The organism is Myxococcus hansupus (assembly GCF_000280925.3).
GTDB classification, from domain to species: domain Bacteria; phylum Myxococcota; class Myxococcia; order Myxococcales; family Myxococcaceae; genus Myxococcus; species Myxococcus hansupus.
The window spans coordinates 2,288,530-2,345,858 of sequence record NZ_CP012109.1; the positions used below are offsets into that span (position 1 = coordinate 2,288,530).

Annotated in this window: 46 protein-coding genes, 1 tRNA gene and 2 pseudogenes (2 of these 49 only partly in view); 19 read left to right on the forward strand and 30 right to left on the reverse strand. The window is 68.8% G+C overall.

Features of this window, described 5'->3' with window-relative positions; translation table 11 throughout:
* On the reverse strand, positions 1-141 hold the 5' portion of the coding sequence (locus A176_RS09425) for a PA0069 family radical SAM protein (RefSeq protein ID WP_002637566.1). Its footprint begins 897 nt before the window's first position; 141 of the gene's 1,038 nt are visible here — the first part of the coding sequence; it begins with the start codon at positions 139-141; its stop codon lies beyond the left edge, outside the window.
* Between the two features lie 122 nt (positions 142-263).
* Entirely contained in the window at positions 264-659 is a 396-nt protein-coding gene (locus A176_RS09430) for a hypothetical protein (protein ID WP_002637567.1), read from the reverse strand.
* A gap of 555 nt (positions 660-1,214) precedes the next feature.
* Here A176_RS09430 and A176_RS09435 point away from each other — a divergent pair.
* Positions 1,215-1,577, forward strand: coding sequence for a hypothetical protein (locus tag A176_RS09435; RefSeq protein WP_021781466.1), 363 nt, complete (start codon positions 1,215-1,217; stop codon positions 1,575-1,577).
* A gap of 96 nt (positions 1,578-1,673) precedes the next feature.
* Here the strand turns inward: A176_RS09435 and A176_RS09440 are convergent, their stop codons facing one another.
* Positions 1,674-1,967 carry a hypothetical protein gene (locus A176_RS09440; RefSeq protein ID WP_002637568.1) on the reverse strand — a complete coding sequence of 98 codons (294 nt, stop codon included), beginning with the start codon at positions 1,965-1,967 and terminating at the stop codon, positions 1,674-1,676.
* Positions 1,968-2,137: 170 nt separating this feature from the next.
* Between A176_RS09440 and A176_RS09445 the strand changes: the two genes are divergently transcribed.
* Both A176_RS09445 and A176_RS09450 read left to right on the forward strand, forming a co-directional pair.
* A complete protein-coding gene (locus tag A176_RS09445; protein WP_082282710.1) occupies positions 2,138-3,121 on the forward strand; it encodes a DUF2314 domain-containing protein in 984 nt (327 codons plus the stop codon).
* Positions 3,122-3,160: 39 nt separating this feature from the next.
* Entirely contained in the window at positions 3,161-8,170 is a 5,010-nt protein-coding gene (locus A176_RS09450) for a hypothetical protein (protein WP_002637570.1), read from the forward strand.
* Between the two features lie 24 nt (positions 8,171-8,194).
* On the opposite strand, the gene A176_RS09455 is transcribed toward A176_RS09450, so the two are convergent.
* Complete coding sequence (locus A176_RS09455; RefSeq protein WP_002637571.1) at positions 8,195-8,662, reverse strand: hypothetical protein; 468 nt, start codon at positions 8,660-8,662, stop codon at positions 8,195-8,197.
* Positions 8,663-9,114: 452 nt separating this feature from the next.
* On the opposite strand from A176_RS09455, the gene A176_RS09460 reads away from it, so the two are divergent.
* Positions 9,115-10,083: an EGF domain-containing protein gene (locus tag A176_RS09460; RefSeq protein ID WP_021781465.1), complete on the forward strand. Its 969-nt coding sequence runs from the start codon at positions 9,115-9,117 to the stop codon at positions 10,081-10,083.
* Positions 10,084-10,189: 106 nt separating this feature from the next.
* On the opposite strand, the gene A176_RS09465 is transcribed toward A176_RS09460, so the two are convergent.
* Both A176_RS09465 and A176_RS09470 read right to left on the reverse strand, forming a co-directional pair.
* The gene (locus A176_RS09465) at positions 10,190-11,071 is read right to left on the reverse strand and encodes an aldo/keto reductase (RefSeq protein WP_002637573.1); all 882 of its coding nucleotides are present in this window, start codon (positions 11,069-11,071) and stop codon (positions 10,190-10,192) included.
* A gap of 193 nt (positions 11,072-11,264) precedes the next feature.
* Positions 11,265-12,959, reverse strand: coding sequence for a trypsin-like serine peptidase (locus tag A176_RS09470; RefSeq protein WP_049872261.1), 1,695 nt, complete (start codon positions 12,957-12,959; stop codon positions 11,265-11,267).
* A 1,261-nt stretch (positions 12,960-14,220) separates the two neighbouring features.
* Here A176_RS09470 and A176_RS09480 point away from each other — a divergent pair.
* The 4 genes from A176_RS09480 (at position 14,221) to A176_RS09495 (ending at position 19,937) form a co-directional block, all read left to right on the forward strand.
* The gene (locus A176_RS09480) at positions 14,221-14,946 is read left to right on the forward strand and encodes a hypothetical protein (protein WP_002637576.1); all 726 of its coding nucleotides are present in this window, start codon (positions 14,221-14,223) and stop codon (positions 14,944-14,946) included.
* 273 nt (positions 14,947-15,219) lie between these two features.
* Positions 15,220-17,205 (forward strand): YcaO-like family protein, encoded by a 1,986-nt coding sequence (locus A176_RS09485; protein WP_002637577.1) that lies wholly within the window; start codon positions 15,220-15,222, stop codon positions 17,203-17,205.
* 13 nt (positions 17,206-17,218) lie between these two features.
* Complete coding sequence (locus A176_RS09490) at positions 17,219-18,598, forward strand: flavin monoamine oxidase family protein (protein ID WP_002637578.1); 1,380 nt, start codon at positions 17,219-17,221, stop codon at positions 18,596-18,598.
* Between the two features lie 181 nt (positions 18,599-18,779).
* Positions 18,780-19,937 (forward strand): 50S ribosomal protein L11 methyltransferase, encoded by a 1,158-nt coding sequence (locus A176_RS09495; RefSeq protein ID WP_002637579.1) that lies wholly within the window; start codon positions 18,780-18,782, stop codon positions 19,935-19,937.
* 30 nt (positions 19,938-19,967) lie between these two features.
* Here the strand turns inward: A176_RS09495 and A176_RS09500 are convergent, their stop codons facing one another.
* The 3 genes from A176_RS09500 to A176_RS09510 all read right to left on the reverse strand — a co-directional run bounded on the left by A176_RS09500 (position 19,968) and on the right by A176_RS09510 (position 23,324).
* Positions 19,968-20,744: a DsbA family protein gene (locus A176_RS09500; protein ID WP_044890601.1), complete on the reverse strand. Its 777-nt coding sequence runs from the start codon at positions 20,742-20,744 to the stop codon at positions 19,968-19,970.
* Positions 20,745-20,948: 204 nt separating this feature from the next.
* Positions 20,949-21,021: transfer RNA gene (locus tag A176_RS09505), tRNA-Gly, on the reverse strand.
* 59 nt (positions 21,022-21,080) lie between these two features.
* Entirely contained in the window at positions 21,081-23,324 is a 2,244-nt protein-coding gene (locus A176_RS09510) for a hypothetical protein (protein WP_044890600.1), read from the reverse strand.
* A 156-nt stretch (positions 23,325-23,480) separates the two neighbouring features.
* On the opposite strand from A176_RS09510, the gene A176_RS09515 reads away from it, so the two are divergent.
* The gene (locus A176_RS09515) at positions 23,481-24,317 is read left to right on the forward strand and encodes an NADase-type glycan-binding domain-containing protein (RefSeq protein WP_002637582.1); all 837 of its coding nucleotides are present in this window, start codon (positions 23,481-23,483) and stop codon (positions 24,315-24,317) included.
* 60 nt (positions 24,318-24,377) lie between these two features.
* Here the strand turns inward: A176_RS09515 and A176_RS09520 are convergent, their stop codons facing one another.
* The 4 genes from A176_RS09520 to prfA all read right to left on the reverse strand — a co-directional run bounded on the left by A176_RS09520 (position 24,378) and on the right by prfA (position 28,156).
* Positions 24,378-24,767 (reverse strand): zf-TFIIB domain-containing protein, encoded by a 390-nt coding sequence (locus A176_RS09520; RefSeq protein WP_002637583.1) that lies wholly within the window; start codon positions 24,765-24,767, stop codon positions 24,378-24,380.
* Between the two features lie 145 nt (positions 24,768-24,912).
* Positions 24,913-26,175 carry a UDP-N-acetylglucosamine 1-carboxyvinyltransferase gene (gene murA / locus A176_RS09525; RefSeq protein WP_002637584.1) on the reverse strand — a complete coding sequence of 421 codons (1,263 nt, stop codon included), beginning with the start codon at positions 26,173-26,175 and terminating at the stop codon, positions 24,913-24,915.
* Positions 26,176-26,189: 14 nt separating this feature from the next.
* Positions 26,190-27,071, reverse strand: coding sequence for a peptide chain release factor N(5)-glutamine methyltransferase (gene prmC / locus A176_RS09530; RefSeq protein ID WP_002637585.1), 882 nt, complete (start codon positions 27,069-27,071; stop codon positions 26,190-26,192).
* Positions 27,068-28,156, reverse strand: coding sequence for a peptide chain release factor 1 (prfA, locus tag A176_RS09535; protein ID WP_002637586.1), 1,089 nt, complete (start codon positions 28,154-28,156; stop codon positions 27,068-27,070). Before prfA ends, prmC begins: the two co-directional genes overlap by 4 nt.
* 155 nt (positions 28,157-28,311) lie before the next feature.
* Here prfA and A176_RS40780 point away from each other — a divergent pair, with 155 nt between their 5' ends.
* Positions 28,312-28,434: a hypothetical protein gene (locus A176_RS40780; RefSeq protein WP_002637587.1), complete on the forward strand. Its 123-nt coding sequence runs from the start codon at positions 28,312-28,314 to the stop codon at positions 28,432-28,434.
* Between the two features lie 8 nt (positions 28,435-28,442).
* Here A176_RS40780 and A176_RS09540 read toward each other — a convergent pair.
* Positions 28,443-29,662, reverse strand: a pseudogene (locus A176_RS09540) (CapA family protein).
* A gap of 62 nt (positions 29,663-29,724) precedes the next feature.
* Between A176_RS09540 and A176_RS09545 the strand changes: the two are divergent.
* From A176_RS09545 to smc, 3 genes and pseudogenes are all read left to right on the forward strand, one after another.
* Entirely contained in the window at positions 29,725-30,540 is an 816-nt protein-coding gene (locus A176_RS09545) for a tetratricopeptide repeat protein (protein WP_002640443.1), read from the forward strand.
* Between the two features lie 3 nt (positions 30,541-30,543).
* Positions 30,544-31,935, forward strand: coding sequence for a hemolysin family protein (locus A176_RS09550; RefSeq protein ID WP_002640442.1), 1,392 nt, complete (start codon positions 30,544-30,546; stop codon positions 31,933-31,935).
* Positions 31,936-32,643: 708 nt separating this feature from the next.
* A pseudogene (gene smc, locus A176_RS41020) lies at positions 32,644-36,245 on the forward strand (chromosome segregation protein SMC).
* Positions 36,246-36,384: 139 nt separating this feature from the next.
* Here smc and A176_RS09560 read toward each other — a convergent pair.
* The 7 genes from A176_RS09560 to groES form a co-directional block, all read right to left on the reverse strand.
* Complete coding sequence (locus tag A176_RS09560) at positions 36,385-37,581, reverse strand: hypothetical protein (protein WP_002640440.1); 1,197 nt, start codon at positions 37,579-37,581, stop codon at positions 36,385-36,387.
* Between the two features lie 41 nt (positions 37,582-37,622).
* A complete protein-coding gene (locus tag A176_RS09565; protein WP_002640439.1) occupies positions 37,623-39,002 on the reverse strand; it encodes a sigma 54-interacting transcriptional regulator in 1,380 nt (459 codons plus the stop codon).
* 71 nt (positions 39,003-39,073) lie between these two features.
* Positions 39,074-39,826, reverse strand: coding sequence for a hypothetical protein (locus A176_RS09570; RefSeq protein WP_002640438.1), 753 nt, complete (start codon positions 39,824-39,826; stop codon positions 39,074-39,076).
* A 98-nt stretch (positions 39,827-39,924) separates the two neighbouring features.
* Entirely contained in the window at positions 39,925-40,335 is a 411-nt protein-coding gene (locus tag A176_RS09575; protein ID WP_002640437.1) for a hypothetical protein, read from the reverse strand.
* 94 nt (positions 40,336-40,429) lie between these two features.
* The gene (grxC, locus tag A176_RS09580) at positions 40,430-40,687 is read right to left on the reverse strand and encodes a glutaredoxin 3 (RefSeq protein WP_002640436.1); all 258 of its coding nucleotides are present in this window, start codon (positions 40,685-40,687) and stop codon (positions 40,430-40,432) included.
* Positions 40,688-40,838: 151 nt separating this feature from the next.
* On the reverse strand, positions 40,839-42,488 hold the full coding sequence (gene groL, locus A176_RS09585; RefSeq protein WP_002640435.1) for a chaperonin GroEL: 1,650 nt from the start codon (positions 42,486-42,488) through the stop codon (positions 40,839-40,841).
* A gap of 37 nt (positions 42,489-42,525) precedes the next feature.
* Positions 42,526-42,816: a co-chaperone GroES gene (groES, locus tag A176_RS09590; protein ID WP_002640434.1), complete on the reverse strand. Its 291-nt coding sequence runs from the start codon at positions 42,814-42,816 to the stop codon at positions 42,526-42,528.
* Between the two features lie 412 nt (positions 42,817-43,228).
* Between groES and A176_RS09595 the strand changes: the two genes are divergently transcribed.
* The 3 genes from A176_RS09595 to A176_RS09605 are packed head-to-tail and all read left to right on the forward strand — an operon-like array spanning position 43,229 to position 45,001.
* Entirely contained in the window at positions 43,229-43,828 is a 600-nt protein-coding gene (locus A176_RS09595; protein ID WP_002640433.1) for a hypothetical protein, read from the forward strand.
* A 15-nt stretch (positions 43,829-43,843) separates the two neighbouring features.
* A complete protein-coding gene (locus A176_RS09600; RefSeq protein WP_002640432.1) occupies positions 43,844-44,485 on the forward strand; it encodes a hypothetical protein in 642 nt (213 codons plus the stop codon).
* Between the two features lie 36 nt (positions 44,486-44,521).
* Positions 44,522-45,001, forward strand: coding sequence for an NUDIX hydrolase (locus tag A176_RS09605; RefSeq protein WP_002640431.1), 480 nt, complete (start codon positions 44,522-44,524; stop codon positions 44,999-45,001).
* 24 nt (positions 45,002-45,025) lie between these two features.
* Here A176_RS09605 and rpoZ read toward each other — a convergent pair whose 3' ends face one another.
* The 9 genes from rpoZ to A176_RS09650 all read right to left on the reverse strand — a co-directional run bounded on the left by rpoZ (position 45,026) and on the right by A176_RS09650 (position 53,739).
* Positions 45,026-45,262: a DNA-directed RNA polymerase subunit omega gene (gene rpoZ / locus A176_RS09610; protein WP_002640430.1), complete on the reverse strand. Its 237-nt coding sequence runs from the start codon at positions 45,260-45,262 to the stop codon at positions 45,026-45,028.
* 116 nt (positions 45,263-45,378) lie between these two features.
* Positions 45,379-45,741 carry a DoxX family protein gene (locus tag A176_RS09615; RefSeq protein ID WP_002640429.1) on the reverse strand — a complete coding sequence of 121 codons (363 nt, stop codon included), beginning with the start codon at positions 45,739-45,741 and terminating at the stop codon, positions 45,379-45,381.
* Positions 45,738-47,375 carry a phosphoglucomutase (alpha-D-glucose-1,6-bisphosphate-dependent) gene (gene pgm / locus A176_RS09620; RefSeq protein WP_002640428.1) on the reverse strand — a complete coding sequence of 546 codons (1,638 nt, stop codon included), beginning with the start codon at positions 47,373-47,375 and terminating at the stop codon, positions 45,738-45,740. The genes A176_RS09615 and pgm overlap by 4 nt, the downstream gene beginning before the upstream one ends.
* A gap of 96 nt (positions 47,376-47,471) precedes the next feature.
* On the reverse strand, positions 47,472-48,755 hold the full coding sequence (locus A176_RS09625; RefSeq protein ID WP_002640427.1) for an AmpG family muropeptide MFS transporter: 1,284 nt from the start codon (positions 48,753-48,755) through the stop codon (positions 47,472-47,474).
* A gap of 87 nt (positions 48,756-48,842) precedes the next feature.
* Complete coding sequence (locus tag A176_RS09630) at positions 48,843-49,802, reverse strand: hypothetical protein (RefSeq protein WP_226994262.1); 960 nt, start codon at positions 49,800-49,802, stop codon at positions 48,843-48,845.
* Between the two features lie 11 nt (positions 49,803-49,813).
* Positions 49,814-51,415 (reverse strand): caspase family protein, encoded by a 1,602-nt coding sequence (locus A176_RS09635; RefSeq protein ID WP_002640425.1) that lies wholly within the window; start codon positions 51,413-51,415, stop codon positions 49,814-49,816.
* A complete protein-coding gene (locus A176_RS09640; RefSeq protein WP_002640424.1) occupies positions 51,412-52,197 on the reverse strand; it encodes a zf-HC2 domain-containing protein in 786 nt (261 codons plus the stop codon). Before A176_RS09640 ends, A176_RS09635 begins: the two co-directional genes overlap by 4 nt.
* Entirely contained in the window at positions 52,194-52,736 is a 543-nt protein-coding gene (locus A176_RS09645; RefSeq protein ID WP_021781618.1) for an RNA polymerase sigma factor, read from the reverse strand. The genes A176_RS09640 and A176_RS09645 overlap by 4 nt, the downstream gene beginning before the upstream one ends.
* A 22-nt stretch (positions 52,737-52,758) precedes the next feature.
* A complete protein-coding gene (locus tag A176_RS09650; RefSeq protein ID WP_002640422.1) occupies positions 52,759-53,739 on the reverse strand; it encodes a hypothetical protein in 981 nt (326 codons plus the stop codon).
* Between the two features lie 207 nt (positions 53,740-53,946).
* Here A176_RS09650 and A176_RS09655 point away from each other — a divergent pair, with 207 nt between their 5' ends.
* The 3 genes from A176_RS09655 to A176_RS09665 form a co-directional block, all read left to right on the forward strand.
* On the forward strand, positions 53,947-54,804 hold the full coding sequence (locus A176_RS09655; protein WP_044891068.1) for a nucleotidyltransferase: 858 nt from the start codon (positions 53,947-53,949) through the stop codon (positions 54,802-54,804).
* Complete coding sequence (locus tag A176_RS09660; RefSeq protein ID WP_002640420.1) at positions 54,788-55,492, forward strand: metallophosphoesterase family protein; 705 nt, start codon at positions 54,788-54,790, stop codon at positions 55,490-55,492. The genes A176_RS09655 and A176_RS09660 overlap by 17 nt, the downstream gene beginning before the upstream one ends.
* 232 nt (positions 55,493-55,724) lie before the next feature.
* Positions 55,725-57,329, forward strand: partial view of a response regulator gene (locus tag A176_RS09665; RefSeq protein ID WP_002640419.1) — the start only. Its footprint extends 1,851 nt past the window's final position; 1,605 of the gene's 3,456 nt are visible here — the first part of the coding sequence; the start codon lies at positions 55,725-55,727; the stop codon falls past the right edge of the window.

A 57,329-nucleotide genomic window follows, 5' to 3' on the forward strand; every position in this document is an offset into this window, starting at 1 on the left:
GTCCGGGCTGTCGTTGTGTGACAGCACCTGTCGGCTGTGGTCCTCGAGGACCTCCAGCTTCGACGGTGGGATTTCGTCCAGGTACTCCACCGCGGTGCTCGCCCACGGGTTGGGCGGATTGTCGATGGGGCGTGCCTTCACACGCCTACCGTGGGCCTGAAAGCACGTTCAGTCAAGGGCCCGCGCACAATGAAAAGGGGAACCCCCTGCAGAGGGTTCCCCGATGACGCCATCCGGATGGCGGTGCGGCTGGGTTCGACGGCTTACCAGGTGCGGACGAGGAGCTTCTGGACGCCGACCGACGTGCCATTGTTACGCACGTACAGCCGCGCACCGAGCCACGCGCAGTTGAGGTTCATGTTGTTGTGCGAACCGTTGGCGGGGACGGTGCCACTGAGGCTGTTGCCGCCGCAGTAGGCGGTGTACGGCGTTGCAACGGACGACGGGTTCTCGATGGTGAACGGGGTGGTGCCAAACAGCCACGCCGAAAAGTCCCGCGTCTGCCCCGCGTCGACGTAGGCGGACTCAGCGGCCTGCGCCACATCCCCCAGCTCCGGCTGCTGCATCGCCTGCTCTTCCTCCGGCGTGTACTCCCCACCGCAACCCACGACCGCCAGAGACAGCAGACCCACAACTCCCAACGTATTGAACTTCTTCATGACTTCCCCCTCATTGCGAGTTGTCCCCGATTTGGGGACGCGCGCTGTGTATGGGGGTTTTCACGTATTGTAAATGGTGTGTTTCTGACACCGGGTGGGGTGAGATTGATTGCGGGGGGCGGTGCATTGAGACGTCAAACATCCCGGCGTGTTGTCGACGGAGGCATCCCCACCGGCTGGTGAAACCCGTCGCCATCGATCTTGGCGACGCGAATTCGCTCACGTTGTCACGGTGCCCGCTCAGCGCCGCCTTGGGGTATGTTCGCCCCGCGCTCGGGCCGGTGTGCGTGTCCCAGGGGGATTGAATCGATGCCTGTGCGCTGGATGCCGTTAGCCCTATTGCTCAGCCAACTGTTACCTGTGCTTGCGAGCGCGGAGCCATTGCCGTCGCCAGGGTGGGGGCTGCTGCTCTCTGGCGGAGGAGGTCTTTTCGCTGGCAGGAACGAAAACACGCGTGGCGCACTTCTGAGCGCCCACCTGCTCGTGGAGACGCCCCTGGGCCTGGAGGTCGGGCTCGCGTTGCAGTGGGGACGCAGATTCAGGACAACCCTGGCCGTGGATTCGGTCACGTCCACGCAAGACGAACCCCGGGAGCGCCCGTGGGCTTCGTTCCGGGGGATTGCTGGAGAGGCTCGCTACCGTTTCTTCCGGGACCGGCGCGTCTCGCCCTGGGTGGCACTGCGCGTGGGACGCAGCACCTCTAGCAAGATCAACACGGACTCGCATCCCCCCTACCAATACACCAACTCGCACCTGGCCCTGGCCGCGGGCGGCGGCCTGGAGTTCCGAATCCATGGCCTGCTAGGCCTCACCTTGGCCGGGTATTTCCAAAGCTGTGACATCAACACCCGGCCCCATGACAACATCTGTACGGGGGCGGGGCCGACGGTGGTGCTCAGCCCGCATCTGCGCTTCTGACAAGGCCCTGGCGTCTCACGGCAGCAGGAGTCTCCATGCTCGGTGATGCCGCGGCCTCCGGCACGAGACGCGCTCGTGCCGGAGGCCCGTCCGGAGTTACATGTTCGAGGTGGGGCGTGCGCACGGGGAGCAGTTCCCGCATGAGAACGAGCCGTCCGAATGAATCACACAGTCGTAGCAGCTCCAGCATGACTGGGCCGAAACGTCCACACGAACACCGGACGGGTCCGTCATCACGCCGGACGTGCAGTCCTGCACCACCCCATCGTGATGCAGCGTCATTGCGCCATCATCCTGACGCTCGATGCGAAACTCGGTGTTCACGGCGTCCCCGCAGCCCAGCAACGTTGCGATGCACAGGGCTGCGGCGGGCAAGAGAAGTCGCTTCATGGTTTGAACTCCTGGGGTGTAGGGAAGGCATGCCACTGTGGCACAACTGGATTTGAGCCGCGAGGGCAGGTCGTTTCGATGTTTGTCCTTGCGAGGGCGTTGTCGCTCGAACAAACATCGCAGATGAGGTGCCCTGGCATTGAGCTGGCGTTCCTCCCGTAGGGAGTCGCATGTCCTTTCGATTCGTCGCCGTAGGTCTTCTCGTCTCCTTCCTGGGAGTCTTTGGCTGTGCCCACACGCCGTCATCCGCTGTCGAGACGTCGTCGCCGGCGGGCTCACCTTGGGATCGGGAGTGGGTGGTCTGGGCGGAGGAGGATGCGGTCCGCATCGCCGCGTGGCGGGGGCATCCCCGGATGGAGGGGCGCTTTCACGAGGAGGCCGCCGACGACATCCAGGCCTTCTTCCAGCATCCCGAGTCGAACGACCCCATGCACAACGAGGTGATGTGGGTGACCGTCATCGCCCACGACGCGGCGAGTGACTCCTTCCTGGGCATCCTGCTCAACGCACCTCGACACCTGAAGGACGTGCAGGAGGGAGACAACGTCGTCATCCATCTGCCGGCGGAGGCGGAGTTGCCGTTCGCCCGTGACGCGGGGAAGGGCCGGTTGGGGTGGCCTGTCGCCGCGGCGGGGTCATTCTCCGAGACACTCATCCGCGGCGTCCGGAGCTACCGTCAGGGCCGCTTCGGCCACCATCCGCCAGGCATCCAGGCGTGTATCGAGACCTTGGGGCCCGTCCTGGAGCCCGCGCCTCAGTCCGAGCCCGCGAACCTGCGCGCCTTGGGGCACTTCGTTCTCGCACGCTGCCTGGCGGAGCAATACGAGACGGTGCGCGCCATCCACCATTTCGAGCAGGTCCTGCGTCTCACGCCCGAAGATGAATACGCCCGGTTGGGCCTGCTCGCGGAGTTGTCCCTCCTGGCGCATATGCGCCAGGACGCTCTGCCGTCAGGGACCGAGCAGGAATGGGAAAGCCGTTATCTCGCGCAGGTGGCCGTGGCTCGGGAGCGTCTCCAGAACCGCCAGGCGCTGGAGCTGCTCGACGTCATCTTCAGCCAGCAGGAGATTGAAAGCGGGGATGAGCTCACGCCCGAGCAGTTGGAGAAGCGGCGTCGCGTGGGGGCCGGGGCGTTTCGCTACAAGGCGCGCTGAGTGCGCGTTCGGGGTGCGTTGGGGATATGCTGACGCATCATGATCTGCCAAGTCTGTGCGCGGCTCCGCGACGTGGCCACGGCCGCCACGTGCCCGGAGTGTGGGGCGCCGCTCGTCCCCGCCACCGAACTCCATCTCGAAGCGCTCGTGAAGGAGTCGCTGCGGCGACACATCGAAGGCTGGCAGGCCCGCGCGCTCATTGATGTCGATACGGCGACGCGGCTCACCCTGTCCCTCGCTCCGGAGTCGAACGACGGCGGCGGCGTAGCGCCCGAGGAGCCGGCGTCCACGCTGGATTCCGCCGACGCAGTGGTGATCTCCACCGTGGATTCGGCCACCCGCGCGGAGGCCTGGGCTGATGGGCTCTCGACCTCCCTTCGCGAAGGGAGTGGCTGGCGCCTGTGGGGCTGGGGCGCGGCGCTCGCGCGCTCGTTGGACGAAGCCGCGAAGGCGGAGCGGGCGCAGAAGGCGCGCGGACGCCGAGGCCCACGGGAAGGGGATTCAGAGGCGGGCGAGGATGACCTGGGCGCGGCGCTGGGCTCCGGCGAGGCGTTCTTCGCCAGGGATGTCTCGGGTCCGCTCAGCGGAGGGCTCGAGGCCGTCGTGGCGCTCGACGCACGGCCGGAGAGCACGCCCCGGTTCCAGGAGTTCATCTGGTGGTTTCTGGGCGCGGTGTTGGTGCTGGGCGGCTCGCTGATGGGCGTGCGCGAGGCCTGGAATGCGCTCGGCGGCGTTCCTCGGCAGTTGCTCGTCACGGGCGCGTTGTGGGGCTACCACGCGGGGTTCGTCGGGCTCGGCGTGTTCTTGTCCCGCCGCTCGATGCCGGTGGGGCGCGTCCTTTCGGGCATCGGCCTCGCGTTGCTTCCCGTGGCCTTCATCGCGATGTCGTCGCTGTTCGAGCTGTCATCGGGGCTCGGTGTCGCGGTGGCGCTCGGTGTCGCCGCGCTGGGCATGGTGCCGCTGAGGTCGGCGGGAAGGCTGCTGCATGGCACCTCCGCCACGGCGCTGGCGGTGGCGCTCCTGCCTTCCCTGTTCGCCGGGCTTCCGTTGATGTCGCTCGACGACGCGCCGTGGTCGCGCGCGCTCTGCGCCGGCGTGGGCGTGGTGGCCCTGGCGGCCACGGCATGGCGCGCGCGCAAGACGACGTCGGGGAGCACTGCGCTCGTGAGCGCGAGCGCCGCGCTCTATGGCGCGCTGTGGCTCGCTGTCTTCTGCGTGGCGAGCGCGCCGTCGGGCTTCGACGCGCTGGAGCCGGGCAGCCCGCTGTTCGCGGGCCTCACGTTGTGGGCCCAGGCCCTGGCGGTTGTCATCGCCGTGTCCGCGACCACCGATTCCATGCGCGAGGCACATCCTCGCGCGAGCCCGGTGCTCGAAGTGGTGGCCTACGCGGTGCTGGCCAGCGGCGCGCTCGCGGGGGCGCTCGGCGCGTTCTCCGTCGCGGCGGGAGATGACTTCCAGGTCGACTTCGCTTCGGCGCTCGCGCCAGGCGTCGCGGCGGGAGTCTTCTTCCTGTTGGAGCCGCGCCGGCGGGCCTTGGTCCACCTCGTGGCGTTGACGGCGCTCCTCGGCGGCGCCCTGGTCGCACGCACGCAGGCTCCCGCGGACCCGGGGTGGTGGGTGTTGGGCGGCACGGTGGCGGCGTCGGGGTTGATGCTCCTGGCGCGGTGGAGTGCCTCGCCGGGGCTGCGCATCCGGTTGCTCGCATGGAGCATCGTCGGGTCGCTGGCGTCGCTGCCCCTGGTGAGCCATTTCGGCCTCGCTGACGCTCCCTGGGCCAGGGTGCTGACGGGGCTGGTCATCGCGGGGGGCGCGCACCTCGCGGGGGGCTGGCGCTGGCGAGGTCTTCACTACCTGGGCGGCGTGGGCCTGCTCTTCGGTGTGCTCGCCTTCGCCACGGGGACCCCTGGGTTGGAGGGGCGCTGGGCGCCGCTGGCCGTCTTCGCGCTGATGAGCGGGCTCTATGGCGCCGTGGGGCTCGTGCAGGCGGCCTGGGCTCAGCCCGCGTCACGGCGGGACGGGCTGCTCCCCCTGGACGACCTGTCGCTCTGTCTGGCGGCGGCGGGCGTCATCATGGTCGTGGACGCCGCCCCCGTGGCTCCGGGGTTCCTCGTGTCGGCAGGGGGCCTTCCTGGAGGCGTGCTCGCCGCGCTTCCCACGGCCGTGGTCACCACGTGGCTGTTGCTGCGGGTCCGGCGCGATGGGAGCCGGCTCGTCGCGTTCCTGGCGGCCTCGGGGATGGCGCTCACCGTGTCCCAGGTGATGGGCACGGTGTCGGACTTCTCGTCCCCGCGAGCGGCCCTGGTCGCGGCGTCACTGTCGCTGGGCTTCGCTGTCTTCTCGGCGTTGCGTGGCCGTACGCCCCCGCCGGCGGATGCCACGGGCACTCCAGCCCCCAGGCCTGAGGGCCGGAAGATGGTCGACCTCTTCCGGTTGCCGCTGGGAGCGCAGGGGATGCCGCTCTTCACGGACGGCTTCGCCACGGCGGCGTTGGTGCAACTCCTCATCGCGGCCTTCACGCTCACGGGCTGGCTGTCCCGGCCCACGGATGCCGAGCGCGCCACCGGGCTGCTCGCGTGTGGGTTGTTGCTCCTGACCGTGCTCGTGGCCTTTGTCTCCCGCGGCTTCGTGGCTTGCCGGTTGCGAGGCTCGGTGGTGACGCTCGCTTTGCTGGGAGGGCTCATCGCGCTCACGGCCCTGGTGAACCGCGCGGGCCGTCCGTCGCCACCGGATGTCGTCGCCCTGCGGCTCCCGCTCGTCGGCATCGCGCTCTGGGGGCTCGCGTTGGCGACACGGCGCTTCGGCCCATGGGTCGCAAAGCAGTTGGAGCGACCGCGTCACGGCAAGGTCTACCACTGGGTTCCCCACGTCGGCGTGGCCGTGCTGGTCTGCGTGCTTCTGAAAGGCGCGGTCCTGGTCGGGTTGCCCACGCCTTCCCGGGCGCTGGGCATCATTCCGCCGCTGATGTTGTTGGGCCCCGCGGTGTTGATGGGGCTGCTCGCGGTGTCCGCCCGGTCGGTGCGCCTCGCGAGCATGGGGCTTTACCTCGGGCATGCGGGCGCGGCGCTCTGGGCCGCGAGGCAGTCCCTGCTCGGGCCTCGGCTCGTGTCGCTGCGGCCTTTGGAAGGCGAGTGGGTGCGCACGGGCGCCGAGTCCTTGCACTGGCTCCAGGATGGCGCCTGGCTGGCGCCCGGAGACTCCGTGTTCCTGCTGTGGCAGCGGGCCTTCGCGGGGATCTCCGCCGCCGGGCTCGTCTATGCCGCCGCGTCGCTTCGAGGGCTGCCCGAACGTTTCCAGCAGCTCTTGCGACACCATGCTGGCATCAGCGTGGGCCTCGTCTTCCTCGCGGCGCTCTTTCAACCCGGGCTCACCGCGGCGGGCCTCGTCCTCGCGACAGGGCTGGTGCTGTTCGTCGGCGGAGCGAAGGCGCAGGGGCGTCTCGTCCTGGGCGCGAGCATCCTCTTGCTCGTCCATGCCTTGGCGCACCGTGTGGGCATCTTCGAGATGTGGCCCGGGCCGGTGTTCGCGCTGGTGGGGCTCGCGGTGGTGAGCCTGGGGCCGTGGCTCGTCCGGCGCAGGGGACTTTCGGAGAGCGCGGCTCGCGTTCGCATCCATCAGGCCACGGCCATCTATGCGCTGGCCGCGACGGTGTACGCGCTGGCGACGAACGGCACGTCGTCGTCGACGCTCGCCGCGCTCAACCTCCTGGCGGAGGCGGGCATGAGCCTGGGGGGCACCTGGATGGTCTCCCCCGCGTTGCCGGTGACGATGGCGCTCATCGCCGCATCGCTGTTCGTGGCGGCGTTCCAGTGGAAGGGCACGCTCGCTTCGCTCGTCGCGACGCTGGGCGCTTGGATGCTGGGCGCCACGTTCGTCGCCTCGCTCATGGCCTTCCTGTCGATTCAGGCGAGCCTGACCGGGCCTTGGTTGCGCTATGGCCCGCTCTTCCGTGCTCACGGCGCGGCCCTGGCCCTGGCCGCGGCGGTGGGCGTGGTGGTCCTCCATGTCGCGCAGGCGTGGGCACGCAGGCGCCGGGCAGACGTCGCGGGCGGCCTGTCCTGGGGGCGCGACACGGGGATGGTGGTCAGCGGGGTGATGCTGGCGGTCCTGGCCATGGGGGGCTTCGCCTCGGAAGAGGCCCTGCCGCGGGCCATTGCCTCCATGGGAATCCTGGTGCTGGTGGCGCTGCACTGCGCCTGGAGTCAGCACACCGGGCGGCACGTCTACTTCGTGCAGCTCTCGGTCGTGGGCGCCTATGTCCTGGTGCGCAATCTGTATGCACCGGGCCTGCGCGCCGAGCACGACGCACTGTTCGCGTTGGCGCTGGGGTTCATCTTGGTGGGCGTGACGGTGCTGGCGAGACGGGCGGGCGTACAGCCCGTGGAGGCGGCCACGCGGCGTTTCGCCGCGCTGCTGCCCCTGGGCGTGGCGTTGATGTTGCCGGGCGAGGCGACGCGAGAAGCGGCGCTGCTCGCGGGGGGCTCGGGGCTGCTGTACGCGACGCTGGGCGCGGTGGAGCGCAGCCGGTTGTTTGGCGCGTTCGCGGCGGCGGCGTGCAACTTCGCGCTGCTCATCGCCGCGCTGGCGTTTGGCCTGGAGGGCCTGGAAATCTATCTGGCGCCCCTGGGCCTCTTGTTGCTGATGCTCGGTCAGCTTTTCTCGGGGAGCCTGCCGCAGGCCGCGCGCAACACCGTGCGGATTCTCGGCGGCCTGCTGTTGTACGTGCCGGCGGCCGCGAAGATGGCGGTCCAGGTGGGCCAGTCGCCCGACGGCATGTACGCGCTCGTCTTCGGAGGGGTGTGCCTGCTGGGCGTGGTGGCGGGAATGGTGTTCCAGATTCGCGCATACCTCGCCTTGGGCACGCTGTTTCTCACCCTGGACGTCGCGGCCACGCTGCTCGACGCCGGGTTGAAAGACCACCGCGTCGGCTTCCTCGTGATGACACTCACAGGGCTCACCCTCATTGGGGGACGTGTCCTCACGACGTTGAAACGCCAGGAGTGGGAGCTGCTCGTGCGGCGCGTCCGCGTCCAGCTTCGCGGTTGGGATTGAGCGTCCGCTCCCGCGAATCCAGAGTCAGTCCGCGCCCAGGTAGGCCAGCATGACGCTCTTGTCACCTGTCGCCAGCACATAGGGGGCGTCTGGTGAAATGACGCCAGGGCGTGACGCGACGCCGTGCACCGCGTCCTGGGCATGGGTGAGCTGCATGCCGGCTCCGCCTCCTCCGATGACGAGCGGCGCGCCCATCTTGAGGTCCAGCACCACCACCGCGCGTCGCGTGAGCCGGGGCTCCGCCATGTTGACGACGACGAAGTCTCCCGCGAACCGGCGCTGGTCGCATCGGAAGACCCACAGGTTGCGTTTGCGCCCGAGAAGCTCCTTCACGAAGGGTTTCTCGTCGCTCTTCAGCGCGTAGCGTTCGGAGAGCAGGGCGGCGACGGCGGAGGAGTAGCCCGCCTCCTTCGCGAGCAGCAGCGCCCACGGATTCGCATGCCGCAGCAGCGGCAGCGAGACGGGCAGGACGATGGGGGGCTCGCGAGGCATGTGTGGGTGTGCTCGACGCGCGAAGCGCGCGTGTCGGACGAAGATTCGACCACGTCATTGTTCCCATTTCACGCCTCTTCACTCCCGAGAATCGAGAGCGCGGGGGCGTGCTGGGACGTGGGTCGCAGCCTTGATGGCCAGGGTGGGTGTCTCCTGGCGTTCGTCGCGGCGATATCCGGCGAGATACATGTCCAATGGCATACGCGGCCCGGTATCGCGATGCGTGTGTTTAAAGCCTGAGCGGGTCGGCGTGCGTTATGGATGTGTGGCGGCGCTTCGTTGTGAATGTCTCCCTGCCAGGCCGCCATCCCCGATTCCCAGTGGAATGGAGCAACACAATGAATGGCAGTCAAATGGCCCCCATGTGGCGATGCCTGAGCGCGACGCTGGCGCTCGGAATGTTGAGTGCGTGTGGCCCTGAGTTGGAGCAGGGGCAGGAGCACGAACCGTTCGTGACCGATGAGACGCTGGCGGAGGGGGAGGCGTCATCGGAAACGGTGACCGCGATGCAGGCGGGGGACCGTTACGCCAACGCCGTCGTCCAGAGCGGTGTCATCGCCGTCATCAACCCGAACGCCGCCGTGGGTCCGCCGGATGGCAACGTCGCGACGTTCCTCGGGCTTTTGGGCGGCTCGCTGGTGCTGGACATGGGGCGGGGCGAAGAGGGCACGGGGCCCCTGCGCATCTACTACCGGGGGCTCTCGCTCGCGGTGATTGCCCAGGTGGAGTTCCTGCGCTCGGACATGAGCATCATCAGCACGGCGCAGGCGAACCTGCTGGACCTGGGCCTGGGGACGCACTCCACGCTGGTGCCCTTCAGCAGCGCCACGCCGTACCGCTATGTGAGGTTGGGCGGCGGTCTCGCCTCGCTGTTCGGTCTGGACGCCATCGAGGACACGGGCGGCGGTGTCGGCTCCGTCTGTGGTGATGGCCGGGTGTCCGCCGGGGAGCAGTGTGATGATGGCAACCGGATGTCCGGTGATGGCTGTAGCAGCGCCTGCCAACTGGAGCCGGGTTTCAACTGTCAGGGCACGCAGCCCTCCGTTTGCAACGACGTCAATGAATGCACCAATGGCACCGCGCAGTGCTCGGTGAATGCCTTCTGTGTGAACACGCCGGGCAGCTACACCTGCGTGTGCCGGCTTGGCTACTGGGGCAATGGCTGGACGTGCAATGACATCGACGAGTGCGCGAACGGAACGCACACGTGCCAGCCGAATCAGCAGTGCGTGAATACGCCGGGTGGTTTCGAATGCGTGGGTGGCGCGTGTACGCCTCCCCGGCAGCAGTGTGGTTCGCAGTGCACGGACGTGACGGCTGACAGGTTCAACTGCGGTGCCTGTGGCGTGGTCTGCCCCTCGAGCAAGCGGTGCTCGGTGGGGGTCTGCGTGCCCGGGGTTGGCGAGGAGCCAACGCTGTAGCGCGCCACGACGCGGGGGCGTGACGGCGATGGCGACCTCGAGTTGATGCGGTGAGTTGAAGGACCCCTGGCCCTCGCGGAGCCGCAGGTCTCCGCGGGGGCTGGACTCAAATCATCCCGTCCCAGCCGGTGTCGTTCCGACGAAATGCGTCGCGAATGGCTTCCACGAAGTCCGAAGGCAGCGGTCCTTCCTCCCATGCCCGGAGGTTGCGCCGCAGGTTCTCCAGTCGCCGGGTGCCCACGATGCAGGTGGAGACGCCAGGGACATGCGCGGCGAAGCGCAGGGCCACGTCGCTCCAGTCCATCCCCCTCGTGTCGAGCGACAGGGCCCGCATCCGGTTCCAGTACTCACCGAGGTCATGTGCCTCGGGGCGTTCCGCGAAGCGCCAGGGCGCGTTTCCCAGAGGCCGCTTCGCGATGACGCCCATGCCCCGTCCCTGGGCCCACGCGACACCCCGGTCGATGGCGCGCTGGTCGAAGAGGTTGACGGAGGTCTGGACCGCGGCGAACGCCCCGGTGCCGATGGCGTACTCCAGCGAGGCGTTGTCGCCGGAGTAGGCGGCGGCGCGGACCTTTCCCGCCTCCACCGCGCGGACCAGTGCCTCCACCAGGCCGGGCCGCTGAAGCACCTCGAGCGGGCACGAGTGGAAATGCACCACGTCGAGCACGTCGGTGTGAAGGCGGCTGAGGGCCTGGTCGACGCCGCGGGTGATGCATTCGGGCGTCCAGTCCTCCACGCCCGGTACGCCGTAGCCGCATTTGGTGGAGAGGACGTATTCGGAGCGGCGTCCCCGCAGGTGCCGGCCGATGCGCTCTTCCGACGCCCCGTAGCCGGGCGCGGTGTCGATGAGGTTGATGCCCGCGTCCAGGACACCGTGCAACAACGCGGCGGCCTCCGACTCCGAGAGCTCCGAACCCCCCACGTGCCCGGCACCAAAGCCCAGCGCGGACACCTGCAGGCCCGTCTTTCCCAAGGGACGACGCTCCATGGACCCTCCTCGCCTGGCCGGCGGGCCACGCGTCAGTTGGAGGCCAGAGCATGACACACGGCCCGCGGTGCGAAGGGGAGGGGCTCTACCCGGGCTCGAGACGTGAGCGGCGGGGAGCGCGGAAGCACACGGGGCTGCGAAACGGCGGGCGCGGGTGCCAGAAGGTCACCCGCGCCCAGACTTCACATCCGAACTACTGGATGGTCCACACCACGTTGCCGACGCACCGGCCGCTGCCGTAGCAGCCTCCGCGCAGTTGCACGGTGGTGGCCGCGGTGGCGGTGTACGTCACGCGGGAACCTCCGCCGATGCCGCACGCGTCGTCGTTCTCCGCGACTTCATCGGCGCCGACGTAGAGCCGCAGGTAGGTGTCACCCACGACGCTCGCGCCCGGCACGCCGCACGTGGCGACGGTGAGGACCTGGCCCGCGGTGAGGGCGAACTCGTGGGCGACGTAGTTGCGCATCGCGCTGTTGGTGGTGCGCGCGCGGTAGGTGAACGTGCCCGTCTCCGGATCCGGCTCGGGCTCGGGGTCCGGGTCATTGCCACCGGTGATGGTCCAGGCGACGGAGCCCGAGCAGGTGCCAGAGGAGAAGCAGCCCGCCGCGATGATGTAGTCGCCGGTGACGGCGGCGGTGAACATGATGCTGGAGCCACGGCCACCGCAGGCGTCGTCGTTGGCGGCCACTTCCGAGCCGTAGGCGTTGCGCAGGCGCAGGTACGTGTCACCCGTGAAGTTCGCGCCCGGCAGACCGCAGGTGGCGATGGTCAGCGTCTGACCCTGCTCCAGCGCGATGGTGTAGTTGGTGGTGTTCGTCTGGGCGCTGTTGGTGGCGGTGGCGTTGTAGGTGAACGGGTTGCTCGGCGGGGCCGGGGGCGGCGGCGGCGGCGGGGGCGGCTCGGACCGACCGCACAGGCGCATGCTGCCGGCGATGGCGCAGTAGCCTTCCACGGCGGGGCGCACGTAGGTGATGTCCTCACCGCGGCAACCCGTGTCCGTGCACTGGTTCACGACGTTGCAGCTACCGCGCGCGACGTAGTCCGTCGCGCCACGCACCAGGATACCGGCGACCGTGAAGGTGTCGTTCTCGTAGACACCCGAGCCCGAGTTGCCGCCGAAGGTGTCCGTGTTGGCGACGAAGAAGTCCAGCGTGCTGGCGCGGGCGTCACGCACCCAGCCACCGTCGTCGATCTTGAACGGGACGCCGCTGCCGGAGCCGATGACGGTCACGCCGGTGTTCAGCGGAAGGGCCTCGTTGCCCGGACGGATGGGCGCGGGCTCGAAGCGCGGCGCGGCGGGACGGTCCAGCCGGACGATGGCCCAGTCCAGGTTGCGGCCGTTCACGACACCTTCCTGGCGCGCGACGATGGCCTGGCAGGAGTAGATGTCGTCCGTCGTCACCGTCTGCAGCCCGGTCTCCGACGTGCGGTAGAAGTTGAAGACGAAGCGCGTGCCCGCGCAGGCCGCCGCGGTCCTGAGGCAGTGGCCGGCGGTGAGCACCAGGTCGTCATCAATGAGCGTACCCGAGCACCAGGCCGGCGTGGGGTCCTGGAGGAAGCGCTGGTCCGAGCAGAGATTGAAGTAGGACTGCAGCGTGGGCGCGTTGAAGATGACGTTGCTCGGGTCGGACGCGTCGATGTCCACCGCATCCATCAGCGCCACCGTCGACCGCTCCGCCCGCTCGCGCATCGCCGGGATCGCCGTGTACGCGTAGACATCCGTGCGGTGGTCTTCGCCGTAGATGACGTCCTGTCCGGTCGTCCCCACATCCGGAGACTTCTCGTCCGCGGACTCCATTTCGGGAGCCGGGGCACAGGCCGCGACCGACACGGAAAACAACAGTGCGCCGAACACGTTTCGGCGGAAGGGACTACGGGGGATACGCATAGGCGACCACTCCTGAGGATGCAGTGCCAGCCGGGACAGGCGGGCGAAGCCGGATTAGGGCTGCCCCGACAGTATTTCGAGTAAGCCGGTGGAAACAAGAACAGCGAGACATAAATACTCCAATGCCCCTGTTGGAGTTTGTCCCCCAACGGGAGCCGGCAGGGTTGTGCCGAGCCCGCCGTGTCTCGGGCCGAGCGCTGCCCATGTCGATGACCGGTCCGGGCACTGTCAGCGTCCACGCGCGAGCAGCCGCTTCACCTTCAAGGCGGGGTCGCTCATGACGCCACGGCTCTTAGCCGTCGAGAGAGCGCCGTCGGCTGTGGGCGCCTCCTCGGTCCGGGCATCGCGGTTGGGGCCGGCGCCTCGGGCGGAGGTGGGGAGCCCTACGAATGGCCTCCTCGCTCGAACACGGACTCCACGAGACACTTCTTGGTCCTTCGCTTCTCGACTCGCTCGATGTTTCGAGGCGGGAGGGCTGGTTTCTCGACGTGTGGAAATGCGACGCGCCGATACGGCTCGAACTGCTCGCCCTTCATGTCTACGTGCTGGCACGCCGCGCCTTGGCCTCCTCGCTGCGAACGAGGTGCAGGTTCGTCTGGCCAATGGACTGTGTTGCGCGAGGCGCGCCGGGTCGAAAATGCCCTTGAGACGCAAAATGCAACGCTTCGGCGGCACATCTCCCTGGCGGAGAGTCGCCTGCTGGTGAACGGGCACCGCGACTACCAGGAGGTGCCCGCGCTCGCGCGGGAGACTGAGCGCGCTGCCCACATCGACCTCCCATGCGCCTTTGTCCGCTTCGCGGGGCCGCGCCAGGTGTGGACTGAAGCGTACGCGTGAGCCCGTTGGACAACGCCTGCATTCTCGAACGGATGGGACGACGTTCGAGCCGTGGCGTGAGTCGGACCGCACGGTGTGCGGCTGTTCACGGCGCTACCCAGGAGCGGAGCGGCTCTGGGGTGTTGCACTGAAGCGTTTCGTCGCGCTCGAACGGAAGCCACATCAGTGGTGGATGATCGATGCGTCGGATTCGAAGTGTCAGCCTGGGCACCGGAGGATTCTGGGGCCGCCTTCGGCCACTGGTGTCTGCTCGCTCAGGGGCCTGAACACCTCCTGCTTGTCACGCACCAGAAGTCCTTCCGCCGCATCGCTGTCGCAGGAGGTCCTTCGTCGAAGCGGGGCAGGCCCGCGTCACGATGGACGTGCATGGGGAGGGCCGGGGTACGCTGATTCCGACCCGGCGTGGAAGAAGAGAACCCATTCAATGAGACTGCTCGACTGGACAGACCCGGACGATGACACACGCGGCTACTGGGCGACTTTCTTTCCCAGGAGCGTGAAGAAGGAAGTGATGGCTGACGCCGAAGCCAGGATCATCTCGGGCGATGATGCGGATCGCATTCTCTGCGAGATGCCCATTGCCGCACTGGACCAGGCCGCCAGGGACACGGGATACAAGCGCCTCGACGAGGCTCTGAACGACCGCAAGTTCACGGCCATGTTGCCGCTGTTCGTCGGAGACGCGGAGGCCGTGCTTCGCTTTCGCAAGCGCTGCGTCCCGAGGTGGATGCAGCTCGTCCACCGTGAGGCGAAAGGCGCGTCTTGGGACGTGTCGCGAATGCATGCGCGGCGTGCGATGAAAACGCCGCTGGGCACCTCGTCCGTCGACGACATCCGCCTTCCGAAAACGTCCCTTCATTTTCGCGTCCAGCCCGAGTCGGCGCTGGCGTCTCCCGACAAGGAACAGCACGCCCCCGTCACCGATGTCCTCGTCGTCGAGGAGCCCGCGCCACGGAGACTCTGGCGCATCGCGGTCGAGTCTGGCTCGGCCGTCGGCAACACCAGCGCCCTCATCACGTCACTGGACCTGCCGAGCGGTGCGACGTTGGACACGGTGCTTGAACAGCACGCTGCTCAGGTCGCCACGGGCGAGGACTGGCGAAGCCTGTTGGCCTGGGTTGTCAGCATGCTCTTGCTGTCGCGCACCTGATGGAGATTCCTCGCCAGCCAGGCGAAAAAGCTGAAACGTGAGACGATGCGTCATCGCGCCTGTTGTTGACTTGAAGTGTGGCCTGTGAAGACAATTCGGACTCACTCAGGGAGGCCGAACATGAAGAAGCCTGCTCGTACGAAGCGCGCAAAGACTCTCAAGGTCACGGTTCGCGTTCTGAAGGGGGCTGCGCTCAAGTCGTTCGAAACCAACAGGTGCAGCTCCTCCAACATCTCCCACCTCTCGAAATAACAGCAGCAGTCCGAGCACGACATGGGACTTCAGTCAGGTGTCGTGCTCCTCGAAATGGGCAAGGGCGTCTCCATCCTTCAGACCCGCAAGGCGCTGATGGAGATTCGGGGCCTGCCCTTTGCCCGTCTCGTTTCCCTCCTCGAAAGCATTGGCCGTGGAGGGAAGGCCGCACTCGTTCGTGCGCTGGTGAAGGCGGGGGTCGACCCTGACAGCGCCGCTGAGCTCGGAGCACGGTTCGAAGAGGAAGAGGCATTGGGGCGTGGCGGTCCACGTTTGTGGGACGCACAAGCCCTCCGCAAAACATGCGGCATCACGGGCGGGCTTCGACTGGGCCCCCTGCGCACGGTCGACATTGCCGAGAAGGGCGAATCGCTCATCCAACTGAGCGCCACCCGATGGCGCCGCGCTGGCCGTGTCGGATGCCTCTCCTGTGGCCTGCTGTGGGAGGTCCAGAGCGCGGATTCGCCCGCGGAGGCTGCCGCGGTCGCGAATGCGCTCCCACGCCGCGCGGTGATTGCCCTGGGCGCCGCCGATGTGAAGGCCCTCCGGGCCGTCATGAAGCATCCCTGCTTCGATACGGAGGGTTGGGCCGAGGGCACGTATGGGCAGGCCCTCGCTCGCCGCACGCGGCCGAGGCCGTCGGCGGGATGCGAGTGCTCCTCGTCCTTGCGCGCGGTGAAACACATCGGGAGGCTGGAAGGCTCACGGATGGCAGGTGCCGCGCTGGGCCGCGTGGGCGTCGCGACAAAAGAGTCCACCGTGCGTGGCAAGCGGGGAGCGCCTTCCATCGTGACCTTGGTCTGGGGCGCGGCCACGCTGCGTGCTCGAAGGCGAGGACGTCCCGTGGTGTCAGGCCATCACCAAGCCCAGGTGGGGGTCGGTAGCTCCCTGGAGGAGCGGCGATTGACGGCTCGCGCGGAGGCCATCGAGCGCGCCTCGTCCCTTCTTCGTGTGCCTGATGTCCTCGCGACGCCTGCGCGTGCCCTCGAGCGCCCCTTCCTGCCCCTGCGTCAGTGGGACCTCTACACGCCGGCGCAGTACGCGAGCCCCGGGTTTCCCTACGCGCCTGTGACGCAGGACACGCCGTTGGATTGGGTCATGGCCACGGACGCGAAGACGGGTGAGCAATTGCTCGTTCCGGCCGCCTTCACGACGTCTGAACAGCTCGTGGAGCCGCGCTTCTTGTGCGCTTCGTCGAATGGCGTCGCGACGCATACGAGCCATGAAGCCGCGCTGCGGTCCGCGCTCTTGGAGGTGGTCGAGCGAGACGCACTTCAGCTCGCCTGGTACCGCGGTGAAGGCGCGAGGCGCATCGACCCGGCCACGCTCGATGTCGACGCCGCGGAGTCGCGCCATTTCGAGGAGGCGGGCTGGGGGCTCCACTTCGCGTACCTGCCCGGCCGTGCGGGCCTCCACGTCGTCGCGCTCATCGCGGTGGCGACAGGGGAGGGCATGTTTCCCCAGGGCGGGACGTTGCTCACGGCGGCGGCGGCGGGTGACCCTGCGGTGGCCGTGAAACGCGCGCTCCGCGAAATGCGGATGGTGACGGAGGCGCTGACGCTTCAACGCGAGCTGTCGATTGATTTCGAGGCGCTCCGGCGGCCCCCGGTCCTGGAGAGCACCTGGCTCAGTGATTCGCTTCTCGACATCACGTTGCTCTACTTGAATCCGGCGATGCGCAGCGCTGTCGACCTGCTCCTGCAGGGACCTCCCGTGGCACTTCCCCGTGTTCGTGTCTCCGACACGGCGGAGGACCTCGTTTCGAGGTTTCACCAGAGTGGGCTCCGGACCCTGGTCATTGAGCTCACGCTGGATGCTGCCGCGCCGTTCCGGACCTGCCAGGCACTGGTGCTTGGAACGCAGCCCATGGCGTTCTGTCCGGGCTTGTTGCGCCTCGGGAGCGGATTGCTGCCGCGTCGCCTCCCGCCGAAGAATCCCCAGCTCCCCACATCACCTCTCAAGCTCCGGCGAGGGCAGTTGAACCCCTACGTGCTTCCGTTGGCGTGACGTGACGGTTCGAATGCGCGAACGCACCATCATCCTGGGCGCCGGCCTCGCGGGGCTGGCGGCGGCATACGAGCTGGTCCTCGCGGGACAGGATGTCATCGTTCTCGAGGCGCGCTCTCGCGTCGGTGGCCGTGTTTTGACTCTGCGAGAGCCGTTCTCCGATGGGATGTATGCAGAGGCCGGTGGAAAGTATGTCCTCAGCGGGCACTCGGCGCTTCTGGAGCATGCGAAGACCTTCGGCCTGGAGCTCGACTCGCTGCCAGTCCCTCACATGTCGGCCCTGCGGCCCTTTCACCTTCAGGGAAGGCGCATCCTGGCTCCCTTCGGTGATGACTCGGGCTTGCCGTACATTCTGCGGGCGGATGAACGACAGCTCGGCCTGGCGGGCCTCTACCGGCGATACCTGTTCCCCCTGCTGGAGGCCGTGGGCGATCCGCTCCACCCCTCCTGGCCTGGGCCCGATGCGAGCGAACTCGATGGCCTGACGCTGCGTGAAGCACTCGCGGAGCGTGGAGCCTCTTCGGGCGCCATCGATGTCTTGAGTCTGGGGCGGTTCGACCTCGTGGGCGACGGCATCGACGCGAGTTCGGCGCTCGGGGTTCTTCGTCGGGAGTTGCTGACCGTCGGTAGAGGGGGCGTGAGCGCCTACACCTTGAGGGGAGGGAGTGAGCGGCTTCCCTTGGCTCTGGCGGGAGCGCTGGGTGACAGGGTTCGGTTCGGGTGGGCCGCGATGCGCATCGAGCAGACCCCGGGGACTGTCAGCGTGTGTTGCCGTGGCGACTCGGGTGAGCACAGGACGTTCACCGCGGAGCGGCTGGTGTGTGCCATTCCGTTCTCGGTCCTGCGAGGCATTGAAGGGGGCTCCACCTTCTCGGCGGAGAAGCTGCGGGCGATTCGTGAACTCGAGCACACGTCCGTCGTGCGCACTTTCATCCAGTGTCGGCGCCGGCTCTGGTCGGAGTGGGGGTGGACGGAGGATTGGCTGACGGACCTCCCCATGATGCACGTCATGGATGCGGCACCGACGCAGCCGCAGGCCGCTGGCATCCTCGAAGCGTACATGGCGGGCCCGAGGGCCCGCGCCGCGAGTCTTCTCTCCGATGAGGCGCGCATCGCCATGGTGACGGACGGAATGAGCCAGGTCGCTTCGGGGCTCTCCTCCGAAGTGCTTCGTGGCGCCTCGTACGCGTGGGACCTGGACCCGTGGGCCCGGGGCGCCTTCGCGTGGTTCCGGCCGAGGCAACTCACGCAGTGGGGAAGGGCGCTCGCCATCCGAGAGGGCCGCATTCACTTCGCGGGAGACCAAACCTCTCCCATGCCCGGATGGATGGAGGGAGCGCTCCGGTCCGGTCGGCGCGCCGCCCTCGAAATTCTCTCCGGAGCACTTGCGTAAGTTCGCTCCGGGGACCCTTCATCGCATTACCGGGGAATGCTGCACGGGAGCGTCCTGTAGACCACGGGAGAGGCGGCACCTCACTCAGCTCCTCAGCCGCCCCCGAGGGCTGAATGGGGCCATGCCGTTCCACGTCATCGCTACGAGCGACGCGCGCGCGTAGACATGCTACCCCTGGGCCATGTCCCGCGATCCCCGACCCGACGTCCCGCCCCAGGGGCCGCTCCCCTCCGAAGCTTCGTCCGAGACGCCGTCGGATGCCGCCTTCACCTGGCACTCCGAGAGCGCGGTCCCCGCGCCTGCCCGCTTGTCCCCTGTGAATGACCGGCTCAGCGCGGACACGGCGCTCAAGCGGGTGAAGCGAGGCGAGTTCCTGCTTTACTCTGGAGACTTTCACAACGCGAAGCAGCTCATCGGCGCGCTGAGCCGACGGCTGCCGCAGCCGGCGAAGGCGCGCTCGCCGCTGGAGGCCTTCCGTGCGGAGCGCCGGGCACGGCAGCTCGAACACGAGACGCTGTCGCGCATCGTGGTGTCCCTTGACCGCGATTACAGGCTCGGGCTCGCACGGGCCCCGGACACGTCCCTGACGTGTCTGCAGGTCTGGGGCGCGCCAACGATGGACACCACCGTGGTCCCGCTCAAGCAGCTCCTCGGCATGCTCGGTGCGGCGGAGTGGCGGCGCAAGGGGCTCGCCGTTCCTGGCCTCACGGGTCTGCTTCACCCTCACTACGGCGTCTACCTTCCGACGCGCACGGATTATGTGGAGCTGCTGCTGTCGCTCACGGAGGTGAAGGGCAAGCGGGTGTTCGACATCGGCACGGGGACCGGCGTGCTCTCGTTCCTCCTCCTCCAGCGCGGCGCGGCCTCCGTGCAGGCGACCGACTGTGATTCGCGCGCCGTGGCCTGTTCCCGAGAGAACGCGGTGCAGCTCGGACTTGGAAAGCGCTTCCAGGTGGCCGAGGCCGACTTGTTTCCGAAGGGCACGGCGGACATCGTGGTGTGCAATCCCCCTTGGATTCCCGAACCGCCCAAGAACCGGGTGGACCGCGCGGTGTTCGATGAGGACAGCGAGTTCCTGAAGCGCTTTCTCGAAGGGCTCTCTGCTTCGCTCGCGCCCGGAGGCGTGGGACTGCTGCTCCTGTCGGACCTCGCGGTGCTGCTGGGGCTGCGTCCACAGGGGTGGCTCGAAGCGCAGTTCGAGCGTTGCGGCCTCGCGGTGCAGTGGGCGCGGTCGACTCCGGCGCGGCACTCGAAGGCGAAGGACAAGTCGGACCCGCTGCACATGGCGCGCTCTCGCGAGAGCACCACGCTCTACTGTTTGAAGCCGGTGAGTCCGTAGGCTGTCGGCGCTGCTGGGCCTCGACGGGGGCTACCGCCGAGGCTCTTGAGCGGCCCTGTCGAGCGCAGCGATCATCTGAGGCCCGGTCGCGTAGCCACTGGCGAGGACCTTCGTTCCCGCGTCGCTGCGATACAACACTGTTGGGAACGCGCTGACGCCCAGTCCTCGGGCTTCTCTGAACTCCTGGGCCGTCGCTGCCTTGGCGTCCGCGTGCTCGAATCGGGGAAGGAACGATTCGAAGGCAACGCCGACGTCAGCACAGATGCTTTCGTAGAAGGAGGGGGCGGTCGGGTCCTCGCCCTGCGCATAGAACTTCTGCTGAACGGCGGCGAATGCGTCGTAGCGCCGTGTCGAGGGCGCGCGCGTCTCATGCAACATGGCTCGGAGCACGACGAACGCGCGGCACGCGGGCTCGGTGTCGTAGTTGAACGACGCGCGCTCCAGCAGCCGGTAGGTGAAGGGTTGCCCGGTGCGGGCGGCAATCTCTTCCCAGTGGTGACGCAGAAAGGCCTTGAAACCCGCGTTCCACGCGTCACCGCCTCCGGGACGAAGCCCGCCCACCCAGATGTGGAACGGGATGCCCAAACGGTGCGCGTGGGCTTCCAACTGCCGAAGGCCCGGCGATATCCCCCAGCACCAGGAACACATCGGGTCACCCACGTAGATCAGCGTGGGGCCGGGCTTTTCCGCAGGTTGCTGCCTGGGCGGCTCCTCTGGTGCATCCGAGACGGTGCAAACCCCGGTTTCGGTATCGCAGGAGGGGAGGTCGTTATTGCCTGGGGCCGTTCCATGGGGGGCGTTGTTCAAGGTGCTCCGCAGGTAACCCAGGTCCGGGCTGAGGGGGCAGGATTCGAACGCCCGACCCCGAGCTTGGGAAGCTCGGCCACGACCCGTTCAGGCGTTAGAAGCAACCGTGTCCGATTGGGAGGGGGCTCCGATACTGGCTTCGTGGCCTAGGCCCGAAAAGACGAAGGCCGGCGGTCCTCTTGGGACCACCGGCCTTTATCTGTGAGCGGCGGAAGGGATTCGAACCCTCGACCCCGAGCTTGGGAAGCTCGTGCTCTACCAACTGAGCTACCACCGCAGGCGAAGCAGGGCGCAAAGTACGGGTCGCCCTGCGGCTTGTCAACGGGAAGTGAGGCGCTACTCCGTCTCCTCGACGGTGAGCTGGTACGAGTCCTGGAAGTTGGACTCGCGGTTGCGCGCGTCCCGGACCTCGAAGAAGTAGACGCCCGGCTCGGCGCTGTAGCGGATGCTCTCCGGCTGGTCGCCCTTGGCCCGGTCAGCCGTCTGCACGAGCGACAGCTTCCCGTCCGGTTGCATGCGGTGCAGGTACAGGCCCACGTCGACCTTCAGGATGCCCAGCAACGTGGCTCGGATGGGCGTGCGCACGGGCCGGTCCGACAGGTCCAGCCGGAAGAAGTCGGTGTCCTTCACCGGATACACCGTGCCGCGCACCGGCTGCCCCAGCGTCAGGTCCTGCGCCCGTTCCGCGGTGTTGTTGGGCTCGCGCTCCTCGGTGCCGTTGTCCGGGACGGTGGTGATGGTGATTCGGTAGGGCTGCTCGGCGTTCTCGAAGTCCTTCACCCACTTGCCGTCCACCTTGCGCGACGCCCCCTCCACCCGGAAGTAGCAGGTGCCATTGCAGGCGACGTTGTTGAGGCGCTCGGGCTCCTTGATGGCGCCGTCATTGGCGCGCAGCAGCACCGTCTCCTTGCCCGACTCGCCCTCCGGCGGCTCCACCATGGAGAGCACCAGGTCCAGCCGGTCCACACCCGTCAGCTCCACCTTCGCGAGCACCGGCTCGGAGGTCTTCAGGACGAAGTGGTCCACGTCGCCCTTGGGGGCCAGGAAGCCTTGGCGGTAGCCACCGGCCGTAATCGGAGTGGCCTTGTGGAGCTCGTCGTTGGGCTCCAGCTCGGCGCTGGCGCCTGCCTCCTCCTGCGACACGGTCAGCGTGTAGGGCATGGTGGCGTTGAAGGTGCGGCGCGCGTTCTTCCCGGTGCCTACCCAGCTCGTCTTCACCACCACGTAGACGACCCGGTCGGTGGCGCGCACGCCGATGTTGCGCAGCGACAGCGTCTCGCCTTCCTTGCCCCGCAGGGAGAACAGCGGGGCTTCCGCGGCGGACAGCACCGAGAGCTCCGGGCTCACGCCGTCCACGCCGGTGAGCTCGATTTTCAGGGCCACGGAAGGCGGCTCCGGCGGTACCGCGGGCACGCCAGCGTCCAGCGCACGCGCGATGGCCGCGCCCACCGCCGCGCTGCCCACGGCCGGCGGCTCGCTGCCGCCGAAGGTTCCTTCGAGGGTAGGGGAGGGGGCGTCCTGCTCGCGCCCGAAGGTGTCCGTGTCCTCCTGGCCTCGCTGCGCCGCGAGGCCCTGGCCGTCCTGGCCCTCGCGTCCGGGGGCGGTGTCGCTTTGGCCCTGCTGCGTGCCGAAGCCGCCCGCGCCGGTGTTGCCCTCGCCGTCCTGGTCGGCGAATCCCTCCGCCTCGTTGGTGCCCTGACCTTGCTGCGCCGTGAGCCCGTCTGCACCGCTGTTGCCCGAGCCCTGCTGAGCGCCGAAGCCACCGGCGCCGTTGCCACCCTGGCCCTGCTGCGCCCCGAAGCCACCGGCGCCGTTGCCACCTTGGCCCTGCTGTGCCCCGAAGCCACCAGCGCCATTGCCACCCTGGCCCTGCTGACCGCCCTGGCCCTGCGGCTGGCCAGTCCCGTCCTGGCCGGAGCCTTCCTCGGGAGCTCCCTGGACGCCAGACGGCATGGTGCCATCCCCGCCGGCCGGCTGCGACGGGTCGGGCAGTTCGATGCGGTACCAGTCCTCGTCACCCGCGTGACCCAGGAACGCGGTCACCGTCTGGCCGAGCGGCAGATTCACCGCGTCCACGGCCCGGTCATTGGGCTCGCGCTCCTCGCCGTCCTCGGGCACGCGCATGCGGACCTCGAGCGTGTACGCCCCGCCCACGCCCTTGCGCGCGGGCACCACGCGGAGGAAGCGCTCCCCGTCGACGTAGAGGTTCGGGAAGCGCTCCGGCTTGCCCTCGCCCTCGCTGTTGACGCCCACCAGCCGGTTGCGGTCGCGGTCGTACACCTCGAAGGTGATGTCGCCCCCGGGCAGGCCGGACACGGAGACCTCGACGATCCGCGGAGAGGAGGGCGCCAGCCGGTACCAGTCCTCATCCGCCTTGTTCGGCTGCGCCGTCAGCTCCGCCGACACCGTGCTGTTCCGGGTGATGTCGAGCGCCTGGTCGGGCCTGTCGTTGGGCTCCTTCTCCGTGAGGGCGGACGGGCCCGTCTCCACCGGCCCCGCGTCCGGAACTTCCGGCGCCTTGTCTTCCTTGCAGGCGGCCATCATCAGCCCCAGCACACAGACCCACCCCCAACGTCGCATCACGGTCTCCTCCAGAACAGGCCACATCCTTCCCGTAGGCCATGGCGTGTCAAGCACCCCAACACCCTCGCGGGTGCTTTCATCCGGGCGGCCCCGACCTCTCGGTGAATTCATGGACTGGAGCCCCGTGCGCGAGGCGATCAAAGATGGGGGCGCATGCGACGCCTGCTCCTCGCCCCCCTCCTGCTCGTCACCGCGGCCCACGCCGCTCCCAACGTCCCCCCCGGCTACGTCCAGACCGACGACTGGCTGGAGCGCAACAGCCAGCCGGAGCGCTACGGGCCCCTGAACGTGCTCGACGGCCGCGACACCACCGTCTGGTGCGTCAACGGCGAGGCCCCGGCCTTCACCTTCGGCTTCAAGGAAATCGTCACCATCGACGAGGTGCGCGTCTACACGGGGGACGGGTCGGACCGGGCTGCGTTCAAGGCCCGTGCCCGCGCGCGCAAACTGACTGTCACCGGCGTGAAGGAGGCCCGCAGCGTCAGCGTGGAGGACAAACGCGGGCTCCAGGCGGTCCCGCTCAAGCCTGCGCTGCGAGGGGCCCGCTTCACCCTGGAGGTGTCGGACCGCTTCCGGGGCGCGAATGACGACGCGCCCGTGTGCGTCACCGACATCGTCTTCTACTCAGGGGGCAAGGCGCTCAACGGGACGTGGCTGGCGCCGAAGCTGAAGTACAACGCCCGGCTCGCGCCGCTGCTGGGCACCTGGTTCGGAGGCCTGAAGGGCGCTCCGCACCGGTTCCTGTCGTTCTACCTGGATGGGACGTACAGCTTCACCGAGGAGCCACTGGAGGGGGAGGTGTCCTCCACCGTCAGCGGCGCCTACACGCTGTCCGGGGACAAGCTGTCCCTGGAGGTGCCTTCGGTCGGCCGGGTGACCGCGCGCTTCCCGAAGGGAGACGCGGAGGGAACGCGCGCGCCCGACGCGGCGCTCGAGTTCGACGGCCCCGTCACCGAGGCCTGGGGACGCGAGTTCCGCAGTCAGCGCTGAGGTGACGGGCTGGCCGCCGCCCGCCTGCCTTCTCGGGCCGCGGCGGTCCGCCTCAGCGCCTCAGAGCGCGGCCATCTTCCGCTTCGCGCCGAAGTGGCGGAAGAACACGATGATTTCCTCGACGGCCACCTTTACGTCGGTGGCGTCCTGGAACTCCGATTCCAGGAAGATGCCGCCGCAGGACTCGCAGGTGTCGTAGTGGAGGGGGTGCTGGCGGTCGCCGCCGTCGACGCGGACGAGGTCGACCTGGCACTCGGGGCACTGACCGGTCAGCGCCTCCGCATCCACCTTACCGCCCTGGCTCTCCAGCCCGGGGAGGTTGTTGTGGAGCAGGACCCGGTTGAGGTCCGCGACGTCAATCCACAGCCCGCCGCAATCTCCACACTTTCGCAACGTCTGATCATCCCCCTCGAGATCCGACATCTCGACGTTGCAGCTGGGGCAATCCATGGGCCGGTTCCATTCTCCTGTTAGGGGGGAGTGGTGTTCTCCCCAGTCGATTGGAGAATGATAGGTCGCGCGAAAATTCGGATGCAACCCGCCTCGCGCCTTCTGTTGGCAACGCGCCGTCTCGTCGCCCCCTGGCCCCTCGGGCCTACGCCTTTTCGCGGCGGATGTCCGCGCCCAGGCCGCGCAGCTTGCTCTCCAGGCGCTCGTAGCCCCGGTCCAGGTGGTAGACGCGGCTGACGTCGGTGCGGCCCTCCGCTCGGAGCCCCGCGAGGATGAGCGAGGCGCTCGCCCTCAGGTCCGTGGCCATGACGGGCGCGCCGCTCAGGCCCTTCACGCCCTTCACCACCGCGGTGTGCCCCTGGATGGAGATGTCCGCGCCGAGCCGGTCCAGCTCCGGCACGTGCATGAAGCGGTTCTCGAAGATGTTTTCGCTGATGACGGACGTTCCCTGACTGACAGACATGAGCGCCATCAACTGGGCCTGCATGTCGGTGGGGAAGCCCGGGTACTCCGTGGTGGTGATGTTCACCGCCTCGAGCCGCTGGGGGGCCTGGCAGCGCAGCCCGCCGGCCTCGGCGGTAATCGTGCACCCGGTTTCGCGCAGCTTCTCCACCACCGCGTCCAGGTGCTCGGGCACCACGCGTTTGACGAGCACGTTGCCGCCGGAGATGGCCGCCGCCACCAGCAGGGTGCCCGCCTCGATGCGGTCGGGGAGGATGGCGTGCTCCACCGGCTTGAGCCCGTCCACGCCCTCAATCGTGATGATGGAGGTGCCCGCGCCCTCGATGCGCGCGCCCATCTTGTTGAGCACCTTGGCCAGCTCCTCGACCTCGGGCTCGCGGGCGCAGTTCTCCATCACCGTGCGGCCCTTGGCCAGCACCGCCGCCATCATCACGTTCTCCGTGCCGGTGACGGTGATGACGTCGAAGTTGACCGTGCCGCCCTTGAGCTGCTTCGCGGTGGCTTCCACGTAGCCTTCGGTGAGGTGGATTTCCGCGCCCAGCGCCTTCAGGCCCTTGAGGTGCTGGTCAATGGGGCGCGCGCCAATGGCGCAGCCGCCCGGCATGGACACGCGCGCCCGTCCGAAGCGGGCCACCAGCGGCCCCAGGACCACCACGCTGGCGCGCATCGTCTTCACCAGGTCGTACGGCGCCTCCGGGGTGATGTGGCCGTTGACGCCGATGCGGCAGACGTCCGTGGTGTCGCCGTCGCGCTCGGTGTCACAGCCCATGGTGCGCAGCACCTTGAGCATGGTGGCGACGTCCGCCAGGTCCGGCACGTTGCGGTAGGTGGAGGTGCCGTCCGCCAGCAGCGCCGAGGCGAGAATGGGCAGCGCCGCGTTCTTCGCGCCCGAGACCTGCACCTCGCCGTGCAGCGCCTGGCCGCCCTTGATGACAATCTTGTCCATGGTCCCCTGCGTCTTCAGCCCTGTGGCCCGCTGGCCACGGGCTGTGTCCCAAAAGCCATTCGCTCCCGCCGCTCCAGGTCCTTCTCCACTCTGACGTCCGCGTAGCCCGCGGCCCGCAGGAGCTCCAGGAGGGCAGGGCCCTGGTCCTCGCCAATCTCCATTGCAAGGAGCCCGCCAGGCTCCAACCACTGGCGCGCACCCGTCACCACCCGCCGCACGGCCACCAGTCCGTCCGGGCCGCCGTCGAGCGCCAGCTTCGGCTCGCGGCGCACCTCGGCGGACAGGCCCGGGATGTCCCCGGAGGCGATGTACGGCGGGTTGGACACCACCACCTGGAAGCGCGCGTCCGCCGGCACCGGGGCGAAGAGGTCGCCTTGCAGCACCGTCACCCGGTCCGCCACGCCCAGCGCCTGGGCGTTCTCCTGGGCCAGGGCGCAGGCGTCCGGCGACAGGTCCGTGGCGATGACGGTGGCCTGGGGCCGCTCGGCCGCGAGGCTGATGGCGATGCAGCCCGAGCCGGTGCACACGTCCAGCGCGCGTCCGGGCGCGTCCTTGGGAAGCATGCGCAGCGCCGCCTCCACCAGGAGCTCCGTCTCCGGCCGCGGAATCAGCACCCGGGCGTCCACCTTGAAGGGGCGGTTGTAGAACTCACGCACGCCCGTCAGGTACTGCGTGGGCTCGCCCGCCATGCGCCGCTCGATGAGGGCACGGTAGGCGCCCAGCTCCTCCTTGGAGAGCGGGCGGTCCAGGTCCACGTACAGCCGGACGCGGCTGAGCTTGAGCACGAACGACAGGAGGATTTCCGCGGTGAGACGCGGCGCGTCCACCTGTCGCTTCTCGAAGTGCTGGGTCGTCCAGGTGAGGACCTTGCGGATGGTCCAGGGCTCGCTGCTCATGCGGAGGGCTTCGAGCCGCCAGCCGTCTGCGCCTTGAGCGCCTCGGCCTGATAGTAGGTCCGGCAGGCGGTGAGGATGTCTTCCACGTCCCCCGCCATGACGCCCGGCAGGTTGTGCACCGTGAGGCCGATGCGGTGGTCCGTCAGGCGGTCCTGCGGGAAGTTGTAGGTGCGAATCTTCTCGCTGCGGTCGCCCGTGCCCACCTGCGCGCGGCGGGCGGAGTCGCGCTCGTTGCGGATGCGCTCCTGCTCGATTTCGTAGAGCTTCGCCCGCAGCATGCGCATGGCCATGGTGCGGTTCTTCAACTGGCTCTTCTCCTGCTGGCACTTCACCACGATGCCCGTCGGGTGGTGGATGAGGCGCACCGCGGAGTCCGTGGTGTTGACGCTCTGGCCGCCCGAGCCCGTGGAGCGCATCACCTGCATCTCGATGTCCGCCGGGTTCACCTGCACGTCCACGTCCTCCGCCTCCGGCATCACCGACACGGTGATGGTGGACGTGTGGATGCGGCCCTGCGTCTCCGTGGCCGGCACGCGCTGCACGCGGTGGACGCCGGACTCGTACTTCATGTTGCTGAACACCGCGTCGCCGGACAGCGTCACGGTGGCGTCCTTCACGCCGCCCGCGTTGCCCGGGCTCATGTCCAGGATGTCCGCCTTCCAACCCCGGCGGTCCGCGTAGCGGAGGTACATCTGCATGACCTCCTCGGCGAAGAGGGCGGCCTCGTCCCCACCCGCGCCCGCGCGGATTTCCAGGATGACGTTCTTTTCGTCATTCGGGTCCTTGGGCAGGAGGAGAATCTTGAGGCTGGCCTCCATCTCCTCGCGCTGCTCCTTGAGGCCGGGGAGGGACTCGCGGGCGAAGGCCTTCTCGTCGGCGTCGCCGCTGCCGAGCCAGGTCTCCACCTCTTCCATGTCGGAGATGACCTTGCGGTAGGCGCGGAAGGCCTCGACCAGCTTCTCCAGGCCCGCGCGCTCCTTGGAGACCTTCTGGAGCCTCGCCGAGTCGCTGAGTACCTCGGGGTTCGACAGGTCGGCGGTCAGGCGTTCGAACCGGCGCTCGACGTCTTCGAGTTTGTCAATCATCGTCGTTCCGGGGGGTATTGCCCCTTTGCCGGCCCTCTGGCAAGGGCGGGCGGAGTCAAGAAAATCCTTGGACGCTTGGGCGGGAGCATGAAAAAAGGCCGCCCTCACCGCGCTCTGCGGTCGTTTTTCACATCACCTACACGGAGTCCTTCCACATGCCCGCCCAGAAGGGAAATCGTTCCAAGAAGAAGGTCGCCAACCGCGCCAAGGGCCGGAAGGCCCAGCTCAAGCGCCGCCGCAACCGCGCCAAGAAGGGCCAGTCCAACAACAAGGTCTAGCGCGTGCGCTACTCCCTCCCTCGGACTTCGGGGGAGGGAGGCGGACGGGCCCACGGCTCCAACTCGGGCAGCATCCGCTCCACGCCTTCAGAGGACTCCGCCAGGAGCCGCAGCACCGCCTCCGCCGCCTCGCCCGTGACGGGCACCGGCTGGAAGGGCAGCTCCGGGAAGCGGTCGGTCCTCAAGGGCAGCACCTCGCTGGACACGTAGGCGCCGTCGGGTCCGAAGTGGCCCTTCCACAGCGCGCCGCGCTTGTCGCGAGGGTTCCAGTTCCCCCGAAGACGAAGTTCCCCAGCGAGTAGACGACGGGCTTGCCCTGGTACAACTCCATGGCCTGGAGGACGTGCGGGTGGGCGCCCAGCACACCTGAGGCGCCCGCGTCGATGGCCGCGTGGGCCAATTGGACCTGGTAGGGCTCCGGCGTGTAGGTGCCCTCGCGGCCCCAGTGGAAGTAGGGCAGGACGATGTCCGCCTGGGCCCGGGCCGCGGCGATGTCCTCGCGCAGCATCTGCTCCATGAGGGCCACGTCGGAGAAGTGGCCGGCGACGCCGGGCGTCGTCTCCGTGGCGTACACGCCGGGCGGCTCGATGTTGCGCGTGCCGAGGAAGAAGTAGCCCAGCAGCGCCACCCGCTGGCCCTCCACGGTGAGGATGGCGGGGCGGCGGGCCTCCGCCATGTTCCGGCCTGCGCCGAAGTAGGGGATGTTCGACGCGTCCAGCGTGTCCAGGGTGTCCAGCAGGCCCTGGGCGCCAAAGTCCATCAGGTGGTTGTTGGCCAGGCTCACCACGTCCACGCCGCCCGCGGTGAGGATGCCCACCAGCTCCGGCTTCGCGCGGAAGTTGAAGTTCTTGGGCAGCTTCTCGCCGCGCTCGGTGAAGGGGCACTCCAGGTTGACGACGAAGAGGTCGGCCGCGTCCGTCAGGGGCTTCACCTCCTGGAAGCCGTAGGCCATCAGGGCCTCCTGGGGGCGCCCCTTGGCCAGCTCCGCGTCGTAGTGCGTCTGGTAGTTGTGCCCCAGCGTCACGTCGCCGCCCACGATGATGGAGATGGGGCGGGCGGGCGGGCCGGCGTCTGGCGCCTCGGCGGGGGCAGGCGTGGCCTCCGGGCCCGCATCCCCTGGGGCGGGGGACTGTCGAGCGGGCTCCTCCGCTGGGGGCGGCACGGGGGAAGGGACGGCGCGGGGGTGACAGGCGGACAACAGGAGCAGCAGTAGGGCGGCGTGGCGCATGGGCGGGGGGAAACTCTACCTTGCACCCCTTGGAGCGCGGCGCGTAGATTGCCCGCGCGCTCATGGCCCGCGAAAAGGACAACATCGCTCTCTCCGACGAGCACAACACTCGTGGAATCGAGCTGGCGGACCGGGGTTGGCTCGACGAGGCCATCAAGGAGTTCAAGAAGGCCATCGACCTCGACCCGAGCTCCGCGCACGCTCACGACAACCTTGCGACCGTCTACGCGGAGAAGAAACTCTTCCGGGACGCACTCTCCGAGTACCTCACGGCTTTGAAGCTGGAGCCGGAGAGCGCCACGGCGCACTACAACCTGGCCTGCTTCCTCTCCACCCACGCGGGGGAGATGGCCGTGGAGGAGTACAAGGAAGCCATCGAGTTGGATCCGGAGTACCCGGACGCCCACCTCAACCTGGGCCTCACCTACGCGGACCAGGGCCGGGTGGAGGAGGCGATGCGGGAGCTCCAGACGGCCATCGAGCTGGACTCCCAGGACGCCTTCCCCCGTCACGAGCTGGCCGCGTTGATGATGGACGAGGGCGACTACCGCTCTGCCATCACCCAGTTGAAGGAAGTGGTGCGGCTGGAGCCGGACAACTTCGAGGCGCAGCTCGACCTGGGCATCTGCTACGCCCAGAAGGGCTTCTACGCGGAGGCGGAGCGCGCCTATGAGCGGGCGCGGGCGCTGAATCCGGAAGACCTGCTGCTCAACTACAACCTGTCCGCGCTGTTCGCGCTGTGGGGGCGTCCCAAGGACGCCGTGCAGTACCTGCAGAAGTCGCTCACGGCGGACCGTCCGAAGGTCATGGGTTGGCTGGCCACGGACCCCATGTTCGACGCCCTCAAGGGTGACCCGGACTTCGAAGCCTTGTTCTAAGCCATGGGCAACGAGTGGTTGTTCCTCGGGCTGGCGATTCTCCTCGTATTCGCCAACGGGTTCTTCGTGGCGACCGAGTTCGCCATCGTGAAGATTCGCGCCACGCGCCTTCAGGCGCTGGTGGACGAAGGCGCTCCGGGCGCCCCCGCGGCGATGAAGATGGTGGAGAAGCTGGACGCGTATCTCTCCGCCACGCAGTTCGGCATCACCCTGGCGTCGCTGGGCCTGGGCTGGCTGGGTGAGCCCGCCTTCGCGCGCCTGCTGGAGCCGGTGCTGGTGCAGTTGGTGCCGGAGGGCGCCGCCACCACGGTGGCCCACACCGCGGCGGTGGTGATCGGCTTCAGCATCATCACCTTCCTGCACATCGTGCTGGGGGAGCTGGCGCCCAAGAGCCTGGCCATCCAGCGCCCCGAGGACACGACGCTCGCGGTGGCGCTGCCGATGCGGTTCTTCTACTACCTGTTCTACCCGGCCATCGTCCTGCTCAACGGGCTGGCGGCGTGGGTGCTGAGGGTCTTCGGGCTCCAGTCGGTGGGAGAGGCGCACGAGGCGCACAGCGAGGACGAGTTGCTCGTCATCCTCCACAGCTCCGCGCAGGCGGGGGCCATCACCACGGCGCGCGCGGAGCTGCTGGAGCGCGCGCTGGAGATGGCGCAGAAGACGGCGCGGCAGGTGATGGTGCCGCGCAACCAGGTGCGCTTCCTGGACGTGGAGGAGCCGCTGGAGAAGTGCATCGCGGACGCGCGCGCGGCGGGCCACACGTGGCTGCCGGTGTGCCGGGGCAACCTCGACGAGGTCGAGGGCCTGGTGAACGCGAAGGACCTCTTCTTCCTGCTGTCGCGGGGCGAGCTGCGCAGCCTGGCGCAGGTGCAGCGGCCGGTGTTGTTCATTCCGGAGGGCGCGACGCTGGAGCAGTTGCTCGCGGAGTTCCGTCGCCGTCGCCGGCAGACGGCGCTGGTGGTGGACGAGCACGGCGGAACGTCCGGGCTGGTGACCATCGCGGACGTGGTGGCGGAGGTCGTGGGCGACGTGGCGGAGCTGGGCCGGCGCATGGACGAGGTCCGCGCGCTGCCAGGGGGCCGCTTCGAGCTTCCAGGCACGGCGCAGTTGGATGACCTGGAAGAGCGCCTGGACGTCAACTTCGACCTGGACGAGGACGAAGAGGGCGAGGTGACGACCATCGCCGGCTACCTCATGACGCGGCTGGGGCGCGTTCCCGTGAAGGGGGACACGCTGCGGCTCGACATGTGGCGCATCGTCGTGGACGAAGTCGAAGGGCCGCGCGTCGTGCGCGTCACGGTGGAGCCGCAGTCGAGGACGGCGCCGCGCACCGTGGCGGATGGCTCGGGTTCGCCGGGGGACGGGTCCTCGGGCGCGTCTGGCGAGTCCCTGTAGCGTCGTTGCCGCGGTGGGTCGTGCTTCGGCGCCGCTCCGTGTCGGAGGCGGCCGTAGCGCACGTGCCGTGAGGTCCGCGTGCGCGGCCTCGGCACACTGTGTGTCGGAGGGGCCCGTAGTGCACGTGCCGTGAGGTCTGCGTACGTGGCCTGGGGCACTGCATGTCGGAGGCGGCGGTAGCGCACGTGCCGTGAGGCTCGCGTGCGTGGCCTGGGCACACTGCGTGCGATGTGTCGGCACCCTCGGTTCCATGCGCGCGCCAGTGCTTGCGCGCAGCGGCCGCGCGCATCGAATCAAGCGCTTCGGAACCACCCCATGTGACGTCGCCAGGCGCCGCGCGGCCTGCCTGGCAGGTGGGACGCGGAGCGCGACGTCGGAGGCATGTCAGACCGGAATGCTAGGTCCCGTGCGGTGATGCCTCTACGTAGCGCAACAGGACTCCACAGGGCTGCAACGCGGTCATCCGCGTGGAGGACGTCCCAAGCACGTGAAACACTGTGGAATCACCACCCCGCAGGGTCCGCGCTACAGGTCGCGTCCGCTCTGTCGCGGACCAGGCAACCAAACGTATGGCGATGCGTGGCATGGCCACGCTTGATCGCTCGGAAGGTGGCTGGTACTCCTTTTCGTCAGACGCTCCGGAGCCGATTTTTCGGCCTCGCGCGCGTTTCTCTTCTCGTACAGAGCCCGCTCTAGGAGCCCGCTGGCATGCGAATCAAGCGGTTGGACATCACCGGCTTCAAGTCCTTCATGGAACGGAGCGTCTTCACGTTCGACGAAGGCGTGACGGGCATCGTCGGGCCCAACGGCTGCGGCAAGTCCAACGTCGTCGACGCCATCCGCTGGGTGATGGGCGAGCAGAGCGCGAAGAACCTCCGTGGCCGCGGCATGGAGGACGTCATCTTCAACGGCTCGGAGAACAAGCCGCCGCTGTCCATGGCGGAGGTGTCGCTCACCTTCATCGTGGACGAAACGGACCAGCTCTCGCCCCAGTACCAGGGCTTCTCCGAAGTCACCGTGACGCGGCGCCTGTTCCGCAACGGTGACTCCGAGTACCTCATCAACAAGACGCAGTGCCGCCTGCTGGACATCACCGAGTTGTTCCTCGGCACGGGCGTGGGCACCAAGGCGTACTCCATCATCGAGCAGGGCCGCGTCGGCCTCATCGTGTCCAGCAAGCCGGAGGACCGGCGCCACCTGCTGGAGGAGGCCGCGGGCGTCACCAAGTACAAGGCGCGCCGCAAGGCCGCCGAGCGGAAGATGGAGGCGACGGACGCGAACCTCCTGCGCGTCACCGACATCACCAACGAGCTGGAGAAGCGGCTCGAGGCGCTGTCCCGCCAGTCGAAGAAGGCGGAGAAGTACAAGAAGCTCAAGTCGCGCATGCGGGACATCGACCTGCACGCGGCCACCCACCGTCAGTTGGAGCTGATGGCGGAGAAGAAGATGCTCCAGTCTCGGCTGGAGAACCTGGGCTCCGAGGAGCGTGAGAGCCTGGACCGCGTGAAGGAGCTGGAGGAGACCATCACCCGCCGCCGCGCCGAGTTGGAGACGGAGACCGCCGCCCTCCAGGCGCTGGCTGCCGAGGTCCACACGCTGGAGAGCTCGCTGCAGCGTGACACCCAGGAGATGTCCTTCGGACAGCGCAACCTGGAGGAGACCCGCGCCCGCGTGGCCGCCGCCCAGGCGGAGCTGGACGGCCTGGTGGCGCGCAAGACGGAGATGTCCGACGCCATGGCCGCCCGTGAGGCGGAGCTGTCGGGCATCGCCGGCTCGTGGAAGGAGGACGAGGTCGCGATGCAGGTGGCGCAGGAGGAGCTGCGCCGCGTGTCCCAGCTCCAGACGGAGGTGGCGCTGCGCCTGGAGCAGGAGCGCGCCGGCCTCGTCGCCGTGGCCACGCGCCTGGCCAACCACGAGAGCAACCTGGTCAACCTCGCGCGCCAGCGCGGGGACCTGGATGGCCGCCGCGCCAAGCTCCAGGGTGAGCTGGAGACGCTGCGCGCCCAGGAACTGGAGCTGGAGAACGTCCGCGGCGACGTGGCGAAGCGGGTGGAGGACACCCGGCACCTCGCCGCGGAGCTGGCCGAGCGCAAGGGCCAGGAGGAGGACGCGCTCACCCGGACGCGCACCGCCTTCACGGAGAACGAAATCGAGGTCATCGCGCTGCGCGAGGAGCTGAGCGACAAGCGCAGCCGCCTGTCCACGCTCGAGGACATCCAGAAGAACTACGACGGCTTCGACCGCGGCGTGCGCGCGGTGATGACGCGCGCCGGCGTGACGCCCCGCGAGCAGGGCATCTTCGGCCTGGTGGCGGACGTCATCACCGTGACGCCGCGCTACGAGCGCGCCGTGGAGGCCGCCCTGGGCGAGCGGCTCCAGCACGTCATCGTGGAGAGCCGCGACAAGGGCGTGGAGTTGGTGGAGTACCTCAAGGGCCACGCCGAGGGCCGGGGCAGCTTCCTCCCGGTGCCCGCGCTGGACGCGCTGCCGCCCCCGCTGGAGCCGGACTTCAGCCGCCCGGGCGTGCTGGCCCATGCCCTGCGTGAGGTGACGTGCGAGGAGGCCCTGACGCCGCTCGTCCAGTTGCTGCTGGCCGACGTCATCGTGGTCCAGGACGTGGCCACCGCGCGCGCCTGGGCCGAGTCCGGCGGGCCGGCGTGCACGCTGGTGACGCAGGAGGGCGAGGTCTTCCGCCCGACGGCACCATCGTCGGCGGTGAGCGCGAGGGCGCGGCCGTGGGCGCGCTCCAGAAGAAGCGCGAAATCGCCGAGCTGGCCACCGAGGTGGCCCGGGTGGAGGAGCGCTACAACGAGATTCTCACCCGCCACTACACGCTCCAGAAGCAGATGGGGCACGCGGAGGGCGTCCTCAAGGGCCTGGCCAAGAACCAGCACGCCGAGGAGCTGAACCTCGCCAGCCAGGAGAAGGACCTGCACAAGGCGGGCGAGGACCTGGCCCGCGTGCGCGAGCGGGTGCGGGCGCTGGAGGTGGAGGAGGGGCAGTTGACCCAGAGCGCCACCGCGCTGGAGCACGAAGAGGAGATGAGCCGCGGCGAGGTGGCGCACGGCCAGGCGGACCGCGAGGGCCGCGAGGAGCGCGTCAAGCAGCTCGTGGGCGAGCAGGAGTCGCTGCGCCTGCGCACCGAGACGGCCAATGGCGAGCTGACGGGCCTGCGCATCAAGGTGGCCGCCGGCAGCGAGCGGGGTGAGTCCGCGCGCAAGGAGCTGGAGAGCCTGGTCACCCAGCGGCAGGACATGGAGACGCGCATCGCCCGGCTCCAGGCCACCGTGGTGGAGGGCGCCACCCGCACCGAGGAGCTGGAGCGCCGCATCTCCTCCACCGAGGGCGGCCTGTCCCAGCGCGCCGAGGAGCACAAGCTCGCCGCCGAGGGGCTGGAGTCCCGCCGCGCGGCGCACACCACCGCCTCCGCCGAGGTGCGCGAGCAGGACACGCTGTTCCGTGACTTGCGCGGCCGCGTGGACGAGCTGATGCAGGGCCTGTCGCAAATCTCGCTGCGCGAGCGCGAAATCGCCCTGGAGCTGGAGCACCTGGCGGCGGGCATCCGCGAGCGGCACCAGGTGGAGCTGGCGAACGAGCTGCACAAGTACCACCTGCTGCCCGCGCTGGCGCCGGAGACGGAGGCGGAGCTGAAGGACCTGCGCGCGCAGGTGGAGAAGATGGGGGAGATCAACCTCACCGCCATCGACGAGCACGCGGAGCTGTCCAAGCGCTACGACTTCCTCATCGCGCAGAAGCAGGACCTCCAGTCCTCCATCGAGCAGCTCAAGGACGCCATCCAGCGCATCGACGCCACCAGCCGCGAGCGCTTCAAGCAGACCTTCGACGTGGTGAACGAGAAGTTCCAGGCCATCTTCCCCCGCCTGTTTGGCGGCGGCCGGGCCAGCCTCATCCTCACCAACGACGGCCCTGGCGGAGAGCCGGGCGTGGAAATCGTCGCCCAGCCGCCCGGCAAGAAGCTGCAGAGCGTCAACCTGCTGTCCGGTGGCGAGAAGGCCCTCACCGCCGTGGGCCTCATCTTCGGCATCTTCCTCATCAAGCCGACGCCCTTCTGCCTCCTCGACGAGGTCGACGCCCCGTTGGATGAAGGCAACGTGGGCCGCTACAACGACATGGTGAAGGAGATGAGCAAGCAGTCGCAGTTCATCCTCATCACCCACAACAAGCGCACCATGGAGGTCTCCAACACCCTCTACGGCGTCACCATGGAGGAGCCGGGCATCTCCAAGCTCGTCAGCGTGCGCATGCGCGAGGCGGGCGCGGCCAACGACGACAAGGTGACGGCGGCCTAGCCACGTCGGGCGGGCCGGGCACCGGGTTCTCCGGTGTCCGCCTCACCGGCGGTGTCCGCTGGCATCCCCCTAAAACACCGAAGGCGCGGGCCCCGGACTTCCGGGCTCCCGCGCCTTCGTGTTTTCCGCCGTGGGGGGACTACTTGAAGTTCTTCTTCGGGCAGGCGGACTTGTCCTGCGCGGCGATCTTCTCCGCGTCGGCCAGCTCCTTCACCGACTCCTCCACGTTCTTCTGGGTGGCGGCGACGACGTCACCCCAGTTCTCCGCGTCCTTGGCCGCCATCTCCGTGGCCAGCGTCAGCGCGGCCTGGTCCGTGGCCTGGCGGGCCTTGATGGAGTCCAGGACGCCCGTGTCGGCCTTCACCAGCGCGTCGCACTTGCTGGACATCTCGTCGAACAGCCGCCAGTTCTTCGTCTTCTGGTAGCGGTCCACGACCTCGGCGTACGCCAGGGCCGCCGGGGTGCGGGCGCCGTCGGCGATGGCCGTGTCCGCCGCGCGCTGGGTGCGGTTGAGGTCCAGTTGGAGGAAGCGCAGCTCGGGCGGCAGGTTGGCCGAGGCCGCGTCCGGCGCGGCCGAGTCGAAGTGCACGAAGCGGTAGGAGAAGCCGAGCTCGTCGGAGTTCAGCTTCGCCGGCAGCGCGGCGATCTTCGGCTGGAGGCAGGCGGCGAGCTGGTCCGCCTCGGTGTTCCCGGAGGGCTCGAACGTCACCTCGGCGGGGGTCGGCTGCGCCTTCAGCAGCTTGATCTTCGCCGTCAGCGGCGGCGGGACCTGCTCCTTGAAGGGCGCGTAGCACTCACACCAGCTCGCCTGCGCCAGGCGCACCGCGCCGGTGAAGTCCGAGCCCTCGTTGATGCCGAAGGTGACGGAGTTGAGGCCGCTGGTGGTGTGCTCGAAGGGGATGGCGGCTTCCACCGGCTGCGCGCCCTTGGGCAGCGCGGCCGGCTTCACGTTCGCGTCCACCACCTTCTGGATGCACGCCTGACCTTCCGGGGTGAGGTTCTGCCCGCTGACGGCGTGCGTGGCGCCCTGGTCCGTGACGGTCGTCTTCACTTCCACGTTGGTGGTCTTCTCGGTGCCCCGGTGCTTCGGGTCCACGAGGCACTCCATCACCAGCGGACGGGTCGTCAGCAGCGCGCCCAGCACGACGCCCTGGCTCGCCTGCGCCGGGAGCTGAAGCTCGCGCGGCATGCAGTTGACGAGGTCGAACGGGGGCTGGTTGGTGATGCGGACCCGCTCCTCGGTCGACGTGGGCTGGCCGGCCTGGGGGGCAGGCTTCTGCTGACCGGCGCAAGCGGCGGTGAAGACGACGGAGGCTACGGCAACGCGACGCAACATGCGGTTGATCTCCCTAGGGGTGGTCCAGCGTGCGGACTTCTTTACTTCTCCAGGCCCTCTGCGTTCTTGAGGTCTTTGAGCCGAAGTCCGTTCTTTTTCAAAAGGCGATAGAGGCTTTGCATGGAAAGCCCGGTGCGCTGCTCGGCGGCCTTCATGTCGAAGCCCACCGTCTTCATGACTTCCGCGAAGTACAGGCGTTCGAAGTCGGCCAGCACCCGGTCCTTGGCCTCGTGGTAGGGCAGGGTGCCCACCAGGGTGGCCACCTGGGTGGTGGGGGCCTGGCCCTCGGCGCGGCGTGAAGGCTGGGCCAGGAAGTCCAGCCAACTGCTGTTGCCCGTCTCCTCCATCAGCGCGCCGCGCTCCAGCACGTTGCGCAGCTCGCGCACGTTGCCGGGCCATTCATAGCCCTCGAAGAGGGCCAGCGTCTGGGGCGTGAGGGTGATGCTGGCGCGCAGCGTCTGCGCCAGGGCCTGCGCGAGCACGGGCAGGTCGTCGCGGCGGGTGCGCAGGGGCGGCAGGCGCACACGCGCCACCGCGAGCCGGAAGTAGAGGTCCGCGCGGAAGCGGCCCTGGCGCACGTCCTCTTCCAGGTTGCGGTGGGTGGAGGCGATGACGCGCACGTCCACCGCCACGGGCTGGCCGTCCAGCGAGGGCACCTCGCGCGTCTCCAGCACGCGCAAGAGCTTGCCCTGCACGGGCAGCGGCAGCTCGCCCACCTCGTCCATGAAGAGGGTGCCGCCCCGGGCGGCCTCGAAGACGCCGCGCGCGTCGCGGTCCTCGCCGTCACCCGCGCGCAGGCCACCGAAGAGCTCGCGCTCGGCCTTCTCCTCGGAGATGAGGTTGCAGTCCACCACCTTGAAGGGGCCGTGCCGCCGCGCCGAGTGCTGGTGCACCGCGCGCGCCGCCAGCTCCTTGCCGGTGCCCGTCTCGCCTTCCACGAGCAGGCTCATGTCCTCGCGGGCGATGCGGCGCAGCTCGGTGAAAATCCAGCGCATCTTCTCCGACGCGCCCACCAGCGCGCCGAAGGACTCGGCGCCAGCGACCTCCACTTCGGTGGGGCGCGGGGCGACCTTCACGGAGAGCTTCGTCTTGCCCAGCTCCACCTTGTCGCCGCTGGTCAGGTAGGCCTGAATCACCTGCCGGCCATCCAGGAAGGTGCCGTTGCGGCTGCCGGTGTCGCGCAGCATCAGGCCGCGCGAGGTGCGCTCCACTTCCAGGTGGCGGCGGCTCACGGTGGCGTCGGTGAGCACCAAATCACAGGAGGTGTCCGAGCCGACGCGGACCAGTCCGTCCTGCGTCTTCACCTTCTTGCCCTTGTCCGGTCCTCCCACCACCTCCACCGTCCACTCGGGGATGGGGATGCGGGTGGTGCGACCTTCCTGCTCAGTCTGCGTGGTCTGGGTGACCTCGGGCCTATCCATATCGGGTCCTCTTTAGGTGCGAGTCGCATGGGCGGGCAAGCCCGACGCGAGGCTCTTCACAACGGGAATCCTCACGGCAGTACGAGCGGAACAATCCTGCCTGAGGGTTGTTGAACGCGCGCGTCGACGGGCACGGGTGCCAGCCTCGCGCGAGCCAGTGTTGGGGGACGTGCGGGCGCTCGCGGCGGCGGCCCATGGCTGGACAGGCCTCGGAGCGCCTCGCGCGTGAGCTCCTCCATCAGGAGTGTCAGCTCGGGGGTCGGGTCCGCGCCTTCGTCGATGATGTCCGCGTCGGGATTCATCGTGGCCTCTCCGAAGACCTCCAGCACCACGTCTTGCGTGGCGGGATGGAGGACCTCCACATGGCCCACGTACATCACCACCTCGGTGGCGCGCTGGCCCACCGAGTGTCCCCTGGTGTCCATCAGTTCACGTTCGCCGGCATGGCCGCGCCGCTCCGCCCAGGGCCGCAGCAGCAGGGCGTCTTCGGGACGCACGCCGCGGGACGCCAGCAGCGCCACCGCGTCGCCGGTCAGCCGCGCGTCGCCGGTGCGGGGCACCCGCACGTCCGTGGGACCGAAGAAGAGGGCGGCTTCACCCGCCTGCGCCTGGGCAACGCCCACCAGCCGCTGTGACAGCGCCAGCGCGCGCCAGTCCGGCTCTTCCCATTGGAAGCCGAAGGGCGCGATGAGCACCGCCGACACGCCCGACGCCGCGGGCACGGCGCCACGCGCCGGAGTGGGCGTGCTCCGGCAGGCCAGGGCCAGGACGGCCACCAGCCACAACGTCAGGCGTGAAGGGTGAAAGAGGAGGGTGTGTTTCAAGACCCCCCATCCAAGACGAACGTTCGGCCAGAATCCAGAATCCTGCGTCACTCCGCATCAGAAGCGACGCAGGAGGCTGGGTGGTGGCCCACTGGGACTCAGTAGCGGGCCGGCGGGTCGCTGGCGGGGAACGTCTCCAGCAGCTCCTCGTCGACGGCGTCGCGCGCCGTGCCATCGCCTCCCGAATCCACACTCGCCGTGGTGGGCTGCTTTTCCTTGGAAGCCGTGGCGTCGCGCTGCTTGCCGCCGGTGGACGCGCGCTTGCGGCCCGTTCCCGCCCGGGAGACGCCCGCCATGCGGGCGCCGAGCAGGTTCTTCGCCCGCTCAGCGAGATTCCGCTGCTCCTCCTGCCAGTCTCGGAAGAACTGGGCGAGCTCCGGGTCGCCGTTCTCCTCGGCGTCCCGGATGTAGGCCTCGCTCGTCGAGGCGCCCTTGAGGAGGTGATACAGGGCGCTGATGAGGTTGTATTGCTCGTCCCGGGTCCCCGTCTGCCGTGCTTCGACTGCCATGCCGCCTCCCGTGGATGAATGAAATGCCGCGGGAGGAAAGCTATGCATGCCGCGCCGGAGGCGTCGGGTGGGGCGGCTGGCCGCCTGCCTGTGCTCAGGCCTGGAGCATGGGCTCCAGGCGGCCCTCGGAGTCCAGACGGGACAAGTCGGAGTAGCCACCGACGTGCGTGTCGCCAATGAAGATTTGCGGCACGGTGCGCTGGCCTCCGCTCATCTCCACGAGCTTCGTGCGCATGTCGTCGTCCGAGGTGACGTCCACCTCCTCGAAGTCCACGCCCTTGCGCTTGAGCAGGTCCTTGGCGCGCACGCAGTAGCCACAGTAGGTGGTCGTAAAAATCTTCACGGGCTTCACGGTGTCTCCTCCTTCGTCTTCAGCAAGTTAAGGGGCAGGGGGCCTTGTCGCCACCCGGCCCGCAAAGACGACGGCCCCCGGTTCCCATGAGAGGGAGCCGGAGGCCGCGTTCAGGACGTCACCCGGGCGGGAGGCCTGGGTGAAGGGCTGACTACATGCCCATGCCGCCCATACCGCCCATGCCACCCATGCCGCCCATGCCACCGCCGGCGGGGGCGTCCTTCTCCTCCTTCGGACGCTCCGCCACCATGGCCTCGGTGGTGAGCATCATCGAGGACACGGACGCCGCGTTCTGCAGCGCGGTGCGGCTGACCTTGGCCGGGTCGATGACGCCGGCGGCCAGCAGGTCCTCATAGGCGCCCGTGGCGGCGTTGAAGCCGAACGGACCGGAGGACTCCTTGACCTTGTTCACGACCACGCTGCCCTCCAGGCCGCCGTTGCCGACGATCTGGCGGAGGGGCTCCTCGAGCGCGCGGCGGATGATGTCCACGCCGAACTTCTCGCCACCGGAGAGCTGCAGGCTCTCCAGCGCCTTGAGGCAGCGGATGTAGGCCACGCCGCCGCCAGGGACGACGCCCTCTTCCACGGCCGCGCGGGTCGCGTTGAGCGCGTCCTCGACGCGGGCCTTCTTCTCCTTCATCTCCGTCTCGGTCGCCGCGCCGACGTTGATGACGGCCACGCCGCCCACGAGCTTCGCCAGGCGCTCCTGGAGCTTCTCGCGGTCGTAGTCGCTGGAGGTCTCTTCAATCTGGGCGCGGATCTGCTTCACGCGCGCTTCGATCTCCTGCTGCGTGCCAGCACCGTCGACGATGGTGGTGTTGTCCTTGTCCACCGTCAGGCGCTTCGCCTTGCCCAGGTCCTGGAGGGTGATGGTGTCCAGCTTGATGCCCAGGTCCTCGGCGATCATCTTGCCGCCCGTCAGGGTGGCGATGTCCTCGAGCATGGCCTTGCGGCGGTCACCGAAGCCCGGCGCCTTCACCGCGCACACGTTCAGCACGCCGCGGATCTTGTTGACCACCAGGGTGGCCAGGGCCTCGCCCTCGATGTCCTCGGCGATGATGAGCAGCGGCTTACCGGCGCGAGCGACCTGCTCCAGGATGGGCAGGAGGTCCTTCATCGACGAGATCTTCTTCTCGTTGATGAGGATGAGCGCGTCGTTGAGCGCCGCTTCCATGCGCTCCGGGTCCGTCACGAAGTACGGGGACAGGTAGCCGCGGTCGAACTGCATGCCCTCGACCACGTCCAGCGTCGTCTCCAGGCCCTTGGCCTCTTCGACGGTGATGACGCCTTCCTTGCCCACCTTCTCCATCGCGTCCGCGATGATGGTGCCAATCGTCTCGTCGCCGTTGGCGGAGATGGTACCGACCTGGGCAATCTCCTTCTTGTCCTTGGTCGGCTTGGCCAGCTTCTTCAGCTCGGCGATGATGACCGCGACGGCCTTGTCGATGCCGCGCTTGATCTCCATCGGGTTGTGGCCCGCGGCGACCAGCTTCGCGCCCTCGCGGAAGATGGCCTGCGCCAGCACGGTGGCCGTGGTGGTGCCGTCACCCGCGACGTCAGACGTCTTGGAGGCAACCTCCTTGACCATCTGCGCGCCCATGTTCTCGAACTTGTTCTCGAGCTCGATCTCCTTGGCGACCGTCACACCGTCCTTGGTGATCGTGGGGGAGCCAAAGCTCTTCTCGATGACGACGTTGCGGCCCTTGGGGCCCAGGGTGACCTTGACCGCGTCGGCCAGGATGTTCACGCCGCGGAGGATGGCCTCACGCGCGCGCACGTCGAAAAGAATGTCCTTCGCCATTTGGGAAGTTCCTTAAGGAAGGGTGGGGGAAGCCGGATTACTTCTCGATGACGCCGAGCACATCCTCTTCACGGAGGATGAGGTGCTCCTCGCCGTCGAGCTTGATCTCGGTGCCCGCGTACTTGCTGAACAGGATGGTGTCGCCGGCCTTGATGTCCAGCGGGCGGACCTTGCCGTCCTCCTGCACCTTGCCGTTACCCACGGCGATGACCTTGCCCTCGAGGGGCTTCTCCTTCGCCGTGTCGGGGATGAAGAGGCCGCCCTTGGTCTTGTTCTCCTCGGCGACGCGCTTGACGATGAGCCGATCCTGCAGGGGACGAATCTTCATGGCCTGCTCCTTACATGTCGCTTCCGGCGCCGCTTGGATGGCGGCCGGACGCTGCTTGGGGGTTGAAAAAGGGCCTCGTGGCCCGTGGGGTTAGCACTCGAACCTCGTGAGTGCTAACGCCCAGGCGCGGCGGATAATAACCAGCGAAGTTGACCCGTCAAGCGACGCTGGCCGAGCTTGCCCGCACGTGCCAACTGCGCGGCATTGCTGGGCTTTTCGTCGGCGTTACCCGCGCCCCACGGTGGGCTCCGTCGGCGCGTCCAAAGGCCTCCGGTTGGCACTCCAGGTCCCCGAGTGCTAACGCAAGTGCCTGGAATCACTGGGGTCACCTTTTGCCCTGCTCCCGCTCGATTGCTACCCTTGCGGGGTCTCCTCCGGGCGACTTCCGCCCGGGGAATGACGGGAGGTGTCAATGAGTGGACTGGTGGCGTCCCTGTCTCTGAAGGAGTTCTTCAAGTCTCTTCTGGGCGAGGTCACGGGGCGGCAACGGGTGCAACTGGCGGAGGTGACGGAGTTCTACCTGGTGAACCTGCTGTCCGAGTTCGCCGTCACCGACAAGCTGTTCACCCGTGAGGAAGACGGCCGCAAGGACCACGAGCCGCTGGCCATCCTCTACCACCAGGCCCTGCAGCAGGAGCGCGCCGAGCGCATCCGCACCCTGCGCCGGCTGGGCGATGTCTCGCTGTACACCGCGGGCTTCTTCTCCGGCGCGCTGCAGGCCGGCGTGGTGGGGCCGGACTACTACATCCGGATGGGCGGCACGGCCTACGGCCACGTGGCGGAGCTGACGCCCGCGGCGGCCTTCGCGCAGGTGTACCGGGAGCTGTGCGAGAAGTTCCGCGAGGTGGTGGAGGTGCTGGAGGAAATCGCCGCCCGGGGCATGGTGCAGGCGGGCCCCAGCAGCGCGCTGAAGGTGTACGAGGCCTGGGTCCGCACCGGCAACGACCGGCTGGAGCGCGTCCTGCTGGACGCGGGGATGATGCCGCGTCCCAAGGGGCCGCTCGCCAACTAGCCGGAGGTGGTGGACATGATTGGCCGCGTTCAGGACCACCTGGAGGCCATCTACGGCTTCACGTGCGAGGCAAGGGCGGAAGTCTTCGTGGTGGACACGGAGGCCGCCGCCCGGCTCGGAGGCACCGGCCGCGCCGAGGAGGAGCTGCTGGTCCACGAGGCGGACGACGCGCTGGAGCTGGCCCTCTACCTGTCCCCCGCGCTGCTGGACAGGCTCAAGCCCTACGAGTCCGGTCCGCTGGGGTATGTGCTCGACAGCGACCTGGCCGGCTACTGCCAGCTCGCGGAGGGCGTGAGCCACTTCCTCTATGTGGCCCACACCGCCGCCCACGGCCGGACGGTGTCGCTGCTGGAGCTGGAGGCCCAGGCGGAGGTGGACAAGTTCGCGGTGTGCCTGCTGCACCGGTGGGGCGAGGGCGTGGGGGCCTGGGCGCGGGAGCTGCTCCAGCGCCTCTTCGACCGAATCTCCTACCGCAAGCAGCTTTCCGCGCAGGAGCGGTGGCGCTACGAGGAGGCGAACCGGCTCTCACGCCGCTTCTGCGCGCGGCTGATGGGGCATGTCGCGGCGCGGCGGTTGGACCGGCTCCTGTCGGATTTGCGGTACGCGTACCGGCTGGGGGCCGAGGCCAAACTGCGTCATTTCGCGCACGGCGGTTGAGCACCTTTCCGTCCGCATCGGGTAGGGTGGGCACGTATGCCACGCGAGGCGTCCGCAGGCGGTGTCGTCATCCGGGAGAGTGCCGGCCACTGGGAGGTGGCCGTCATCCGTCCCCATGGGCGACTCCTGTGGGCGCTGCCCAAGGGCCACGTGGACCCGGGCGAGACGCCGGAACAGACGGCCAGCCGCGAGGTGCGCGAGGAGACCGGCCTCACCGTGGCGCTGATGGCCCCGCTGGGCGAGATTCGCTACGTGTACCAGTTCCGCGGACAGCGCATCTTCAAGCGCGTCCACTTCTTCCTGTTCCGCTATCAGGAGGGGGACTTGGGGCCGCTGCCGGGGCCGCGCATCGAGGTGGACGAGGTGCGCTGGGTGCCGGTGGTCCAACTGGTGCCGATGCTGGGCTACAAGGGTGAAAAGGCCGTCGCCTCGCGCGCGATGCGCTGGCTGCGCTCCCAGGGCCTGATACCCGAAGCCCCTTCCCCGGCGAAGGAGGCCGGAAAGGAAGGGGCTTGAGGGAAACAGCGGTGAAGTGAAGGCCTACTTGGCCTCGTCGCCGGTGTACTTGCCGGACAGCGCCTCGCGCACGTCACGGTCGAACTTCACGCGGCCGGTGGCCACCTCGCGCAGGGACAGCACGGGGGGCTTGTTCTTGGACTGCTCGATGATGGGGCGGGCCCCCGCCATCAACTGCCGCGCGCGCTTGGCGCCGAGCAGCACCAGCGCGAACCGGTTGTCGACGAGGGGGAGGCAGTCTTCGACGGTAACGCGAGCCATGGAACGTCCTTCGGAATTCGGTGGAGCTACTGGAAGCCTGTGAACCTAAAGAGCACCCCCCGGCGAGTCAAGGAAGGACGCACGGGGGGGCCGCCGGGCGGACAGGCGCCCGGGCTTCAGGTGTATTGCCACGCCCAGAAGATGAGGACGCCCTGGAGCGGCAGCCGCAGCCAGAGCAGGGCCCGGGGAATCTTCCGGAACCGCTCCGGGTGCTGGACCATGTAGAGGTTGGCTGGGAAGACGGCGATGAACAGGGCGATGAGCCCCCAGGCGGCCAGCCGGCTCGTCTCGGGGATGATGAGCCCCACGCCCAGCAGCACCTCCGCCACCCCGCTCCAGAACACCAGCGGCCCGTGCCACGGCAGGTACGGCGGCATGATGCGCTCGTACATGCGCGGGGCGCGGAAGTGGTTCAGCCCCGCGCCCATCATCAGCGCCGCGAGCACGAGCTTGAGGATGAAGCGCAGGTCCCCACTCACGAGGCCGCGAACGCCGCGCCGACGATGGCGCGCGCCTCCTCGAGGATGGCCTGGAGGTGGTTCTCGTCGCGGAAGCTCTCCGCGTAGATTTTGTAGACGTCCTCGGTGCCGGACGGGCGCGCCGCGAACCAGCCGTTCGCCGCCACCACCTTGAGCCCACCGATGTCCGCGTCATTCCCGGGCGCGCGGGTGAGGCGCTGGAGGATGGGCTCACCGGCCAGCGTGGTGGCCTTCACCGCGTCGGGGGACAGCTTCTTCAGCGCGGCCTTCTGCGCCGAGGTCGCCGGCTGGTCGATGCGCGTGTAGTGCGGCGCGCCGAACTTCGCCGCCAGCGCCTGGTAGTGCTCGCCGGGGTCCTTGCCGGTGCGCGCGAGGATTTCCACCGCGAGCAGGTCCAGGATGATGCCGTCCTTGTCCGTGGTCCACACGGTGCCGTCCCGTCGGAGGAAGGACGCGCCCGCGCTCTCCTCGCCGCCGAAGCCCAGCGAGCCGTCCAGCAGCCCGTCCACGAACCACTTGAAGCCCACCGGCACCTCGACGACGCGGCGGCCCAGGTCCTTCGCCACGCGGTCGATGAGGCTGCTGCTCACCAGCGTCTTGCCCACCGCGGTGCCGGGCTTCCAGCCGGGCCGGTTACGGTACAGGTAGTCGATGGCGACCGCCAGGTAGTGGTTCGGATTCATCAGCCCCAGGCTGCGGGTGACGATGCCGTGCCGGTCCGAGTCCGCGTCGTTGCCGAAGGCGATGTCATACGCGTCCTTCAGCCTCACCAGGTTCGCCATGGCGTAGGGGGACGAGCAGTCCATCCGAATCTTCCCGTCGTGGTCCAACGGCATGAACCGGAACGTCGGGTCCACCGTGGGGTTCACCACGTGCAGGTCGAGCCCATAGCGCGTGGCGATGGGCTCCCAGTACGCGACGTTGGAGCCGCCGAGCGGGTCCGCGCCGATGCGCAGCTTCGCGCCGCGCAGGGCCTCCATGTCGATGACGCTCTCCAGGTCCTCCACGTACGGGGTGATGAAGTCGTACGGCTTCACCGTGGGCGCGGTGCGCGCGCGCTCGTAGGGGATGCGCTGCACGCCCGCGTTGCCCGCGCCCAGCAGCGCGTTGGCGCGCTTCTCGATGAGGGACGTGACATTCGTGTCGGCGGGGCCGCCGTTGGGCGGGTTGTACTTGATGCCGCCGTCCTCGGGCGGGTTGTGGGACGGGGTGATGACGATGCCGTCCGCGAGCCCCGCGGTGCGGCCCCGGTTGTGCGTGAGGATGGCGTGGGAGATGACGGGCGTGGGCGTGGCGCCGTCCGTGAAACGCACCTGCACGCCGTGCGCGGCGAGCACCTCCAGCGCCGTCTGCTGCGCGGGGGCGGAGAGGGCGTGGGTGTCCATGCCCAGGAAGAGCGGCCCATCGATGCCCTGCTGCTGGCGGTACTCGCAGAGGGCCTGCGTCACCGCGAGGATGTGGGCCTCGTTGAAGCTGGTGCGCGCCGAGGAGCCGCGGTGCCCGGAGGTGCCGAAGGCGACGCGCTGCTCGGGCACGCCCACGTCGGGCCTGCCGGAGAAGTACGCGGCGCGCAGCTTCTCGGGGTCGATGAGGAAGTCTTCCGGTGGGGGCTTGCCAGCGAGCGGGTGTGCCATGGCCGCACACCATAGCCACGCCGCGCGGCGGTTGGCTCACCGATTCTGGCGAGCGTGCACCGCGTTACACCAGAGGGCCGCGCCGGCCGCGGTGCCTCAGCGGGCGACCGCCACCGAGCTCGACTGGGGCGGCGCGGCGGGCTCGGGCTCCTCATCGGAGGGCGTGGCGGCGTCCTTCGGGAGGAAGGCGAGCAGAATCAGCGCCGGGCCCGCGAGCAGCACGGTGCCGGCGAAGAAGGTGGGCCAGCCGAGCCACTCGGCCAGGTAGCCGGAGCTGGCGGAGATGAGGCGGTTGGCCACCGTGCCCAGGGCGGACAGCAGCGCGTACTGCGTGGCGCTGAAGCTCTTGTGGCACAGCGACATCAGGTACGCGGCGAAGGCCGTCACCGCCAGTCCTCCGCAGAGGTTGTCCACGGTGATGGTGGCCGCCAGCATCAAGTCATTCTTCCCCACCAGCGCCAGCCCCATGAACATCAGGTTGGTGAGGGCCTGCGCCGCGCCGAAGATGAAGAGGCTGCGCCGGGTGCCCAGCTTCACCATCAGCACGCCGGCCAGCAGGCCGCCCGCGATGGTGGACACCATGCCCAGGCCCTTGCTGAGCGCGCCAATTTCCGTGTTGGAGAAGCCGAGCTCCTTGTAGAAGGGCGTCACCATGCCCGCGGCGATGGCGTCCCCCAGCTTGTAGAGGACAAGGAACAGCAGGACGGGCACGGCGCCCTTGCGCGTGAAGTACTCCGCGAAGGGCTTCACCACCGCGTCCGCGAGGTTGCGCGGGGGCTTGGTGCCTTGGGGCTCGGTGGCCAGCAGCGTGGCCACCACGCCCACGCCCATCAGCAGGCCCATGATGAAGTACGTCTGCGACCAGCCGACGACGTCCGACAGCGTCAGGGCCAGGGCGCCCGCGGTGAGCATGCCCAGGCGGTAGCCGGTGATGTAGGTGGAGTTGCCGAGTCCGCGCTCCTCCACGGTGAGGATGTCCGTGCGCCACGCGTCCGCGACGATGTCCTGGCTGGCGGACAGGAACGTCACCAGCACCGCCATGGCGGCCATGGCCACCGGCGCCTCGCGCGGATTCAAGAGGCCCATGGCGGCGATGGCGCCCATGAGCAGCACCTGCGTCACCAGCATCCAGCCCCGCCGCCGCCCCAGGAAGGGCAGGGTGTAGCGGTCCATCAGCGGCGCCCAGAGCACCTTGAAGGTGTAGGGCATGCTCACGAGGGCGAAGACGCCAATCGTCTTGAGATTGACGCCTTCGTCCTTCATCCACGCCGACAGCGTGACGCCCGTCAACCACAGGGGCAGGCCCGAGGCGAAACCAACGGCCACGAGCAGCCAGATGCGCGGGCTCTTGAGAACGGCGAGGAGGGAGGGCTTGGACATGGAGGGCGCGGGAAAACAGCGGCCAGCATAGAGAATCCACCCCGCGCGTCACCATTCATGCGCGGGAATGTCCGCTCGGCCGCTTTCCTAGCCGTCCAGCGCGGAGAAGTCCGGGCAGGTGGCGCGCTCGCCCTCGGTGGGGTTGAAGAAGTCCCAGCTTCGCGCCGTGAAGGTGACGCGGCCCTGGGCGTTCCAGCACTCGGTGTACCTCGCCCCCCGGATGTCGCCGCTCAGCACGTCCAGCACCGCCATGCCCCGGCCGTCCGGCGCCCAGCGCGTCGTCAGGCCCAAATCCTCCAGCAGGCCGCCCGGGACGAGGTCCTGCCCCGGCATGAGGAAGTGCATCTCGCCCAGACCGCCCTGGGCCTCCCGGTATGTGTAGCGCGACACGGGGAAGGCGCCGTCCTTGGGCGTGAAGGTCAGCTCCACGCGGGTGGGCAGGGCCTTCGTCTGGTAGTGGATGTCCAGGCGCCGCAGCACCGTCACGTCGGTGGCGGGGAGGCCTTCCCGCTCCGAGCGCTCCACGTCCAGGTGGAGGCTCCCCACGCCCTTGCGGATGCCCGCGTCCGCCTCGAAGGTGCCGCTCAGGAAGGCCCACCAGGCCGCATCGCCGCCGCCCGTCTTGCGGTACTCGAGCTGGTAGTCGAAGCGCATCACCTCGCGCGTCATGACGAAGCGCACGTCGAAGCCCGCGTGGTTCTGGGCGCGGAACGGCCCCCAGACGCGCCGGTCCGGCTCGCGTGTCGTGGGCGGGAGGCTCCGGATGTCCTCCAGCAGGGACAGCAGCGCGTCCACGCCCGCGTTGAAGGCGCGGCCCGTCTCCTCCGTGTCGCCCATCAGCTCGGACGTCTCGCCCAGGCGCACCACCAGTCCGGACGTGCGCGTCGCCAGCCCGCCGCCAGCGCGGCCCTGGCCCTTCTGGGGGAGCTTCGCGGCCAGGTCCTCGCGGCGTGGCAGCGCGTTGAGGAACTCCAAGTCATCGTTGGAGAAGTCGCCGCCGCACGCGGCCAGCGCGAGGCACAGACAGGCCACCGGAAGGTGTCGCATCACGTGCTCCTTCATGGCTGGTACGTCACCAGCGCGCCCAGCTCCCAGAAGCCCAGCGAGCGTTGCGCGTCGACGTTGTAGAGGAGGTAGTGCGCCCGGGCGCGCGCGGTGAGGTGCAGCCGGGAGAACGGATTCCAGCGCACCCCCGCCACCACGCCGGGGGAGAACATGGCGAAGGTCTGGTCCGGAAACGCCGCGTCCTCGAAGTCGCGGCGCATGTGGAGCCACGCCACCCGCGCGCCCAGGAACGGCGCCACCCGTCCCAGGGGCCACTCGGACGTCAGCGTCGTTCCCACGCTCGTCATCGCGTAGCGGTATGCCGGGCCGGTCAGCGACGGCAGCATCAGCACCGCGCGCCGGCTGCCCGTGGCCGCGTCCACGCCCCACACCCAGTCGCGGCGGAAGTAGTCGTGGAGTTGCGCCTCAGCGCCCACCATGCCCACCGACAGGAACAGCGCGTCGCGCGTGGGCGCATCGAAGTAGGACTGCACGCCGCCGGACAGTCCCACCGTCCACCATGCGCCGCCGTCGCCGCCGCGAAGGGCGCCTTTCACCGGGTCATCGGAGAAGGGCGCGTCCTGGAGGCGGGACTCCTGGAGCACCGCCTGCTGGCCCCGGCGCACCTCCACCTCGCCAATGCGCAGGCGGTCCGGCAGCCGGCGCTTCACGCGGTACGTTCCGGGCGCCAGGGCCACGCGGCGCTCCACGTCCGCCGCCTTGTCCAGCTCCGCAACCACAAGCCCGCCGCCGTCCACGAAGTAGTAGGTGCCCACCGGCGCCGCGCCTGGCACCACCAACCCACCGCCGCTGGCGCGGAGGTCCGTGAGCACCAGGTCGCCGTTGCCCGCGAGGTCGTAACTGAACGTCGGATGCTGCGGCCCCGCGGAGCTGGCGGCCGTGTCCGCGACGGTGCGTGCGTACGCATGGGAGTACGCCTCGAACAGCGTCACCCGCCCGTCGCCGCTGCGGTCCGCGTCCCCCAGCAGGCCGCTCGTCAGGTGGTGCGAGAAGTAGCTGCCCGCCAGCGCGTCGGACTCCTGGGAGTCCTCGTCCGCCGCGCTGGAGGTGAGGATGACCAGCCCGCGTGCGTCGCGTCCCGCGCCGGATTCGATGTCGAACGCGGGCGCGCGCCGAGCGCCCTTGGCGCGCGTCATCGCGCCCGAGCGGCAGGAGTCCAGGATGGCGATGCGGATGTCCGAGGGCGCGTCCGCCAGCCGGCGCTTGAGGTCGTCGAAGGCCAGCCGCGTGGCGCCTAGCCGCAGCGCGCCGTCCTTCGCGTGGCCGGAGTAGTAGACGAACAGCGCGGTGCGCTCGCCTCGCTCCCGGGCCGCGCGGGCGCGCTGCTCCAGCTCCGACAGCGCGGCGAGGAAGCCCCGCGCGTCCTCGTTCAACAGCAGCTTCGCGTCCGCGGGGGCCACGCCGCCCAGGCGCTGGAGGAGCGCGTGCATCTTCCTCGCGTCGTCCCTCGCGAAGCGCAGCGGGCGCGTGTCGGCGCCGCCCTCGTCGTTGCCGGCCACCAGCGCGAAGCGGTGCAGCACCTCCGCGTTCGCGGTGCTCGCCACCAGGATGAGCGCCATCGACAGGGCGCGCGCGAAGGCGGGCAGGGGACTCATGGCTTCAGCAGCACCCAGTGCGTCTGTTCGCCGGGGACCTCCAGCGGGGCCATGCGCACCACCTCGCCGTCGGCCTTCTCGAAGGCACGCCGGGCGGCCTCCGCCAGCGTTTCCATGGGCAGCGGCTCATCGCTGAGGACCAGGATGACTCGCTCGGCGCCGGAGCCGGTGAACTCCCAGCCGCTGGGCAGCCACTGTTGGTCGCTGCCGGGCCCCACCGGGGCGCTGGCGCCGCTCTCCGGGTGCAGCGGTGACACCTCGCCAATGGCGTCCACGGACAGGGCCGCCACGTAGCGGTGGGTCCCCGCCTTGTAGCCCAGCATCACCCGCTCACCGGGGTCCAGCGGTTCGGGGGTTCCGGGCGTCGCCTCTCGTTGCGGTCCCAGCCCGCCGCCGATGCGCAGCTCCGCCGCCGTGCCGCCCTTGAGCCGGTTGAGGCCCAGACCTTCCGTGGACGTGGCGTCCGGGGTCAGGAGCGGGCGCACCAGCACCACCACCAGGAGCGACGCGGCGATGGCCACCGTCGTAGCCACCCAGCGGCGCGGGGGCGGGCGCGCGGCGTCCTGGCGCCGCTGACGTTGCAGGGCGCGCTCCACGCCGGCTTCGAAGCGTTCGAAGGGCACCTCCGCTTCGAAGCGCGCCTGGGCGTCGTCGAGCCCGCGCAGGGCCTGGGCGCACGTCTCGCATCCGGCCGCATGGGCCTGGACGCGGGCGGCCTCGGCGGCGGCCAGCTCTCCGGCGCGCAGCCGGCGCAGGGTCCATTCCGATTCATGCGCGCTCATCGGACCGTCAGCTCCTCTCCGCCCAGCTCGGCGAAGCGCTCCAGCCGCTTGCGGATGGTGGGCACCGAGCGCCCCAGCAACGCGGCCACCTCTTCCAGTGTCATCCCATCCACGTGGTAGTGGACGGCGGCCGCCTGCGTCTCCGCGTCCACGCGCCCGAGCAGCCGCCGCACCAGGTCCCGCGTCTCCATGTCGTCCTGTCCGCCATGGCCTTCGGGGCGGGTGGCGGCGTCCCGCTCGAACCACTGGCGCCAGCCCGCGCGCTCACCGCGGAGCTGGTTGAGGCAGTGGTGGGTGGCGATCTTCATCAGCCACGTCAGCGGCGAGGCGTCGGCGCGGAAGTCCTCGGCGTGGGTGAGGGCGCGGGCGAACACGTCATGCATCGCATCCTCCGCCTTCGCCGGGTCCTTCAGCAGATAGCGGCAGCGTCCTAGCACGCTGCCGCCGTGTTTCGTATACAGCTCCCGCAGGAAGTCCCGCCGGTCCAGTCGTGGACCGCCGGGAACGACCTGCAGGGATGGCCCACGTGTTCCCGTCACGCGGCGCAGACTACCGCGCGTGTCACAGCGTGGAGTAGACAGCCGTGCTGAAGTTTCCGCAGGCGCTCACCGCGCCGTATCCCAGGGCCGGGTTGACGCTGACGATGAAGTAGGCGCTGAGGAAGTTGCTGTCCCAGCATTCGCTCAGAGTCGCCTCACCGAACAGGTCCCCGCCCGACACCTTGATGTCCGAGCGGCCAGCCCCCGTGGCCTCCCAGCGGCTCTTGATGGACAGATTCTCCAGCGCCGAGCGCAGCGGGTCGGTGTCGATGTTCTTGCGGATGACGAAGTCCAGCTCCCCACCCGCGTTTGCCTCCTGGTGGAAGCGGTAGTCAGCGTCCACGCGCGAGCCCGGCCGCTCCTCGTCACGCACCTGCCGGAACTCCGCCTCCACCGACGCCTCCGCGGACGCGTTGGCGCGCGCGTAGCGAATCTCCGCCGTGCCCACGTCGTCACCACTCACGCCGGGCAGCGTCTGGGCCTTGTCCCAGTCGATGAGCAGCTCGCCTGCGCCGAAGCCGCGCACGCGCTCGCCGTTGGCGTCCACCGAGGCGGTGTGAGTGCCGGAGAGGAAGGCCACGAAGGCGCTGTCCGCCTCGTTCTTGCCCTTGCCCTCCAGGACCCAGGTGTAGCTGTTCGCTTCGGTGCGGGTGACGGTCAGCTTCCACGTCACGGCGTCGAGCGCGCCGGTGTGTGGGCCCCACACCGCGACATCCCCTTCGATGGACGTGGGCACGTGCCGGACGATGTCCTCGATGAGGTTGAGCACGCTCGCGGCGCCGCCGTTGAAGGTGGCCGCCGCCGCCACCGTGGCGCGGTAGTACTCCGCCTGCTCTCCCTCTCCGTAGAAGGCCGTCAGGGCCTGGCCGTTGTTCCTGGAGGGCGAGCGCATCTCCACCGACTGCTTCGAGGGCAGTCCGTCCCGGAAGCCGTCCTCCTCGCTATTGGTGGCGTCACAACCCGTCAGCAGTACGGCGGCACACAACAGGCTCTTGCGCAGCATGGTCCACGTTTCCTTCGAACGGCCCCCGGCGGGCCGTGCAGCAGCGTGTCTGCCTTCATGGACACAGCACGGCCGGAAAACAGAAAAGGCGCCCGCCGGGTGCGCGAAACGCCCTGAATCCCGATGCTTGTAGGTTGGCTGCCCGCTCCCCAGGCATCTATTCCCCGCAGGCAGACGGCCGAAATTCGCAGTCCCTACCTTTCGGCCATGGAAAAGAGACACCCCAACCATCCCGGCGAGATGGGTACGGACGCGAAGCTGGCCGAGCGTGAGCGAGCCCCGGACGAAATCAACGCCCGGGCCAGGGCCGTCGGGCTGTTGCTCGACGCAGGGGTGCCCTTCGTGGTGGGCGGTGCCTATGCCTATGCCACGTACACCGGCATCTACCGCGACACGAAGGACCTGGACCTCTTCCCACGCAAGGCGGACGCGCTGCGGGCGCTGCAAGTCCTGGAGCAGGACGGCTGGCGCACCGAGCGCGCGGACGAGGTCTGGCTCTACAAGGCCTTCAAGGGCGACTACTTCGTCGACTTCATCTTCTCCTCCGGCAACGGCGTGGCGGTGGTGGACGACGAATGGTTCGAGCACGCCCCCAGCGCCACCATCTTCGGCCACGAATGTCTGGTGGCCCCCGCCGAGGAGATGATCTGGTCCAAGGCCTTCGTGAATGAGCGCGAGCGGTATGACGGCGCGGACGTCAACCACCTGCTGCTCAAGGCGGGCCCCGACATGGACTGGGAGCGGCTGCTGCGCCGCTTCGACCGGTATTGGGAAGTGTTGCTCAGCCACCTGATGATGTTCCGCTTCGCCTACCCGTCCGAGCGGGACCTCGTCCCAGAGTGGGTGATGGCGGAGCTGATGAGCCGCACGCTGCACACCCTCCGAGAGGGTCGCTGGGAGGAGAAGCTGTGCCGCGGCAACCTGATTTCACGGGTGAACTATCACGTGGACATCCACCACTGGGGCTTTGGTGACGGGCGCTCCTGGGACGAGAACGAACGACAGCAGGGGGATGAGCGTGGCGCGAGATCCGGGCTCGAAAATTCGGTTGGCGGCGGTCGGTGACCTGCACTGCCGTGAGGACCACCACGGCCGCTTCCGGCAACTGGTGAAGCAGGTGAACGCCTCGGCGGACCTGCTCGTGTTGTGTGGTGACCTCACCGACAGGGGCATGATTGAGGAGGGGAAGGTGCTCGCGGAGGAGCTCTCCGCCCTCCGGGTGCCGTGCGCCGCGGTGCTGGGCAACCACGACTACGAGCACAACCAGGTGAAGGACATCTGCGGCGAGCTGGCCAAGGTGGGCGTCCATGTGTTGGACGGCGACCACTTCATCTTCGAGAAGACGTTGGGCGTCGCCGGCGTGAAGGGCTTTGGCGGGGGCTTTGGCAACGCCACGCTCCAGGCCTTCGGCGAGGGTCAGACGAAGGGCTTCGTGCAGGAGGCCGTCACCGAGTCGCTCAAGCTGGAGGCCGCGCTGAGCCACCTCGACGTGGAGCGGAAGGTGGTCATCATGCACTACGCCCCCATTCCGGAGACGTTGGAGGGAGAGAACATCGAGATTCGTCCCTTCCTCGGCACCAGCCGCCTGTCCATGCCCATTGACCACTACGGCGCGGAGGCGGTGTTCCACGGCCACGCCCACCACGGCGCTCGCAACGGGACCACGAAGAGCGGCATCCCCGTCTACAACGTGGCCATGCCCCTGTTGGCGAAGCACACCCCGGACCAGCGCTTCGTCCTGCTGGAGGTGTAGCGGCCCCGTGGGGTGACGGAGTGTCGCACGGCCGACATTGTGCGACATGTCCGAAGAGGGGGCGCCTGGAGACCCAGGAGGCCTGTGGTACGCGACAGGCTGTTGCGTCGACCCCCCGCTACTGGACGCGTCTCAACATGACAGGTGTTCCTCAGTGCCTCGTGGGCGGCTCGGTCGGCCGCTCGTGCCGTCGCGGAAGTGTGCGTGCCCACCGGGGCGAGCAGGAGGCGCGATGAACGCCGTGGCCCCTCGCGTCAATCGCTTCGGCCCCCCGTTGCCACCGACGACGCTCGGCGGCTTCGTGCTGGCCGCCCTCGCGGTGATGCTCATCGCCGTCCTCTCCTACCAGTCGCTGGAGACGCGGACGGACACCGCGGAGCTGGTCCGCCACACCATGGAGGTGGACGAGCGCCTCAAGACGCTCATGTCCACGTTGAAGGATGCGGAGACCAGCCAGCGCGGCTTCCTGCTGACGAGTCAGGACGGCTACCTGGAGCCCTACATCAACGCCAACCGGCTGCTGCCCGTGCAGCTCGAGCGCCTCAAGGAGCTGCTGGCCGACAACGACCTCCAGAGCCGGCGGCTGGTGACGTTGAACGCGCTCCTCGCGGAGAAACTCGCGGAGATGCGCAAGAGCATCGAGCTGAAGCAGTCAGGGCAGCCGGACGCCGCGCTGGCCCTGGTGCGCACCGATGAAGGCATCGCGCTGATGAACCGCATCCGCGTCCTCGTGGAGCAGATGGAGAACGAGGAACGGCGGCTCTTGGAAGCGCGCAACGGCGACTTCCAGCGCGCGGCCACCACGTCGCTGAGCGTCACCTGGTTGGGCTCCGCGCTGTTGCTCGTGCTCATCGCCGTGGCGGCCTACATGACGTCGCGGGAGTTCCGGGCTCGCTCCATCCAGTCGTGGGTTCAGCACGGGCAGGCCCGGCTCAGCGCGGCCATGCAGGGCGAGCAGCGGTTGGAGCAGCTCGGGGAGAATGTCCTGCGCCTGCTGGCGGAGTACCTGGACGCCCAGGTGGGCGCCATCTACCTCGCGGACGACACCCAGCGCTTCCGGCGCTTTGGCGGCTTCGCATTGCCCGCGTCCTTCTCGTCGTCTGGCGATGAGCTCCGGCAGGGCGAGGGGCTCGTGGGCCAGGCCATCAAGGAGCGCCGCGTCTTCCACCTCCGGGACGTGCCGGAGGGCTACCTGCCCGTCAACTCCAGCCTGGGGCAGGGGACGCCGCGGCACCTGTTGGTGGTGCCCGCGTCCGTGGACGGCAAGGTGAACGCGGTGCTGGAGCTGGGCTTCCTCCACCCCGTCCACCCCTCGGACCTGGCGCTGCTCGAACGGGTGGCCGAGTCGGTGGGTATCGCCGTGCGGACGTCCCATGACCGCACCCGGCTGGAGGAGCTGCTGCAAGAGACGCAGCGGCAGGCCGAGGAACTCCAGGCGCAGCAGGAGGAGCTGCGGGTCTCCAACGAGGAGATCGAGGAGCAGAGCCGCGTCCTCAAGGAGTCCCAGGCGCGGCTGGAGGAGCAGCAGGCGGAGCTGGAGCAGACCAACTCCCAACTGGAGGAGCAGACCCAGCTCTTGGAGAACCAGAAGGACGTGCTCACCCGCGCCCAACTGGACCTGACGGAGAAGGCCACGGAGCTGGAGCGGACCAGCCGCTACAAGTCCGAGTTCCTGGCCAACATGAGCCACGAGCTGCGCACGCCACTCAACAGCTCGCTCATCCTCGCCAAGCTGCTGGCCGACAACAAGGACGGCAACCTCACCGAGGAGCAGGTGCGCTTCGCGCAGACCATCTCCTCGGCGGGCAATGATCTGCTCTCGCTCATCAACGACATC

What these genes read in the sequence shown, in the direction of transcription:
- A176_RS09430 (WP_002637567.1), bottom strand. Translation starts at nt 659, where the DNA reads ATGAAGAAGTTCAATACGTTGGGAGTTGTGGGTCTGCTGTCTCTGGCG.
- A176_RS09440 (WP_002637568.1), bottom strand. Translation starts at nt 1,967, where the DNA reads ATGAAGCGACTTCTCTTGCCCGCCGCAGCCCTGTGCATCGCAACGTTG.
- A176_RS09445 (WP_082282710.1), top strand. Translation starts at nt 2,138, where the DNA reads ATGTCCTTTCGATTCGTCGCCGTAGGTCTTCTCGTCTCCTTCCTGGGA.
- A176_RS09450 (WP_002637570.1), top strand. Translation starts at nt 3,161, where the DNA reads ATGATCTGCCAAGTCTGTGCGCGGCTCCGCGACGTGGCCACGGCCGCC.
- A176_RS09455 (WP_002637571.1), bottom strand. Translation starts at nt 8,662, where the DNA reads ATGCCTCGCGAGCCCCCCATCGTCCTGCCCGTCTCGCTGCCGCTGCTG.
- A176_RS09465 (WP_002637573.1), bottom strand. Translation starts at nt 11,071, where the DNA reads ATGGAGCGTCGTCCCTTGGGAAAGACGGGCCTGCAGGTGTCCGCGCTG.
- A176_RS09470 (WP_049872261.1), bottom strand. Translation starts at nt 12,959, where the DNA reads ATGCGTATCCCCCGTAGTCCCTTCCGCCGAAACGTGTTCGGCGCACTG.
- A176_RS09480 (WP_002637576.1), top strand. Translation starts at nt 14,221, where the DNA reads ATGAGACTGCTCGACTGGACAGACCCGGACGATGACACACGCGGCTAC.
- A176_RS09485 (WP_002637577.1), top strand. Translation starts at nt 15,220, where the DNA reads ATGGGACTTCAGTCAGGTGTCGTGCTCCTCGAAATGGGCAAGGGCGTC.
- A176_RS09490 (WP_002637578.1), top strand. Translation starts at nt 17,219, where the DNA reads ATGCGCGAACGCACCATCATCCTGGGCGCCGGCCTCGCGGGGCTGGCG.
- A176_RS09495 (WP_002637579.1), top strand. Translation starts at nt 18,780, where the DNA reads ATGTCCCGCGATCCCCGACCCGACGTCCCGCCCCAGGGGCCGCTCCCC.
- A176_RS09510 (WP_044890600.1), bottom strand. Translation starts at nt 23,324, where the DNA reads ATGCGACGTTGGGGGTGGGTCTGTGTGCTGGGGCTGATGATGGCCGCC.
- A176_RS09515 (WP_002637582.1), top strand. Translation starts at nt 23,481, where the DNA reads ATGCGACGCCTGCTCCTCGCCCCCCTCCTGCTCGTCACCGCGGCCCAC.
- A176_RS09520 (WP_002637583.1), bottom strand. Translation starts at nt 24,767, where the DNA reads ATGGATTGCCCCAGCTGCAACGTCGAGATGTCGGATCTCGAGGGGGAT.
- murA (WP_002637584.1), bottom strand. Translation starts at nt 26,175, where the DNA reads ATGGACAAGATTGTCATCAAGGGCGGCCAGGCGCTGCACGGCGAGGTG.
- prmC (WP_002637585.1), bottom strand. Translation starts at nt 27,071, where the DNA reads ATGAGCAGCGAGCCCTGGACCATCCGCAAGGTCCTCACCTGGACGACC.
- prfA (WP_002637586.1), bottom strand. Translation starts at nt 28,156, where the DNA reads ATGATTGACAAACTCGAAGACGTCGAGCGCCGGTTCGAACGCCTGACC.
- A176_RS40780 (WP_002637587.1), top strand. Translation starts at nt 28,312, where the DNA reads ATGCCCGCCCAGAAGGGAAATCGTTCCAAGAAGAAGGTCGCCAACCGC.
- A176_RS09545 (WP_002640443.1), top strand. Translation starts at nt 29,725, where the DNA reads ATGGCCCGCGAAAAGGACAACATCGCTCTCTCCGACGAGCACAACACT.
- A176_RS09550 (WP_002640442.1), top strand. Translation starts at nt 30,544, where the DNA reads ATGGGCAACGAGTGGTTGTTCCTCGGGCTGGCGATTCTCCTCGTATTC.
- A176_RS09560 (WP_002640440.1), bottom strand. Translation starts at nt 37,581, where the DNA reads ATGTTGCGTCGCGTTGCCGTAGCCTCCGTCGTCTTCACCGCCGCTTGC.
- A176_RS09565 (WP_002640439.1), bottom strand. Translation starts at nt 39,002, where the DNA reads ATGGATAGGCCCGAGGTCACCCAGACCACGCAGACTGAGCAGGAAGGT.
- A176_RS09575 (WP_002640437.1), bottom strand. Translation starts at nt 40,335, where the DNA reads ATGGCAGTCGAAGCACGGCAGACGGGGACCCGGGACGAGCAATACAAC.
- groL (WP_002640435.1), bottom strand. Translation starts at nt 42,488, where the DNA reads ATGGCGAAGGACATTCTTTTCGACGTGCGCGCGCGTGAGGCCATCCTC.
- groES (WP_002640434.1), bottom strand. Translation starts at nt 42,816, where the DNA reads ATGAAGATTCGTCCCCTGCAGGATCGGCTCATCGTCAAGCGCGTCGCC.
- A176_RS09595 (WP_002640433.1), top strand. Translation starts at nt 43,229, where the DNA reads ATGAGTGGACTGGTGGCGTCCCTGTCTCTGAAGGAGTTCTTCAAGTCT.
- A176_RS09600 (WP_002640432.1), top strand. Translation starts at nt 43,844, where the DNA reads ATGATTGGCCGCGTTCAGGACCACCTGGAGGCCATCTACGGCTTCACG.
- A176_RS09605 (WP_002640431.1), top strand. Translation starts at nt 44,522, where the DNA reads ATGCCACGCGAGGCGTCCGCAGGCGGTGTCGTCATCCGGGAGAGTGCC.
- rpoZ (WP_002640430.1), bottom strand. Translation starts at nt 45,262, where the DNA reads ATGGCTCGCGTTACCGTCGAAGACTGCCTCCCCCTCGTCGACAACCGG.
- pgm (WP_002640428.1), bottom strand. Translation starts at nt 47,375, where the DNA reads ATGGCACACCCGCTCGCTGGCAAGCCCCCACCGGAAGACTTCCTCATC.
- A176_RS09625 (WP_002640427.1), bottom strand. Translation starts at nt 48,755, where the DNA reads ATGTCCAAGCCCTCCCTCCTCGCCGTTCTCAAGAGCCCGCGCATCTGG.
- A176_RS09630 (WP_226994262.1), bottom strand. Translation starts at nt 49,802, where the DNA reads ATGCGACACCTTCCGGTGGCCTGTCTGTGCCTCGCGCTGGCCGCGTGC.
- A176_RS09635 (WP_002640425.1), bottom strand. Translation starts at nt 51,415, where the DNA reads ATGAGTCCCCTGCCCGCCTTCGCGCGCGCCCTGTCGATGGCGCTCATC.
- A176_RS09640 (WP_002640424.1), bottom strand. Translation starts at nt 52,197, where the DNA reads ATGAGCGCGCATGAATCGGAATGGACCCTGCGCCGGCTGCGCGCCGGA.
- A176_RS09650 (WP_002640422.1), bottom strand. Translation starts at nt 53,739, where the DNA reads ATGCTGCGCAAGAGCCTGTTGTGTGCCGCCGTACTGCTGACGGGTTGT.
- A176_RS09655 (WP_044891068.1), top strand. Translation starts at nt 53,947, where the DNA reads ATGGAAAAGAGACACCCCAACCATCCCGGCGAGATGGGTACGGACGCG.